Source organism: Streptomyces sp. NPDC050211 (genome assembly GCF_040656035.1).
In the GTDB taxonomy this organism is placed as follows: Bacteria; Actinomycetota; Actinomycetes; order Streptomycetales; family Streptomycetaceae; genus Streptomyces.
The window spans coordinates 1-56607 of the sequence record NZ_JBFALC010000022.1; the positions used below are offsets into that span (position 1 = coordinate 1).

At 70.8% G+C, this 56607-nt stretch carries 51 protein-coding genes (1 of these 51 only partly in view); 25 read left to right on the forward strand and 26 right to left on the reverse strand.

Translation table 11 applies throughout. The features are described from left to right. Positions 1-143 precede the first annotated feature (143 nt). From AB0I98_RS22210 to AB0I98_RS22220, 3 genes are all read right to left on the reverse strand, one after another. Positions 144-1127 carry a DUF2510 domain-containing protein gene (locus AB0I98_RS22210; RefSeq protein ID WP_362944292.1) on the reverse strand — a complete coding sequence of 328 codons (984 nt, stop codon included), beginning with the start codon at positions 1125-1127 and terminating at the stop codon, positions 144-146. A 69-nt stretch (positions 1128-1196) separates the two neighbouring features. Continuing rightward, the gene (locus AB0I98_RS22215) at positions 1197-2351 is read right to left on the reverse strand and encodes an anhydro-N-acetylmuramic acid kinase (protein ID WP_362944294.1); all 1155 of its coding nucleotides are present in this window, start codon (positions 2349-2351) and stop codon (positions 1197-1199) included. A gap of 4 nt (positions 2352-2355) precedes the next feature. Then, the gene (locus AB0I98_RS22220) at positions 2356-3627 is read right to left on the reverse strand and encodes an MFS transporter (RefSeq protein ID WP_362944296.1); all 1272 of its coding nucleotides are present in this window, start codon (positions 3625-3627) and stop codon (positions 2356-2358) included. Positions 3628-3808: 181 nt separating this feature from the next. Between AB0I98_RS22220 and AB0I98_RS22225 the strand changes: the two genes are divergently transcribed. After that, the gene (locus AB0I98_RS22225; protein ID WP_362944298.1) at positions 3809-6493 is read left to right on the forward strand and encodes an AAA family ATPase; all 2685 of its coding nucleotides are present in this window, start codon (positions 3809-3811) and stop codon (positions 6491-6493) included. Between the two features lie 75 nt (positions 6494-6568). Here the strand turns inward: AB0I98_RS22225 and AB0I98_RS22230 are convergent, their stop codons facing one another. The 8 genes from AB0I98_RS22230 to AB0I98_RS22265 form a co-directional block, all read right to left on the reverse strand. Beyond that, complete coding sequence (locus AB0I98_RS22230) at positions 6569-7360, reverse strand: SDR family NAD(P)-dependent oxidoreductase (protein WP_362944300.1); 792 nt, start codon at positions 7358-7360, stop codon at positions 6569-6571. 70 nt (positions 7361-7430) lie between these two features. Next, a complete protein-coding gene (gene pcaD, locus AB0I98_RS22235) occupies positions 7431-8549 on the reverse strand; it encodes a 3-oxoadipate enol-lactonase (protein WP_362944302.1) in 1119 nt (372 codons plus the stop codon). Next, positions 8546-9841, reverse strand: coding sequence for a 3-carboxy-cis,cis-muconate cycloisomerase (gene pcaB / locus AB0I98_RS22240; protein WP_362944304.1), 1296 nt, complete (start codon positions 9839-9841; stop codon positions 8546-8548). The genes pcaD and pcaB overlap by 4 nt, the downstream gene beginning before the upstream one ends. Further along, the gene (pcaG, locus tag AB0I98_RS22245; protein ID WP_362944306.1) at positions 9838-10443 is read right to left on the reverse strand and encodes a protocatechuate 3,4-dioxygenase subunit alpha; all 606 of its coding nucleotides are present in this window, start codon (positions 10441-10443) and stop codon (positions 9838-9840) included. The genes pcaB and pcaG overlap by 4 nt, the downstream gene beginning before the upstream one ends. A 6-nt stretch (positions 10444-10449) precedes the next feature. Then, positions 10450-11223, reverse strand: coding sequence for a protocatechuate 3,4-dioxygenase subunit beta (pcaH, locus tag AB0I98_RS22250; protein ID WP_362944308.1), 774 nt, complete (start codon positions 11221-11223; stop codon positions 10450-10452). A gap of 131 nt (positions 11224-11354) precedes the next feature. Next, entirely contained in the window at positions 11355-12557 is a 1203-nt protein-coding gene (locus tag AB0I98_RS22255) for a thiolase family protein (protein WP_362944501.1), read from the reverse strand. Between the two features lie 8 nt (positions 12558-12565). Next, entirely contained in the window at positions 12566-13210 is a 645-nt protein-coding gene (locus tag AB0I98_RS22260; protein ID WP_362944310.1) for a CoA transferase subunit B, read from the reverse strand. Next, positions 13210-13965 carry a CoA transferase subunit A gene (locus AB0I98_RS22265; RefSeq protein ID WP_362944312.1) on the reverse strand — a complete coding sequence of 252 codons (756 nt, stop codon included), beginning with the start codon at positions 13963-13965 and terminating at the stop codon, positions 13210-13212. Before AB0I98_RS22265 ends, AB0I98_RS22260 begins: the two co-directional genes overlap by 1 nt. A 158-nt stretch (positions 13966-14123) precedes the next feature. Here AB0I98_RS22265 and AB0I98_RS22270 point away from each other — a divergent pair, with 158 nt between their 5' ends. Continuing rightward, positions 14124-14594 carry a MarR family transcriptional regulator gene (locus AB0I98_RS22270; protein ID WP_328352014.1) on the forward strand — a complete coding sequence of 157 codons (471 nt, stop codon included), beginning with the start codon at positions 14124-14126 and terminating at the stop codon, positions 14592-14594. Between the two features lie 8 nt (positions 14595-14602). Here the strand turns inward: AB0I98_RS22270 and AB0I98_RS22275 are convergent, their stop codons facing one another. Together AB0I98_RS22275 and AB0I98_RS22280 are read right to left on the reverse strand one after the other, a co-directional pair. Continuing rightward, positions 14603-15574, reverse strand: a complete 972-nt coding sequence (locus AB0I98_RS22275; RefSeq protein ID WP_362944314.1) for a DUF3048 domain-containing protein — start codon at positions 15572-15574, stop codon at positions 14603-14605. An 86-nt stretch (positions 15575-15660) separates the two neighbouring features. Beyond that, positions 15661-16731, reverse strand: coding sequence for an ATP-dependent DNA ligase (locus AB0I98_RS22280; RefSeq protein ID WP_362944316.1), 1071 nt, complete (start codon positions 16729-16731; stop codon positions 15661-15663). 74 nt (positions 16732-16805) lie between these two features. On the opposite strand from AB0I98_RS22280, the gene ligD reads away from it, so the two are divergent. Continuing rightward, on the forward strand, positions 16806-17858 hold the full coding sequence (gene ligD, locus AB0I98_RS22285; RefSeq protein ID WP_362944318.1) for a non-homologous end-joining DNA ligase: 1053 nt from the start codon (positions 16806-16808) through the stop codon (positions 17856-17858). 3 nt (positions 17859-17861) lie between these two features. Here ligD and AB0I98_RS22290 read toward each other — a convergent pair whose 3' ends face one another. Both AB0I98_RS22290 and AB0I98_RS22295 read right to left on the reverse strand, forming a co-directional pair. Continuing rightward, the gene (locus tag AB0I98_RS22290) at positions 17862-20012 is read right to left on the reverse strand and encodes a family 16 glycoside hydrolase (RefSeq protein WP_362944503.1); all 2151 of its coding nucleotides are present in this window, start codon (positions 20010-20012) and stop codon (positions 17862-17864) included. Positions 20013-20056: 44 nt separating this feature from the next. Beyond that, on the reverse strand, positions 20057-22537 hold the full coding sequence (locus AB0I98_RS22295) for a ThuA domain-containing protein (protein ID WP_362944319.1): 2481 nt from the start codon (positions 22535-22537) through the stop codon (positions 20057-20059). A 189-nt stretch (positions 22538-22726) separates the two neighbouring features. Here AB0I98_RS22295 and AB0I98_RS22300 point away from each other — a divergent pair, with 189 nt between their 5' ends. The 4 genes from AB0I98_RS22300 to AB0I98_RS22315 all read left to right on the forward strand — a co-directional run bounded on the left by AB0I98_RS22300 (position 22727) and on the right by AB0I98_RS22315 (position 26115). Next, positions 22727-23722 (forward strand): multicopper oxidase domain-containing protein, encoded by a 996-nt coding sequence (locus tag AB0I98_RS22300; protein WP_362944321.1) that lies wholly within the window; start codon positions 22727-22729, stop codon positions 23720-23722. 77 nt (positions 23723-23799) lie between these two features. Next, positions 23800-24804 (forward strand): LacI family DNA-binding transcriptional regulator, encoded by a 1005-nt coding sequence (locus AB0I98_RS22305; protein ID WP_328351997.1) that lies wholly within the window; start codon positions 23800-23802, stop codon positions 24802-24804. Positions 24805-24940: 136 nt separating this feature from the next. Next, on the forward strand, positions 24941-25732 hold the full coding sequence (locus AB0I98_RS22310; RefSeq protein WP_362944323.1) for a VOC family protein: 792 nt from the start codon (positions 24941-24943) through the stop codon (positions 25730-25732). Between the two features lie 137 nt (positions 25733-25869). Next, the gene (locus AB0I98_RS22315) at positions 25870-26115 is read left to right on the forward strand and encodes a WhiB family transcriptional regulator (RefSeq protein ID WP_362944324.1); all 246 of its coding nucleotides are present in this window, start codon (positions 25870-25872) and stop codon (positions 26113-26115) included. Between the two features lie 19 nt (positions 26116-26134). Here the strand turns inward: AB0I98_RS22315 and AB0I98_RS22320 are convergent, their stop codons facing one another. From AB0I98_RS22320 to AB0I98_RS22330, 3 genes are all read right to left on the reverse strand, one after another. Then, complete coding sequence (locus AB0I98_RS22320; RefSeq protein ID WP_210575327.1) at positions 26135-27109, reverse strand: acyl-ACP desaturase; 975 nt, start codon at positions 27107-27109, stop codon at positions 26135-26137. A 198-nt stretch (positions 27110-27307) separates the two neighbouring features. Continuing rightward, the gene (gene ddaH / locus AB0I98_RS22325) at positions 27308-28084 is read right to left on the reverse strand and encodes a dimethylargininase (protein ID WP_362944326.1); all 777 of its coding nucleotides are present in this window, start codon (positions 28082-28084) and stop codon (positions 27308-27310) included. A 97-nt stretch (positions 28085-28181) separates the two neighbouring features. Beyond that, complete coding sequence (locus AB0I98_RS22330) at positions 28182-29810, reverse strand: ABC-F family ATP-binding cassette domain-containing protein (protein WP_362944328.1); 1629 nt, start codon at positions 29808-29810, stop codon at positions 28182-28184. 295 nt (positions 29811-30105) lie between these two features. Here AB0I98_RS22330 and AB0I98_RS22335 point away from each other — a divergent pair, with 295 nt between their 5' ends. Continuing rightward, positions 30106-30777, forward strand: a complete 672-nt coding sequence (locus AB0I98_RS22335; protein WP_362944330.1) for a GPP34 family phosphoprotein — start codon at positions 30106-30108, stop codon at positions 30775-30777. A gap of 87 nt (positions 30778-30864) precedes the next feature. Then, positions 30865-31701, forward strand: coding sequence for an isocitrate lyase/phosphoenolpyruvate mutase family protein (locus AB0I98_RS22340; RefSeq protein ID WP_362944332.1), 837 nt, complete (start codon positions 30865-30867; stop codon positions 31699-31701). A 76-nt stretch (positions 31702-31777) separates the two neighbouring features. Here the strand turns inward: AB0I98_RS22340 and AB0I98_RS22345 are convergent, their stop codons facing one another. Continuing rightward, positions 31778-32194, reverse strand: a complete 417-nt coding sequence (locus AB0I98_RS22345; protein ID WP_362944334.1) for an SsgA family sporulation/cell division regulator — start codon at positions 32192-32194, stop codon at positions 31778-31780. Between the two features lie 224 nt (positions 32195-32418). Between AB0I98_RS22345 and AB0I98_RS22350 the strand changes: the two genes are divergently transcribed. The 3 genes from AB0I98_RS22350 to AB0I98_RS22360 are packed head-to-tail and all read left to right on the forward strand — an operon-like array spanning position 32419 to position 34630. Next, positions 32419-33528: an oxidoreductase gene (locus AB0I98_RS22350; RefSeq protein WP_362944336.1), complete on the forward strand. Its 1110-nt coding sequence runs from the start codon at positions 32419-32421 to the stop codon at positions 33526-33528. A 48-nt stretch (positions 33529-33576) separates the two neighbouring features. Beyond that, entirely contained in the window at positions 33577-33903 is a 327-nt protein-coding gene (locus AB0I98_RS22355) for a plasmid stabilization protein (RefSeq protein ID WP_362944338.1), read from the forward strand. 37 nt (positions 33904-33940) lie between these two features. After that, complete coding sequence (locus tag AB0I98_RS22360) at positions 33941-34630, forward strand: endonuclease V (protein ID WP_362944340.1); 690 nt, start codon at positions 33941-33943, stop codon at positions 34628-34630. A 9-nt stretch (positions 34631-34639) separates the two neighbouring features. Here the strand turns inward: AB0I98_RS22360 and AB0I98_RS22365 are convergent, their stop codons facing one another. Then, entirely contained in the window at positions 34640-34834 is a 195-nt protein-coding gene (locus AB0I98_RS22365) for a hypothetical protein (RefSeq protein ID WP_362944342.1), read from the reverse strand. A 190-nt stretch (positions 34835-35024) separates the two neighbouring features. On the opposite strand from AB0I98_RS22365, the gene AB0I98_RS22370 reads away from it, so the two are divergent. Continuing rightward, positions 35025-35183 (forward strand): hypothetical protein, encoded by a 159-nt coding sequence (locus tag AB0I98_RS22370; protein WP_362944344.1) that lies wholly within the window; start codon positions 35025-35027, stop codon positions 35181-35183. 7 nt (positions 35184-35190) lie between these two features. Here AB0I98_RS22370 and AB0I98_RS22375 read toward each other — a convergent pair whose 3' ends face one another. Beyond that, on the reverse strand, positions 35191-36363 hold the full coding sequence (locus AB0I98_RS22375; protein ID WP_362944346.1) for a saccharopine dehydrogenase NADP-binding domain-containing protein: 1173 nt from the start codon (positions 36361-36363) through the stop codon (positions 35191-35193). Between the two features lie 93 nt (positions 36364-36456). Between AB0I98_RS22375 and AB0I98_RS22380 the strand changes: the two genes are divergently transcribed. From AB0I98_RS22380 to AB0I98_RS22400, 5 genes are all read left to right on the forward strand, one after another. After that, the gene (locus AB0I98_RS22380) at positions 36457-36837 is read left to right on the forward strand and encodes an MmcQ/YjbR family DNA-binding protein (RefSeq protein ID WP_362944348.1); all 381 of its coding nucleotides are present in this window, start codon (positions 36457-36459) and stop codon (positions 36835-36837) included. Between the two features lie 105 nt (positions 36838-36942). Further along, the gene (locus tag AB0I98_RS22385; protein ID WP_362944350.1) at positions 36943-38082 is read left to right on the forward strand and encodes a CaiB/BaiF CoA-transferase family protein; all 1140 of its coding nucleotides are present in this window, start codon (positions 36943-36945) and stop codon (positions 38080-38082) included. Then, positions 38079-39221, forward strand: coding sequence for an acyl-CoA dehydrogenase family protein (locus AB0I98_RS22390; protein ID WP_362944352.1), 1143 nt, complete (start codon positions 38079-38081; stop codon positions 39219-39221). The genes AB0I98_RS22385 and AB0I98_RS22390 overlap by 4 nt, the downstream gene beginning before the upstream one ends. Positions 39222-39242: 21 nt before the next feature. Beyond that, complete coding sequence (locus AB0I98_RS22395) at positions 39243-40457, forward strand: acetyl-CoA C-acetyltransferase (protein WP_362944353.1); 1215 nt, start codon at positions 39243-39245, stop codon at positions 40455-40457. Between the two features lie 56 nt (positions 40458-40513). Then, the gene (locus AB0I98_RS22400) at positions 40514-42688 is read left to right on the forward strand and encodes a 3-hydroxyacyl-CoA dehydrogenase NAD-binding domain-containing protein (protein WP_362944355.1); all 2175 of its coding nucleotides are present in this window, start codon (positions 40514-40516) and stop codon (positions 42686-42688) included. A 92-nt stretch (positions 42689-42780) separates the two neighbouring features. Here the strand turns inward: AB0I98_RS22400 and AB0I98_RS22405 are convergent, their stop codons facing one another. Continuing rightward, on the reverse strand, positions 42781-43506 hold the full coding sequence (locus tag AB0I98_RS22405) for a MerR family transcriptional regulator (protein ID WP_362944357.1): 726 nt from the start codon (positions 43504-43506) through the stop codon (positions 42781-42783). 222 nt (positions 43507-43728) lie between these two features. Here AB0I98_RS22405 and AB0I98_RS22410 point away from each other — a divergent pair, with 222 nt between their 5' ends. Together AB0I98_RS22410 and AB0I98_RS22415 are read left to right on the forward strand one after the other, a co-directional pair. Further along, entirely contained in the window at positions 43729-45156 is a 1428-nt protein-coding gene (locus tag AB0I98_RS22410) for an amino acid permease (protein WP_362944359.1), read from the forward strand. Between the two features lie 120 nt (positions 45157-45276). After that, positions 45277-45765 carry a hypothetical protein gene (locus AB0I98_RS22415; RefSeq protein ID WP_362944361.1) on the forward strand — a complete coding sequence of 163 codons (489 nt, stop codon included), beginning with the start codon at positions 45277-45279 and terminating at the stop codon, positions 45763-45765. Here the strand turns inward: AB0I98_RS22415 and AB0I98_RS22420 are convergent. Together AB0I98_RS22420 and AB0I98_RS22425 are read right to left on the reverse strand one after the other, a co-directional pair. After that, positions 45725-46609 carry an arginase family protein gene (locus AB0I98_RS22420; protein ID WP_362944363.1) on the reverse strand — a complete coding sequence of 295 codons (885 nt, stop codon included), beginning with the start codon at positions 46607-46609 and terminating at the stop codon, positions 45725-45727. The two genes, AB0I98_RS22415 and AB0I98_RS22420, sit on opposite strands and share 41 nt — an antisense overlap. Before the next feature lie 89 nt (positions 46610-46698). Further along, on the reverse strand, positions 46699-48228 hold the full coding sequence (locus AB0I98_RS22425; protein WP_362944365.1) for a M1 family metallopeptidase: 1530 nt from the start codon (positions 48226-48228) through the stop codon (positions 46699-46701). Between the two features lie 189 nt (positions 48229-48417). On the opposite strand from AB0I98_RS22425, the gene AB0I98_RS22430 reads away from it, so the two are divergent. The 3 genes from AB0I98_RS22430 (at position 48418) to AB0I98_RS22440 (ending at position 53452) form a co-directional block, all read left to right on the forward strand. Beyond that, positions 48418-50400, forward strand: coding sequence for a Xaa-Pro dipeptidyl-peptidase (locus tag AB0I98_RS22430; RefSeq protein WP_362944366.1), 1983 nt, complete (start codon positions 48418-48420; stop codon positions 50398-50400). Further along, positions 50397-51650, forward strand: coding sequence for a M14 family metallocarboxypeptidase (locus AB0I98_RS22435; protein ID WP_362944368.1), 1254 nt, complete (start codon positions 50397-50399; stop codon positions 51648-51650). Before AB0I98_RS22430 ends, AB0I98_RS22435 begins: the two co-directional genes overlap by 4 nt. A gap of 89 nt (positions 51651-51739) precedes the next feature. After that, on the forward strand, positions 51740-53452 hold the full coding sequence (locus AB0I98_RS22440; protein WP_362944370.1) for a BCCT family transporter: 1713 nt from the start codon (positions 51740-51742) through the stop codon (positions 53450-53452). Here the strand turns inward: AB0I98_RS22440 and AB0I98_RS22445 are convergent. Then, the gene (locus tag AB0I98_RS22445; RefSeq protein WP_362944372.1) at positions 53443-54021 is read right to left on the reverse strand and encodes a helix-turn-helix domain-containing protein; all 579 of its coding nucleotides are present in this window, start codon (positions 54019-54021) and stop codon (positions 53443-53445) included. The genes AB0I98_RS22440 and AB0I98_RS22445 overlap by 10 nt on opposite strands. A gap of 76 nt (positions 54022-54097) precedes the next feature. Between AB0I98_RS22445 and AB0I98_RS22450 the strand changes: the two genes are divergently transcribed. Further along, a complete protein-coding gene (locus AB0I98_RS22450; RefSeq protein ID WP_362944374.1) occupies positions 54098-54997 on the forward strand; it encodes a DMT family transporter in 900 nt (299 codons plus the stop codon). Here the strand turns inward: AB0I98_RS22450 and AB0I98_RS22455 are convergent. Continuing rightward, positions 54981-55931, reverse strand: coding sequence for an FAD-dependent oxidoreductase (locus AB0I98_RS22455; RefSeq protein ID WP_362944376.1), 951 nt, complete (start codon positions 55929-55931; stop codon positions 54981-54983). The genes AB0I98_RS22450 and AB0I98_RS22455 overlap by 17 nt on opposite strands. A gap of 66 nt (positions 55932-55997) precedes the next feature. On the opposite strand from AB0I98_RS22455, the gene AB0I98_RS22460 reads away from it, so the two are divergent. Further along, a protein-coding gene (locus AB0I98_RS22460) for an oxidoreductase (RefSeq protein ID WP_362944378.1) crosses the window boundary here: on the forward strand, positions 55998-56607 show its 5' portion. It continues 413 nt past the right edge of the window; only the first 610 of its 1023 coding nucleotides appear in the window; the start codon lies at positions 55998-56000; its stop codon lies beyond the right edge, outside the window.

Here is a 56607-nt window from a genome sequence, read left to right on the forward strand (position 1 = left end):
GTGCCTGGTGTTGCCTGCCGGGCTCCCGGGCCGCCCCCCCCGGGGGGGCGGGGGGGGGCGCCCCCCCCGCGGGGGGGGGGGCGCCCCTTTGCGGGGCGGCCCCCCCCCCCCCCCGACTCATGTCCGGGGCACGGAGAGGCGGTTCACACGTCCTGGCCGCTGCCGCCGCCGGACGCCGCCTTGATGCCCTTGGTGATCTCGTCGAGGACGGTCTGCTTCTCACTGACGTCCACGCCCAGCCGGACGACGACGATCTGCTGGGGGTTCGCGGGGGAGGGGAAGGCGAGCGACTCGACGTATCCGTCGGAGCCCTTGCTGGTGACCGCCTTCCAGCGGACCTGGTAGCCCTTCTGCCCGGCCACGGTGACGGCCTTGGAGGCCAGCACCGAGTGCGAGGTGATCTTGCCGTAGGACTTGCCGCCGTACGACTGCTCGGCGTTCTCCGCGATGTCCGCCTTGGCGACCTGCTCGGCCGTGCTGCCCTCGGTGCGGAGCACGAGGGCGGGCGCCGAGTACGCGCCGCCCTTGGTGCAGGACGCGGAGGTGTCGCCGGGGCACTTGTAGGAGGCGTCCGAGGTGACCGAGGCGCCGACCGACAGTTGCTGGCCGTACCAGCCGTCGGGAATGGGGATGCTGATCCCGCTGATCGGGTCGGTCACCGAACCGCTGTCGATCTTCGGCGCCTCGGACCCCTCGGGCGAGGGCGAGGGCGAGGCACCGCCGGAGCCACCCGACCCGCCGTCACCGAACGGACCGCCCTGGCCGCCGGGACCGCCCTGTCCGTCCGGCGCCTGCGGCGAGCCCGCCGCGCTGCCGCCCCCGCCGTCGTCCTCGGACAGCGCGTACACGCCCACGCCGATGCTCGCGAGGACCGCGGCCGCCACCGCGACGGCTATGCCGGTCCGCAGCCCGCGCCGCGCACCGGCGGGAGGCTGGACGGGATACATGGGGTAGGCCGGAAACGCGCCGCCGGGCTGTGGCTGCGGCGGGGGACCCCATCCGGCCCCCGACCCCGCCGGGCGGGTCTGGTCCGTCCATGCCTTGCCGTCCCACCAGCGCTCGGTGGGAGGACCGTCACTTGTCTGCCCGGGGTCGGGGTGCCAGCCGGGAGGAGTCTCCTGCGTCATGGCCCCACCGTATGAGGCGTCGGTGAAAGACGGATGAGAAGGCCGGGACCGGAATAGGTGCGAGCGTGCTCATTTCAGGACGAGTCGTATGGGGGACTCGGCTGCCGGCGCCGGAAGGCGCAGTCCGTCCCGGCCGGGCGTCACCGAACCGAGCACGCGCGCGTGCCGTGCGCCCGTGCTCGCCGGATCCGTGCCCGGCAGCCCGTGCACGGTGAGGAACCCGAGCACCGCGAACGCGTACGCCTCCTTCGCGTCCGACGGCAGCCCCAGCTCGTCGGAGGTGCCGAGGGCCACCCCCGGCAGCAGCTCGGCGAGCCTCCTCATCAGCACCGGATTGCGGGTCCCGCCGCCTGAGGCGATCACCTCCGTGGCACCCACCCCGCGCACCGCGTCGGCGACCGTCCGGGCCGTGAGCATGGTCAGCGTGGCGAGCACGTCCTCGGCGGGCAGCGTCCCGAGCCCGGCGAGCGCCTCGTGCAGATGGCGGAGATGGAACAGCTCCTTGCCGGTCGTCTTCGGCGCGGGCAGCGCGTAGTACGGCTCGGCCAGCAGCCGCTCCAGCAGCAGATGGTGCACCCGGCCCCGGGCCGCCAGCGCCCCGTCCTGGTCAAACTCCAGACGCCCGCCGCTGAACCCCCGCGCCGCCGCGTCGATCAGCGCGCACCCCGGACCCGTGTCGAAGGCGGTCCCGTCAGGGGCGGTCAGGTTGGCGATGCCCCCGATGTTCAGCGCGACCGGCGTCCCCGGCCGGCCGCGCAGCCACAGCCGGTCGACCAGTGCGACCAGCGGTGCGCCCTGGCCCCCGGCGGCGATGTCGCGCGGCCGGAAGTCGGCGACCACCGGCAGCCCGGTCGCCTCGGCGATCCAGGCGGGCTGCCCGAGCTGAAGCGTGCCGTGCACCCGCCCCTCCGCCACCCAGTGGTAGACGGTCTGCCCGTGCGAGGCGACCAACTCGGCCCGCCCCTCGCACAGTTCACGGTCGGCCCGCACGGCCGCCGCCGCGAACGCCTGCCCGATCCGCGTGTCCAGCCGGCACACCTCCGCCATCGTGACGGCACCCGGCGGCAGCGCCACCGCGAGCGCGTCCCGCAGCTCCGCGTCGTACGGCACGCTCACCATCCCGAGCCGCTTCAGCACCAGCGTGTCCCCGACGAGGTCCAGCTCGGCCGCCGCCGCGTCGATGGCGTCGTACGACGTGCCCGACATCAGGCCGATCACCCGCATCGTCTCAACTCGCCTTCCTCGCAGGCAGCGTGAGCAGGGCCAGGACACTCACCGCGCACGTCGCCGCCGCGTAGTACGCCGGGACGTCCACGTTCCCGGTCCGTTCGACGGTCTCGGTGATGATGAGCCCCGCACACCCCGAGAACACCGCATTCGACAGGGCGTAGGCGAGCCCCAGACCCGTGTAGCGCACGGTAGTGGGGAACATCTCCGCCAGCATCGCCGGACCCGGCCCCGCCATCAGCCCGACCACGGCACCGGCGCCGAGCACCGCGGCGCCCTTCGCCGCGTTCGAAGTCCCCGCGTCCTGCAGCAGGTTGAGCAGCGGCACCGCGAGGACCACCACCAGCACCGCTCCCGTCAGCATCACCGCCCGCCGCCCGATCCGGTCGCTGAGCAGTCCCGCCGGGACGATCGTGAGCGCGAAGCCCAGGTTGGCCAGCACGGTGGCGATCAGAGCCTGTTGGAAGGACGCGTCCAGCGTGCTCTGCAGATACGAGGGCAGCACGACCAGGAAGGTGTAACCGGCCGCCGCCCAGCCCATGATCCGCCCGGCACCCAGCGCGACCGCCCGCGCCACCTCGCGCGGAGGCGGACTCGTCCGCTCCACCGCCTCCCGGAACGCCGGCGTCTCGTCCAGCCGCAGCCTCAGCCACAGCGCCCCGAGACCCAGCGGCAGCGTCAGCAGGAACGGCAGCCGCCATCCCCAGTCGCCCAGCTGGTCCTCCGTCAGCACCGTCGCCAGCAGCGCCGCCGCGCCCGCTCCGCCCAGCAGCCCCAGCGCCACCGTGAACGACTGCCACGACCCGTACAGCCCGCGCCGGCCCGGCGGCGCGAACTCCGTCATCACCGACACCGCACCCCCGAACTCCCCGCCCGCCGACAGCCCCTGAAGCACCCTCAGGAAGGTGAGCAGCCACGGCGCCAGCGCCCCGACCGTGGCATACGTCGGCAGTACACCGATCAGCGTCGTCGCCCCCGTCATCAGGACGATCACCAGGATCAGCACCGGCCGCCGCCCGATCCGGTCACCGAGCCGGCCGAACAGAGCCGCGCCGACCGGCCGGAAGAAGAACGCCAGCGCGAAGGAGGCGTACGTCTTCACCAGCGCCTCGGCCTCGCTGCCGCCCTCCGGGGTGAAGAAGCGCGCCGCGATGATCGTCGCGAAGTAGCCGTAGACCCCGAACTCGTACCACTCGATGAAATTGCCGACCGAGCCCGCCACCAGGGCCCGTCGGGACCGGCCGGTGCCCCGCTCCTCGAAAGTCACCTTCATTCCCACGAGTATTGACGGTCCGTTACCTTCACAACAGCAGGTGGCACGCCGTTCGCGTCGCCCGCGGGCCCGCACTGTCACCCGTGACGGGAACAGCTCCCCGGACCCGCCCGCACCGCGCCGACCGGAGGGCTACGCTCGGGTTCGGTACGTCGTTCGGGCGACTTGGGGAGGTAGCGGGATGACGGAGGTACGGCCCACGGCGGCCGCCTCGGCTCCCCTGTGGGAGCGCGACCGGGAGGTCGCCGCGGTGGAGGAGGCGATCACCACCCTGCGCGCGGACCGCTCGTCCTCGGGCAGCCTCCTGGTGTTCCGGGGCGAGGCCGGACTCGGCAAGACCGCGCTGCTGGCCGAGACCCGCCGCATCGCCGAGGCACGCGGCTGCACGGTCTGGTCGGCCCGCGGCGGCGAGACCCTGAAGTCCGTCCCCTTCAATGTCGTACGACAACTGCTGCAGCCCGCGCTGGTGTCGCTGATGCCGGAGGAGGCGCGCGAATACCTCGGCGACTGGTACGACATCGCCGGCCCCGCCCTCGGCATCACGGACCCCGGCGACCGTCAGGCCGACCCGCAGGGCGTGTGCGACGGCCTGGTCGCCGCGGTACGCCGGCTGGCCCGGCGCGACTGGCCGCTCGTGCTGCTGATCGACGACGCCCACTGGGCCGACCAGGAGACCCTGCGCTGGCTCGCCGCCTTCGCCGAACGCCTCGACGACCTGTCCGTCCTGGTCGTGGTGGCCCGCCGCCCCGGCGAGGTCGCCGCCGACAGCGCCCGCTACCTCGACGCGGTCGCCGCGGCGGCGGGCGCACCGGTCACCAACCTGAGCGCCCTGACCCCGGACGCGACCGCGGGCCTCACCCGCGCCACCGTCGGCCCGCACGCCGACGCCCCGTTCTGCCGCGAGGTCTGGGCCGTCACCGGCGGCAACCCGTACGAGACCGTAGAACTCCTCGCCAAGGTCCAGGACAGCGAACTCGAACCCGTCGAGGCACAGGCCGCCGAACTGCGCGCCCTGAACCGCTCGGCCCGCGGTGGCGGCCTCGTCGCCCGCCTGGAGGGACTCGGCGTCGACGCCACCCGGTTCGCCTGGGCCGCCGCGATCCTCGGCGCGGACATCTCCGTGGACCTGGTCGCCCGGCTCGCCACCATGAGCCACGACCAAGCCGTGCGCTGCGCCGAGCTGTTGTGCAACGCCCGCATCCTCACCGCACCCGACCCGGCGACCTCCCGCGCCGGCGACAGCGGCCTGGAGTTCGTGCATCCGCTGATCGCGACCGCCGTCTACAACTCCATCCCGCCCGCCCTGTGCACCGCGATGCACGGCATCGCCGCCCAGGTCGTCACCGACTCCGGCCGGGGCGCCGCGGCGGCTTCCCGGCATCTTCTCCTGGTCCACCCGGACGACGACGAGGAAGTCGTCGAGCAGCTGCGCGAGGCGGCCCGCGAACACCTCGCCGTCGGCGCCCCCGACGCGGCCCGCCGCTGCCTGGATCGCGCCCTGGTGGAGCCGCCGCTGCCCGAGGTCCACGCGCGCGTGCTCTACGAACTGGGCTGTGCCACCCTGCTGACCGCGCCCGCCACCACCATCGACCACCTCCAGTCCGCGCTCGCCATGCCCGGCCTCGACGGCACCGAACGCGTGGACGCCGTCTTCCGGCTCTCCCAGGCACTCCTCCACAACGACCAGCTGGAGGAGGCCGTCCGCACGGTCGAGGCAGAGGCCGCCCGGCACGAGGACGGCCCGGCCAAGCTGCGCCTGCAAGCCGTGCAGTACATGTGGGAGGGCATCTACGCGGGCGAGACGACCACCCCTGGCCGCTCCGAGCGGCTCGCCGGACTCGCCGCGACCTGCACCGGCAAGGACAACTCCGAGCGTGCGCTGCTGATGCTGCGCGGCTTCGACGCCATGACCCACGGCGAGAACGCCGAGGAGGTCGTCGACCTGTGCGACCGCTCCCTCGTCAACGGCCGGCTCGCCCCCGGACTCGGCTGGACCGACACCGAGTGGGGCCTCGAACTGCTGCTGATGCTGGCCAACTCCTACGCATACACCGACCGCCTCGACCGCGCCGACGCCCTGTACACGGAGGCCCTGCGCGCTTACGAGTCCGCGGGCTGGAGCGGCGGCCACCTCGCCCTCGCGCACGCGTATGTCGGTCTCGGCCACCGCAGAAGGGGCCGGCTCAGGGAGGCGGAGACATCACTGCGCGAGGGGCTGCGGCTGGCCGAACGCGTGGGCCGCGGGCTGCCCCTGTACTGGACGGCGACCTGCAACCTCGTCGACACGCTGCTCGCCCGCGGACATGTCGACGAGGCCTGGTCGATCGCCGAGCAGCACGGCTTCGGGCCGCCCTACCCGTCCACCATCGTCATCCCCGATCCGCGCTCCGTACGCGGCCGTCTCCTGCTGGCGACCGGCCGCACGAAGGACGGCATCAACGAGCTGGAGGCCGCGGAGAAGGCAGCGACCGCGCGGGGCCACCACAACCCGGTGATGGTCCCCTGGGCGGTCGACCTGGCCCGGGCCCTCGCCACCGAGGACCCGGTCCGCGCCGCCCGGCTCGCCTCCGACGCCCGCCGCCAGGCCGAGCGGTTCGGCACGGACACGGCCATCGGCGAGGCCCTGCGCTGCGCCGCCGCCCTGGAGACCGGCCAGCGCGCGGTCCGGCTCGCGGCCCAGGCGGTCGCCTACCTGGAGGCTTCGCCGTGCCAGTACGAGCATGCCGCCGCCCGCGTCGAGTACGGCATCGCCGCGCGGTCCGTTGCCGAGCTCAATCGGGGCGTGGCGCTGGCGCGTTCCTGCGGTGCGGACGGGTTGGTGGCCCAGGCGCGGGAGGTTCTGGAGACGGGACGCGGGCTGCGGTGAGCGCTCCGCGGCCGTCGGTCGACTGCGGCGCCGTCGTGGCTGGTCGCGCAGTTCCCCGCGCCCCTTTGGGGCGCTTCAGGTGCGCAGGAGTTGGTCGGTGACCGCCGCCAAGCGCTTGCGTACATCGTCGTCGTACGTCGCCGCGTTCGCCCTTGCCGGACGCGTGCCGTCGAAGTAGCCGCCCGTGCCCAGGTCCTGCGTGGCGAGCGCCAGTACGCCGGGGGCTCCGTCGGCGATCGAGGTCATCGGGGCGATGCCGCCCTCGCGGACCATCGCCGTGTCCATGAAGGTCGCGGGGTGCAGGACGTTGACGGAGACGCCGGTGCCGTGGAGTTCCTCGGCGAGCGTGAACGTATGGGCGGCGAGTGCGAACTTGGCGCGGCAGTACGCGGCGAAACCGTCGTAGCCGCGGGTGAACTCGGGGTCGTCGAAGTCGAGCGGCTCCTGGCCGGCCGACCCGACGTTGACGATCCGGGCGGGCGGGTTCGCGCGCAGCACCGGCAGCAGGGCGCGGGTCAGTTCGACCGGTGCCAAGTAGTCGACCGCCAGGCGCAGTTCGTGGCCGTCGGCGCTCAGCTCCCGTCCGGAGCCGCGCGGACCCGAGCCCACACCGGCGTTGTTGATCAGCACGTCCAGCTCGGGGTGGGCGGCGGCGACCCGGGCGCCGAGGTCGCGCACCTGGGCCAGCGAGGCAAGATTGGCGACGAACCCCTCGGCGGCGCCCTCCGTGCGCAGCTCGGCGACCAGTCGCTCCGTACGGCCCGGATCGCGGCCGTGGGCGAGGACCAGGTGTCCGGAGCGGACCAGTTCGAAGGCGACGTACCGGCCGAGACCCGAGGTGGCGCCGGTGATCAGGATGGTGGACATGCCTCCACCGTAGGCACACGGGCCAGGCCCGTGCTTGATGCCGTTGAGGCTACGACCGGCAGGGTCACCCTCAGCCGGTCTGGTCCTCCTCCGCCAGCACGCGCTGGGCCGCCGCGAACGCCGAGTTCGCCGCCGGAACCCCGCAGTACACCGCGGTCTGCAGCAGCACCGCGCCGATCTCCTCCGGGGTCAGCCCGTTGCGCCGCGCCGCCCGCACATGCATGGCCAGCTCGTCGTAGTGCCCGTGGGCGACCAGCGCCGTCAGCGTGATCATGCTGCGCTCGCGGCGCGAGAGCGTCGGGTCGGTCCAGATCTCGCCCCAGGCGTAGCGCGAGATGAAGTCCTGGAAGCGGGCGGTGAAGGGGGTCTGGCGGTCCTGCGCCCGGTCGACGTGCGCGTCGCCGAGCACCTCGCGTCGTACCTCCATGCCACGCGGGGCGGAACCGTCGAAGTGCGCCCGCAGGGCGGTGAGCACGGCCTCGGGGCATTGGGCGGGCGCCAGATGCGAGGCGCCGGGGATCTCCACGAGCGCGGCACCCGGCACGGCGTCCGCGATCTCCCGCAGATGCGCGGGCGGCGTCGCCGTGTCCTCGCGCCCGGCGATCAGCAGGGTGGGCGCGGAGATCTCGGGCAGCCGGTCCCGGATGTCGAAGGCGGCGAGCGCGTCGCAGAGGGCGGCATACGCGCCCGGATCGCTCTCCCGCATGTCCTGGACCAGCCGGGGCACGGTGAACCCCGGCGTGAACCAGCGCTCGTTCGCGCTCTCCGCGAGCCCTGCCACTCCTTCGGCCCGCACCAGCGCGGCCCGTTCCTCCCACGGCTTGGAGCCGCCGTAGTGGGAGGACGAGCAGATCACCGCGAGGGACTCCACCCGCTCGGGGTGGTGCGCCGCGAGATGCAGCCCTACCGAACCGCCGATGGAGACGCCGGCGTAACGGAACCGCTCGATGCCGAGCGAGTCGGCGAGGGCCAGCACCAGGTCGGCGAGGTCACCTATGGTCGCCCCGGCCGCGATCAGATCGGCCGCCGAGCCGCCCTGCCCCGGCAGATCCCAGCGGATCACCCGATGCGTGACGGACAGCTCGGGCGCGACCTTGTCCCACAGGGCGTACGAGGTGCCGACCGAGGGTCCGAGGAGCAGCGGGGGTGCGGAAGCGGGGCCTTCGACAAGGTGGTTGAGGAGTTTCAACGTCGCTCCAAAGCGCGGTCGGTGAGGGCTCCGGCGGAGCCGGTGTAGTGGGTGGGGTCCAGGTCGACGTCCCGCAACTCCGGTGCCTCGGCGAGCGGGCGACCCTCGGACGCCAGCCGGGTGAGCAGTTCCTTCGCGCGGGCCCGGCCCAGCACCGGGGCCAGCTCGGCGGACAGCCGTTCCGAGACGATCAACCCATGGGTGAGATCAAGGTGTTCGCGCATGACATCGTGCCTGACCCGCAGCCCCTCGGCCAGCTCCACGGCATCCCGGGCGGCCCCGCCGGCCAGGCGCAGCAGCTCCCTGAGCGGCTCCCACTCGGTGTGCCAGGCCCCGGCCGGCCGCTCGTCCTCCGCCGCCAGCGACCCGTACAGCGTGGCGGCGAGCTGAGGTGCCCGGCGCGCGGCGGCGGCGATGAGGGTGGACCGTACCGGATTGGACTTGTGCGGCATGGCGGACGAGCCGCCGCCGCTGCCCTCCGCGACCTCGGCGATCTCGGTGCGGGAGAGGGTGAGGACATCGACGGCGACCTTGCCGAGCGCGCCCGCCGTGAAGGCGAGGCAGCCGGCGAGATCGGCGATGGGTGTCCGCAGGGTGTGCCAGGGCAACAGGGGTGCCCGCAGGCCGAGTTCGCGCGCGTAGGCCTCCGGGAGAGACAGGGCGTCCTCGGCTCCGTACGCCCCGAAGGCCGCCAACGTCCCGGCGGCGCCCCCGAGTTGTGCGGGCAGTCCGTCCCGTACGGCGGTCACCCGGTCCCGCGCGTCGAGCACCAGCGACCGCCACCCGGCCGCCTTCAGCCCGAACGTCGTCGGTACGGCGTGCTGCGTGAGCGTCCGTCCCGGCATCGCGGAGTCACGGTGCTCGACGGCCAGCCGTGCCAGCGCGCGCTCCGTGCGGCCGAGGTCGGTGAGGAGGAGGTCCAGGGTGCGGGCGGCGACCAGCATCGTCGCGGTGTCCATGATGTCCTGGCTGGTCGCACCCCGGTGGACATAGGGGCCGTACTCCTCGCCGACCGCCTTGGTCAGATCCGCGACCAGGGGGATGACCGGATTCCCGCCGCCCCGCGCGCGCTCGGCGATCGAGGCCACGTCGAAGTGCCGGGCATCCGCCGCCGCCGTCACCACGCTCGCGGCCTCGGCCGGGGCGAGCCCCAGCGCGGACTGGGCGCGCGTCAGCGCGGCTTCCGCGTCGAGTAGCGCCGTGAGATAGGCGCCGTCGCCGGTGGCCGCGGCGGCGGGGGAGCCTGTCCACCCGGGGGCGAGCAGGCCGGTGTCGGGTTCGGCAGCTGTCACTGGAACTCCAGGAAGACCGTTTCGCCTTCGCCTTGAAGGCGGATGTCGAAACGGTATGTGCCGTTGCCCCCGTCCGTGGCGATCAGCGTGTCGCGTCGGTCCTGGTCCAGCCGCGCCAGCAGCGGATCGGCGGCCAGCACGGCCTCGTCTCCCGGCAGATAGATCCGGGTGAACAGATGCACCAGCAGCCCGCGCGCGAAGACGCACACACTGATGTACGGCGCACTCTGCCCGCGTGCCCCGGGCCGCAGCGTCCGCGCGCTCCAGTGGCCGTTGGCATCCGTCTGGATCCGCCCCCAGCCGGTGAACTCCACGCCGTTACGGCCCAGGAAGCCACCGCTCGCCGGGTCGCGCCGCATCGAACCGTCGACCTGCGGCACATTGCCGTCCGGGTCGGCGCCCCACAGCTCCACGAACGCGTCCGGCAGCGGCTTGCCCTCCCCGTCCAGGACGTACCCCTGCAGCGCGATCGTGTCGGGGTGGCCGACCGGCGCGATGTCGCCGCCGCCGGGGAAGGGCAGGGCATGACCGTAGAAGGGGCCGACCGTGTGCGACGGGGTCGGGAGCACGGCCTCGGGATTGCTCGTGTCGATCTTCGTCATCGTGGGTCAGCGTCCCTCTTCGATCCAGGTGGCGTTCGGTCCGTCGAGCACGATGTCCCAGTGGTAGCCCATCGAGAACTCCGGCACCGACAGGCTGTGGTCGTACGTCGCCACCAGCCGCTGCCGGGCCGCGTCGTCCGTCACCGACTGGATGATCGGGTCGTACGGGAACAGCGGATCGCTCGGGAAGTACATCTGCGTCACCAGCCGCTGCGTGAACGCCGACCCGAAGATCGAGAAGTGGATGTGCGCCGGCCGCCAGGCGTTGAGGTGCTGACGCCACGGGTACGGCCCCGGCTGAATGGTGGTGAACGAGTAGAACCCTCTGTCGTCGGACAGTGTGCGTCCCACACCCGTGAAGTTCGGATCCAGCGGCGCGTCGTGCTGCTCACGCTGATGCGCGTACCGGCCCGCCGAGTTGGCCTGCCAGATCTCGATCAGCTGCCCCCGGATCGGACGCCCGTCCCGGTCCAGCAACCGCCCCGAAACGGTGATCCGCTCACCGATCGGCTCACCGTTGTGCTGCCGGGTCAGATCATTATCGATCTCGGTGATGTCCCGCTCCCCGAAGGCCGGCGAGGCCAGCTCCACCAGCTCCGGATCCTTGGCCACGTCAATGGCGACCGGCGGCTGCTTCGGATGCCGGAGAACCGAGGACCGGTACGGGGCATAGTCGCGACGCGGCTGATGCTCAACGGGGGCCCCATCGGCAACACGCTTCTCATAGGCGGCGTGCTCGGCGGCGATTTCTTGGTCGATGTCGTGCTGGGTGAGAGTCATGGGGGAGTTCCTGGAGCTTCCTGACGGTCTCGTGAAAGTAAGGGGGACGATCGCGCCCTATAGGGGCGCGGGGAACTGCGCGACCAGCCACAACCGGCCCGCAGCCCGCAAACGGCATGTACTGGCAGGACCTATCGCTCGAGAACGAGGGCGAGACCTTGACCAACGCCGATGCACAACGTGGCGACACCAACCCCACTCCCCGCGCGGCGAAGCTGATGCGCAACCGTCCCCGCAAGCCGCGCCCCCGACGCCCCCAGCGGATGCCCCAGCGCAATCGCCCCACCCTGCGGATTGAGGATCCCCGGATCGAACTCGGGCCACTCGGCAACACACCCCAACACCTGCGCGGCGAACGCTTCGTTCAACTCCAGCACCGACAGATCGCCAAACCCCTTGCCCGCCTTGGCGAGAGCCCGGTTGACGGCTTCAACGGGGGCGAGCCCGAAGTAGTGCGGGTCGACCGCGTTGACGCCGGTCGCGGAGACCCGGGCAAGCGGCTCACGACCCGTCGCCTTCAGGCCCTCCTCGTCCACGAGCAGCAGCGCCGCGGCACCGTCGTTGAGTGGGGACGCGTTGCCTGCGGTGACCGTGCCCTCGGAGGTGCGGAAGGACGGCTTCAGCTTCGCCATCGCGGCCAGGGAGGCGTCCGCGCGGACGCACTCGTCGGCGCCGAAGACGATCGGGTCGCCCTTGCGCTGCGGGACCGGCACCGGGGCCAGCTCGGCGTCGAACAGCCCCGCCTGCTGGGCGCGCGCGGCCTTCTGATGGGAGGCCAGCGCGAACTCGTCCTGCTGCTCACGGCTGATCTTGTGCTTCTCGGCGATCAGCTCCGCGCTCTCGCCCAGCGGAACCGTCCACTGCGGCTCCATCTTCGGGTTGACCATCCGCCAGCCGAGCGTGGTCGAGTACAGCTCGGCGTGCCCGGCCGGGAACGGCTTGTCGGACTTCGGCAGCACATATGGCGCCCGGGTCATCGACTCCACACCACCGGCCACGGCGATGGACGCGTCCCCGAGGGCGATCGCGCGGGCCGCCTGGATCACGGCTTCCAGACCCGACGCGCACAGCCGGTTCACGGTGACGCCCGGCACGGACGTCGGCAGTCCGGCCAGCAGCGCGGCCATGCGGCCGACGTTGCGGTTCTCCTCACCCGCGCCGTTGGCGTTGCCGAAGTAGACGTCCTCGATCAGGGAGGGGTCCAACCGCGGTGTGCGGGCGAGGAGTTCGCGGATGGCGTGGGCGCCCAGGTCGTCCGGGCGCACGCTCGCCAGACCGCCGTTGTAGCGGCCGATCGGCGTGCGCACCGCGTCGACGATGTAGACGTTCTTCACTGCGGACTTCACTTCAGGTCCTCCGCTACGGTCAGCTTGGCGTCGGTCTTGCCGGTGATCTCGTCGACGCTCACACCGGGCGCCGTCTCGACGAGCACCAGGCCGTCGTCGGTCACGTCCAGCACACCGAGGTCGGTGATGATCCGGTTCACACACGCCTTCCCGGTGAGCGGCAGCGCGCACTCCTCCAGGATCTTCGGGGAGCCGTCCTTGGCGGTGTGCGTCATCACCACGATCACCGTACGGGCGCCGTGCACGAGGTCCATCGCGCCGCCGATCCCGGTGATCATCTTGCCGGGGATGGCCCAGTTCGCGAGGTCCCCGCGCGCGGAGACCTGCATGGCGCCCAGCACGGCGACGTCGATGTGGCCGCCGCGGATCATCGAGAAGGACAGCGCCGAGTCGAAGTAGGACGCGCCGGGCAGGACCGTGACGGTCTCCTTGCCCGCGTTGATCAGGTCGGGGTCGACCTGGTCCTCGGTGGGGTAGGGGCCGGTGCCCAGGATGCCGTTCTCCGACTCCAGGGTCACCTCCACGCCCTCCGGGAGGTAGTTGGGGATCAGGGTCGGCAGTCCGATGCCGAGATTGACGTACTGACCATCCCGCAATTCGCGCGCGGCGCGGGCGGCCATCTGTTGCCGGGTCCAGGCCATCAGCTGCTCACCGTCCGCTGCTCGATCTTCTTGTCCGCCGCCTGCTGCGGGGTCAGGGCGAGGACACGCTGCACGAAGATGCCGGGCAGATGCACCGCGTCCGGGTCGATCTCGCCGGGCTCGACGAGTTCCTCGACCTCGGCGATCGTCACCCGGCCCGCCATCGCCGCGAGGGGGTTGAAGTTCCGCGAGGACTTGTTGAAGACCAGGTTCCCGTGCCGGTCGCCCTTCGCCGCCCGCACCAGCGCGAAGTCGGTGCGGATGCCGCGCTCCAGCACGTACTCCGTGCCGTCGAACTCCCGTACCTCCTTCGCCGGGGAGGCCAGAGCGACGCCGCCGGAGCCGTCGTAGCGCCAGGGCAGCCCGCCCTCGGCGACCTGGGTCCCGACACCGGCGGGGGTGTAGAAGGCGGGGATGCCGGCGCCGCCGGCCCGCAGCCGCTCGGCGAGGGTGCCCTGCGGGATCATCTCGACTTCCAGCTCACCGCCCAGGTACTGCCGCGCGAACTCCTTGTTCGCCCCGATGTAGGAGCCGGTCACCCGGGCGATCCGGCCCGCGGCGAGCAACACGGCGAGACCGGACTCCATCGCCCCGCAGTTGTTGGACACGACGCCCAGACCGCTCACGCCCCGCTCGTACAGCGCCTGGATCAGTACGTTCGGCACACCGCTCAGCCCGAATCCGCCGACCGCGAGGGTCGCGCCGTCCGGCACCTCGGCCACCGCCTCCAGGGCTGTGGCGACCACCTTGTCCATCCGCGCAGCCTTCCAGTTGCTCAGCGCACTGAGTATTTCAGCGAGCTTTCTCTCAAGCTGCCACTATGGGAGTCTGACGTCAATACTCACTGGTCTTCAGTGCACCAACCAATGCGCACCAACCAAAGCGCACCAACCAATACGACTCGGGAGCACACATGGCCGCGGTGGACCTCACCACCCACCCCGGGCACCTGGCCCGGCGCCTCCAGCAGGCTCACTACCTGCTGTGGAACACCATGGTCTCCGAGGAGATCACGTCACCGCAGTTCGCCGTCCTCAACGCGCTCGTCGCCGAGCCGGGCCTCGATCAGCGCACGGTGGGGGAGCGCGTGGGGCTCGACCGGTCCACCATCGCCGAGGTGATCAGCCGGCTCGGCCGCCGGGGTCTGCTCGACAAGGTGCGCGACCCGCAGGACGGCCGCCGCTTCCTGCTGCGGCTGACAGACGAGGGCACCCGGACCCACCGCAAGCTCACGGTCCGTACGGCCCGGATGAACCAGGTCTTCCTCGCCCCGCTCTCCGCCGAGGAGCAGACCGTCTTCTTCGACCTCATCCGCCGTGTCTCGGACGCGGCGGAGGGGCTCCGCAATCCGACGGAACCTCTTACGGCGTCGAAGGCGGGGTAGCGGCATCTCTATGAGGGTGCGAAGACCACCCACACCTGGCCCTCGGCAAAGGTGACCGGCTTGCCGTTCCCGGTGGTGAAGTCCGTGCCGTCGGTGGCGTTCGCGCGCTTCCAGTCGGCGTCGAAGGCCTTGCCGTCGCGCAGCACCTCCGCCTTCCCCTCGCCGACCGTCTCGGTGTACGGCGTGGCGTTGCCGAGGGAGTCGTGGAAATCGGACTCGCGCACGTTCACGTATTGGACCACGACCGTCGCCGGTGCCACCCGCGCGCCGTCGGTGGTCACTGTCGGCGAACCGTCCATCGACGCCAGCCAGCGGTCGCGGCTCTCGGACCAGGTGAAGGTGAACCGGGCGGCCGGGTAGCGCACGGTCCGGGTGGTCTCGGGGGTGCCGCCCGAGGGTGCGGTGCCGTAGCGGAACCCGGTCGTCAGTGCGTCCGCGCCGGGCGCGGAGGGCAACAGCCGGTCGGGCCGCAGATAGAGGTTGTGCGGGGCGGGCGTGGCCGTGCCCCGGTAGTAGGCGTCGGACGTTTTGCCGGGCGGCTGGGCGTTCACCGGCTCCTCGTCGATCAGGGGGAGCAGTCTGCGCTGGGCCCCCGAGAAGGCGAGCGTGGGCTGGTCGAACTGGCGCAGCAGCTCCAGATCGGACTCGCGGGCGCTGCGCACCGGGCCGATCACCGGCGGCAGCTTGGTCGCGTACACCGCCATCAGCCGGCTCAGGCCGCCCTCGACCGGCTCGACGTACACGATGTCCGCGGAGTCGAGCCCCGTGTGGGGGCGGGCCGAGCGGGCGTTGTCGATCTTCACGGCGAGCACCGAGCCCTCGGCCGCCCGGCTCTGCGACGGCCGCTCGCCCTGCTCCTGGCCCGGTCCGCGCCCGTCGTCGCCCGACGAGGTGCAGCCGGCCACCAGGGAGAGCGTCATCAGGGCGGCCAGGAGCGCCACCCCCGTCGTGGCGCGTCGCGTGCGCGCCCTGCGTCCCATGCCCACCGTTGCCACCTGTCTCGTGTCAACGATTGTGCATGTATGGGCCGATTATTTTCTATACCTGATCGATTCCGATCGGGATTTCAGTGCGCGGGGCCGAAGATCTCCGCCAGGTCATAGCTCACCGGCTCTTCCAGCTGCGCGTAGGTGCAGCTCTCCGGTTCCCGGTCCGGGCGCCAGCGGCGGAACCGGGCCGTGTGCCGGAAGCGGACCCCGTTCTCCATGTGGTCGTACGCCACCTCGACGACCCGCTCCGGCCGCAGCGGCACCCAGGACAGGTCCTTCTTGCCGGACCAGCGGCTGGGCGCTCCGGGCAGCCGCGCCGACTCGTGCGCCGCCTCCTCGGCCCAGGCCGCCCAGGGGTGCCCGGAGACCTCGTCCATCCGCAACGGCTCCAGTTCCTCGACGAGTTCGGCCCGGCGCTTCATCGAGAAGGCGGCGGAGACGCCCACGTGCTGGAGGGTGCCCTGATCGTCGTAGAGGCCGAGCAGCAGCGAGCCCACGACCGGGCCGCTCTTGTGGAGGCGGTAGCCCGCGACGACGACATCCGCCGTGCGCTCGTGCTTGATCTTGAACATGGCGCGCTCGTCCTGGAGGTAGTGCACCCCGAGCGGCTTGGCGATGACGCCGTCGAGGCCCGCCCCCTCGTACTGGTCGAACCACTGCCGCGCCACCTCGATGTCGGTCGTCGCCGGCGCCAGGTGCACGGGTGCCGTCACCCCGTCCAATGCCCTGGTCAGCAGGGCCCGGCGGTCGCTCAGCGGGACGTCAAGGAGCGACTCGTCGTCCAGGGCCAGCAGGTCGAAGGCGACGAAGGAGGCCGGCGTCTTCTCGGCGAGCATCCGCACCCGGGAGTCCGCCGGGTGGATGCGCTCGGTCAGCGCGTCGAAATCGAGCCGCCCCTCACGGGCGATCACGATCTCGCCGTCCACGACACAGCGCTTCGGCAACCTCTCCCGCAACGCCACCACCAGCTCCGGAAAGTACCTGGTCAGCGGCTTGCCGGTGCGGCTGCCCAGCTCCACGTCGGTCCCGTCGCGGAACGCGATCGCACGGAAGCCGTCCCACTTCGCCTCGTAGTGCATGTCCGGCGGGATCTTCGCGACCGACTTGGCGAGCATCGGCTTCACGGGTGGCATCACAGGGAGGTCCATGTTCTGATTCTGCGCGTGTGAAGCCGTGAACGCCCGGTGTGCGAGGGACGGGTGTTGGGCCTACCGTGGCTCGCATGGGTGAAGCGGTGCAACTGGAGGCGGGCGGCCGGACGGTACGGCTGTCCAGCCCGGGCAAGATCTTCTTTCCGGAGCGCGGTTTCACCAAGCTGGACCTCGCCCAGTACTACATCGCTGTCGGCCCCGGCATCCTGCGTGTCCTGCGCGACCGGCCCACCACCCTGGAGCGCTACCCGGACGGCGTGACCGGCGAGAACTTCTTCCAGAAGCGGGCCCCGAAGAACATGCCCGACTGGATCCCCACCGCCCACATCACCTTCCCCAGCGGCCGTAGCGCCGACGAGATGTGCCCCACGGAGGAGGCCGCCGTGTTGTGGGCCGCGCAGTACGGCACGCTCACCTTCCACCCGTGGCCGGTGCGCCGCGACGACGTCGACAGCCCCGACGAACTCCGTATCGACCTCGACCCGCAGCCCGGCACCGACTTCGACGACGCCGTTCGCGCCGCCCATGAACTGCGGGCGCTCCTGGACGAGTTCGGCGGCCTGCGCGGCTTCCCCAAGACCTCCGGCGGACGCGGCCTGCACGTCTTCGTGCCCATCGAACCCCGCTGGACCTTCACCCAGGTCCGCCGCGCCGCGATCGCTGTCGGCCGCGAGCTGGAACGCCGGATGCCGGACCACGTGACCATCAAGTGGTGGAAGGAGGAGCGGGGGCAGAAGATCTTCGTGGACTACAACCAGACCGCCCGGGACCGCACCATCGCCTCCGCCTATTCCGTACGACCCCGCCCGCACGCCCCCGTCTCGGCGCCCCTGCGCTGGGACGAGGTCGGCGTGGCGCACCCCCGGGACTTCGACCTGGCGACGATGCCGGTGCGCTTCGCCGAAGTGGGCGACGTACACGCGGACATGGACGACCACCGCTACTCCCTGGAGGCCCTGCTGGACCTGGCCGCCAAGGACGAGCACGACCACGGACTCGGCGATCTGCCCTACCCGCCCGAGTATCCGAAGATGCCGGGGGAGCCGACGCGGGTGCAGCCGAGCCGGGCCAAGAAGAAGGCGGCGCCCCCCGAGGGGGCGCCGCCGGAGCCTACAACTCCTTGATACCTACAGCTCCTTGATCCGGATGTCCCGGTACGAGACCACATCCGTCGTGCCGTGCACCTGGAGCCCGACGTAGCCGGAGGCGAACCGCCGTCCGTCCGTGCCCGGGTCGTCCGAGCGGGCCGGAACGAAGTCCTGGCCGCCGATGTTGTCGAACTCGTTGATCAGCACGCCGTTGCGGTAGACCGAGTAGTGCTGGTCGACCACGCGGATCTCGTAGTCGTTCCACGTGCCCTTCTGGGTGACGCCCGCACCGGCGAGCCCCACCCGGTCGAAGCCGTAGACCGACCCGGTCTTGTACATGTCCCCACTGGGACTGTCGAAGACCTGCACCTCGTGCCCGTACTTGATCGCGACCCACTCCGGCCGTGACTCCTCCGGATGGTCATGGACGTACGGGAACCGCACGAACACACCGGAGTTGGCGTTGCCCGTGCCGGGCGCGTCGTCCCGCCACTGGAGGCGGAGCGAGAAGTCGCCGTACTTGCGCTCCGGGAACCACAGCATGCCGAGGCCCGCCTTCGTGGTGCCGCTGGTCATCGATCCGTCGGGGTTGAGCCCGAACGAACCGCCGCCCACGTGTGCCCACTTGGCGAGGGAGCCTGCCGTGCCGTCGAAGATCGTGCGGTAGCCCTCGGTCTGGCCGGGCTTGCCGATCCCGGACTCACGGGCGGCCTTCAGGATCCTGTTGTGCTCCCGCTGATCGATGACGCCTTCGCCGAGGAGCTTGGTCAGGACCGTCCTTACGTGCTTCAGGAACAGCGCGTGGGACGTCCACTCCTTCTCGTCCTCGATCAACTCGTTGATGCGGCACCGGTTGTTGGTGACGCGGTTCGGCACACCCGAGTCGACCGTGCCGACGAGGACCGTCAACCGCTCGTCGTACTCAGGGCAGTTGGGCGTCGGCACTCCGCCTCCGGCCACCACCGTGAAGCTCACCGTCCGTGGCGCGGAGGTGTTGCCCGCCTTGTCGCTCGCCCGGTAGGCCACGGTGTGCGGACCCACGCGGTCGACGATCACGGGCGTGGTGTAGGCGAGGTACGGCCCGCCGTCGAGCGAGTACTCGATGCTCGCGACCTCGCCACCGTGGTCGGTCGCGCTGACGGTGACCTTGGCGTTGTTCACATACGCCCCGGCGGAGTTCCGCGTGCCGTCCACGCTCACGCCGGTGACGGGCGGGGTGGTGTCCTGCGGGGGCGCCGAGACGACCGTGAACTGCACGCTCTTCTCGTCGGCCGCATTGCCCGCCTTGTCGGTGGCGCGGTAGCGCACGGTGTGCGTGCCGACCGCGTGCACCATCACCGGGGCCGTGTACGGCTGCCAGGCGCCGTCGCCGACCGCGTACTCGATGGTGTTGACCCCGGTACCGGTGTCGGAGGCGGACACGGTGACGGTCGCCATGTCCACATAGGCCCCGTCCGCGTTCTGCTCGCCGGTCACCGTCGCCGAGGTCTCCGGCGGTGTCTTGTCGTCGGTCGGCGGTGTCACGACGGTGAACTGCACGCTCTTCTCGGCCGCCACGTTCCCCGCCTTGTCCAGGGCGCGATAGCGGACCTTGTGGCTGCCGACCTGGTCGACGACGACCGGGGTGGTGTACGGCTGCCAGGCGCCCGTGTCACCGATCGCGTACTCGATGCGGTCCACGCCGGAGCCGCCGTCCTCGTCGGTGGCGTTGACCGTCACGCTCGCCGAACCGACGTACTGGCCCTGCGAGTTCTGCGTGCCGGTCACCTGGGCCGAGGTCTGCGGCGGGGTGGTGTCCTCGCCGGTGCCCTCGGTCACCACGAGGATGCCCTGCATCTGGCCGTGTCCCGGGATCGTGCAGTAGTAGCGGTAGCGGCCGGGGGTGAGCGTGACCTCGGCGGTGTGCTTGCCGCCCTGGTCGTCGTTCGGGTTGGCGAGGATGTTCAGCGGGACGTCGTTGTTGTACTCCGGGTCGGAGACGTCGAACGTCAGGGTGTGCGGCATGCCCGTCGTGTTGCCGGTCGCCACGCTGTTCTCGAAGACGATCGTCGTCGTGCCCGCCTCGGCTGTCGCCGGCGCGGACGTGTACTTGTCGATGTCGTTGCCCGCGGTCCAGGTGAGGGTCTGGGCGGCGGCGGCCTGAGGCTCCGATTGCCCTGCGGCGGGCAGGCTCTGGAGCCCCAGGATCATCAGGAGCGCGGCCAACAAAGCCGTCAGGATTCTTCGTTGGTGTCTCACTGCGCTCCCCTCGCCAACTGGCCGGCGGCCGGTGTCGGCCCGCCGCCCGTGTACGTGACCCGCCACAGCGCCGACTTGGCGTCCGAGGTGAAGAAGCCGCGGCCGTAGTCGAGGACGTACATGGCTCCGTCCGGACCGAACTTCCAGTCCATGAGGTTCTTGATGCCGTCGTTGCCGATCGGCACGATCTTCTTCAGCGACTCCGAGTGGATCGGCAGACCGCCGTCACCGTGGGTCTTCGGGTCGGTGATGACGGCGTTGCGTGGCTGGTCGGCGTCGTAGAAGTCGCCGACGAACCACTTGCCGTCCCAGTAGGAGGGCCACTTCGTCGCGCTTGCGCTCTGCGCGTCGTACCGGTAGACCGGACCGTTCATCGCGGCCTGGCCGCCGCCCTTGAGCCACGGCAGCAGGTACTTGGCCTCCTCCTGCTTGTACGAGGGGATGCCGTTCGCGTCGCGCGGGTAGTCCGGGGCGCCGCCCTGGGGCGAGTACCAGATGTTGTTGCCGGTGACCGGCGGCAGGTTGACCAGGCCGTCGTTGTTCGGCGACTCGTTCTTCGGGTGGTCGCAGTCGTACCAGCCGAGCGGCTGCGACGGGTCGGGCAGATTGCGGTCGCGGTAGGGCTGTTTGTTGCCCATGCAGTACGGCCAGCCCCGGTTGCTTGCCTTGGTGATGACGGCGAAGGTGTCGTACTTCGCCGGGCCCCATGTCGTGGAGGGCGCCGACGCGTCCGGGCCGACCCAGCCGGCGTAGAGGATGTCGGTCTTCTGATCGACGAAGATGCGGGCCGGGTTCCGGACCCCCATCACATAGATCTCGCCGCGCGTCTTCCCGCCGCCCTCGTCGGTCTCCTTACCGGTGAACAGGTTGCCCTCGGGGAGTGTGTACGTCCCGTCGGGCTCCGGGTGGATGCGCAGGATCTTGCCGTTGAGGTTGTTGGTGTTGCCGGCGGTGCGGCGCGCGTCGGCGAAGGAGACGCCCTTGTAGTTGGGCTGCGGGTTGTTGCCCGAGTAACCGCCGCTGAAGCCGCTGGAGTTGTTGTCGCCCGTCGCGATGTACAGGTTGCCCTTGGAGTCCCAGGACATCCCGCCGCCCGAGTGGCAGCAACTGTGGATCTGCACCGGCCACTTGAGCAGCACCTTCTCACTGCTCAGGTCCAGCTTGTTGGTGGCGAGGTCGAGCGTGAAGCGGGAGACGCGGCGCTCGGCCATGCGCGTGTCGCGGTTGATCTGCGAGTGCGGCGTGTAGTGCAGATACACCCAGCCGTTCTGCTCGAAGCGCGGATCCAGCTCGATGCCGAGCAGCCCCTCCTCGACCTTGATCAGCTCGTCGCCGCCGCCCTTGTTGCCGAAGACGCTCAACGCACCCGCCAGGGTGACCTTCTTGGTCTTCGGGTCGTAGACGTGGATCTCGCCCTTGCCCTTGCCGATGTCCGGGTTGTTCCAGTCGGTGATCACCGGCTGGGAGGAGTCGGCGCCGCCCCGGCCGATGTACAGCACGCGTCCGTCGGGCGCGGTGACCAGGCCGTGCGGCTCGCCGATCTGGTCGTTCTGACCGGGCTGGTTGGGCTGGGTGAGGCGCTCCGCCTTGTAGTTGGCGTTGATCGTCGCCTTGCAATCGGCCTGCGCGAGGCGGGTGGTCCACAGCAGCGCGCCGCGCAGATGGGCGCGGAAGTCCGTCTCGTCGTACGACGACACCGTGCCGCCCATGCCGGTGTAGAAGGAGCGTCCGCCGTCGTAGTCACGGCACCAACTCACCGGGTGGTCCCACCCGTTGGCGGTGGTTCCCGGCTGGTACGTCGACTCGCGCACCCGCGCGACGGTGTGCACCTCGCCGGACGGGTTCTTCACCCAGTTGAACCACTGGTCCGGCCGCTTCCACTGGACCGGCAGATCCTTGGTGGCCGGATGCTGCCGGTCGCCGACCTCAACCGTCGCCCGCTGTACGGCCGTTGGGCTGGAGGCCGCCGGGCGGGCGCCCACCAGACCCGTGAACCAGTCCGAGTACGGCTCGGCACGTGCCGCGTCATGGACGCCGACGAAACCGCCGCCCGCCTCCATGTAGGCCTCCAGGCCCGCCTCCTGCTCCGGATCGAGGACGTCGCCGCCGCCGGTCAGGAACACGATCGCGTTGAAGCGGCCCAGCCGGGTCTCGTCGGTGAAGACCGAGGCGTCGTCCGAGGCCACCACCTTGAAGCGCTGGTTCTCCGGTCCGGACAGGCCGATCTTCTCGATGGCCTCGATCCCGGCGTTCACGACCGGCGACTCCTCCCCGGCCGCCGCGGAGCCGTAGAAGACCAGCACCCGTGCATTCGCGCCGCCCGGCGGCGACTTGATGGACATCGTTGTCAAGGGCGATCCCGGGTCGGGACGCGCGTTCGCGGCGGGACCCGACATGAGTCCGGCGGCGACGACGCCGGCGGTCACAGTGGCCGCCCAGACCCGTCTTCTTCTTGTGCTCAACCCTCGTAAGTGCATGGGCACCTCCTCGGTCACAGCGACAACGCCAAGGAAGCTAGACCTCTTTGCACGACCCGCCAATACCTATGACCGCAATGGAACGAACTTTGTCCAGGGTGTGGAGAAACGAGAGTGCGGCCGGTACCGTCTCACAAGTTCATCACAGGTGCGCCTCCGCAAGTTCCGTATCAGGGTGGGGAGTTCCGCATGGACCGACGCGGGTTCAACAGACGGCTGCTGCTGGGCGGCGCGGCCGTGGCGACATCGTTGTCCGTGGCCTCCGAGGCCGTCAGCGTCGACGCCGCGGCGAAGAGCGCCGCGGCGAGGACGGCTCCGGCCGGCGGCGCGGTCAGGCACATCAAGCTGTACGCCGAGAAGTTCGCCGACGGACAGCTGGGCTACGGCTTCGAGAAGGGGAAGGCGACGATCCCCGGGCCGCTGATCGAACTCAACGAGGGCGACACCCTGCACATCGAGTTCGAGAACACCACCGACGTACGGGCGAGCCTGCACGTCCACGGCCTGGACTACGAAATCTCCAGCGACGGCACCAAGTTGAACAAGAGCGACGTCGAACCGGGCGGCACCCGCACCTACACCTGGCGCACCCACAAGCCCGGCCGCCGCGCCGACGGCACGTGGCGGGCGGGCAGCGCGGGCTACTGGCACTACCACGACCACGTCGTCGGCACCGAGCACGGCACCGGCGGCATCCGCAAGGGTCTGTACGGTCCGGTGATCGTGCGCCGGCAGGGCGACGTCCTGCCCGACGCGACCCACACGGTCGTCTTCAACGACATGCTGATCAACAACAAGCCGGCGCACTCGGGGCCCAACTTCGAGGCCACGGTGGGCGATCGGGTCGAGTTCGTGGTGATCACGCACGGCGAGTACTACCACACCTTCCATATGCACGGTCACCGCTGGGCGGACAACCGCACCGGCATGCTCACCGGCCCCGAGGACCCGAGCCAGGTCATCGACAACAAGATCACTGGCCCGGCGGACTCCTTCGGCTTCCAGGTGATCGCGGGGGAGGGGGTCGGAGCGGGCGCGTGGATGTACCACTGCCATGTCCAGAGCCACTCCGACATGGGGATGGTGGGGCTGTTCCTGGTGAAGAAGACGGACGGGACGATTCCGGGGTACGAGCCGCACGAGCATGGTCATGAGTCGGCCGCGGGGTCCGCGCACGAGCACTGACGGGCGTGCGGAGAGCGCTCTCTCCTCGGCACGTGGCGCGGGCTATCCTGATCGGCACCCGCCGAGGAGGAGCCCACGTGACCGAAACCGCCCCTCGTCCCACCCTGGAGGCCGTGGCCGCCCGGGCCGGGGTGTCACGGGCCACCGTGTCCCGTGTGGTCAACGGCGGGGACGGAGTGCGGGAACCTCTGGTGGAGCGGGTGCGGCGGGCCGTGGAGGAACTGGGATACGTCCCCAATCAGGCCGCCCGCAGTCTGGTCACCCGGCGGCATGACGCCGTCGCCGTCGTCGTCGCCGAACCGGAGACACGGGTCTTCGCCGACCCCTTCTTCGCGCTGCAACTCCGGGGCATCAGCAAGGAGCTGACGGCGCACGACAACCAGCTCGTCCTGCTGCTGACCGAGGGCCGCGACGACCACGCGCGCGTGGGGCGCTATCTCGCCGGGGGCCATGTCGACGGCGCCCTCGTCTTCTCCCTGCACCTGGACGATCCCCTGCCCGAGCTGATCCAGCGCGCCGGAATCCCGACCGTGTTCGGCGGCCGGCCCGGCTGGAGCGACGGCACGAGCGGCGTGGTCTACGTCGACAGCGACAACCGCGGCGGCGCCCGCGAGGCCGTACGCCATCTCGTCGGCCTCGGCCGCACCCGCGTCGCGCACATCACCGGCGCCCTCGACCAGACCTCCGCGGTGGACCGGCTCGACGGCTTCCGGGACGTCATGGCCGACGTCGATCCGCGGCTCGTCGTGGAGGGCGACTTCACGCCGGCCGGCGGTGAGCGGGCGATGCGGGAACTCCTCGACCGGTGCCCCGACGTGGACGCCGTCTTCGCCGCGAACGACCTGACCGCCGCGGGCGCCCTGCGGGTGCTGCGCGAGCGCGGGCGGCGGGTGCCGGATGACGTCGCCGTGATCGGTTTCGACGACATGCTGCCGGTCGCCGAACAGACCGACCCGCCGCTGACGACGGTCCGTCAGGACATCGAGGAGATGGGGCGGTTGATGGCGCGGCTGCTGTTGAAGGGCCCGGCGCCGGGCGGTGTGGTGCTGCCCACGACGCTGGTGCGACGGGTCTCGGCGTAACGCCGGCACGCGCACGCGCCGCCGGGCGGAAGATCCGGACGGCCCGGGACGGACGCGCTCCGACGGCGATTGTCAGTGGGCGGTGCAAGACTCGGCAGAGCAGGTAACCGGACAACGGGACCCCTCGGAGGGCACCATGCTCAGCACCCGTTTTGTGAACGGCGCTCCCAACTGGGTCGATGTCGGTACGGCCGACATCGGGGGCGCCACCTCCTTCTACGGCGCCCTGTTCGGCTGGGAGTTCCAGTCGGCGGGGCCGGAGGCCGGTGGTTACGGCTTCTTCCAGCTCGGTGACAGGATCGCCGCGGGCGGCATGCAGAGCGCGCCGGAGCAGGGCCCGCCGGCCTGGACGGTGTACTTCCAGAGCCCGGACGCGGACGCCACGACCAAGGCGGTGGAGCAGGCCGGCGGCAGCGTGCCGGTGGCGCCGATGGACGTCATGGGGCAGGGCCGGAGCGCGATCCTCGCCGATGACACGGGCGTGCCCTTCGGGATCTGGCAGCCCGCCGCCCGGAAGGGTTTCGACGTGGTGAACGACCCCGGTTCGCTGTGCTGGGTCGAGCTCTACACGCCGGACATCGCCCGGGCCGCGGCCTTCTACGACGCCGTCTTCGGCTGGGAGACCTCGGCCGTGCCCTTCCCCGGTGGCACGTACACCTGCATCAACCCCGCGGGCACGGATGAGAACGCCATGTTCGGCGGCCTGGTCCCGCTGGCGGACGACCCGACCGAGGCGGAGTCGGGTCCGTACTGGCTGCCGTACTTCGAGGTCGAGGACACCGACGCCGTGGTCGCCAAGGCGCGGGAGCTGGGCGGCGGGGTGCGGATGCCCGCCACCGACGCGGAGGGCGTCGGCCGGATGGCCAAGCTCGTCGACCCCTACGGCGCGCGCTTCGCGGTGATCAAGAGCGTGCCGCAGGAGAACTGAAAACACGTCGGCCGTGCCGCGCGCCGCCGTGCGGCGGCCTGCCCGGCGAGGCCATCATCGAGGCGGCCCGAGGCTCCGCGCGCCGCGTTGATCCAGCGTTGATCGAACGTTTTTCGATGCCGGGCACGCTGCTGGCCATGCACACCGAAACCATCACCTCGCCCGACCTCGCCTGGCAGGAGGAAGCGTTGTGCGCCCAGACCGGGGCAGACTTCTTCTTCCCCGAGCCCGGCAGCTCCGTACGGGAGGCGAAGCGGATCTGCGGTCTGTGCCCGATCCGCTCCGCCTGCCTGGAGTACGCGCTGGACAACGACGAGCGCTTCGGCGTCTGGGGCGGCCTGTCGGAGAAGGAACGCCTGGAACTCAGGCGTACGTCCCACTGAACCGCCCCACCCGGACGTTTCAGCCCGCGGCCCGCGCCGCCATCCGCGCCTTGCGGGCCGCCAGCTTCTCGTCGAACTTCGACGCCTCCGCGTCCAGCCCGCCCATGTACAGGCCGAGCTCGTCCTGCGCCTTCTGCCCCTCCGGGCCGAGGCCGTCGATCTCCATGACCTTCAGGAAGCGCAGCACGGGCTGGAGCACGTCGTCGTGGTGGATGCGCATGTTGTAGATCTCGCCGATCGCCATCTGCGCGGCGGCCCGCTCGAAGCCGGGCATGCCGTGACCGGGCATGCGGAAGTTCACGATCACGTCGCGCACCGCCATCATCGTCAGGTCGGGCGCGAGCTCGAAGGCCGCCTTCAGCAGGTTGCGGTAGAAGACCATGTGCAGGTTCTCGTCGGTCGCGATGCGCGCCAGCATGCGGTCGCAGACCGGGTCGCCGGACTGGTGGCCGGTGTTGCGGTGCGAGACGCGGGTCGCGAGCTCCTGGAAGGAGACGTAGGCCACCGAGTGCAGCATCGAGTGGCGGTTGTCCGACTCGAAGCCCTCGCTCATGTGGGCCATCCGGAACTGCTCCAGCTTGTCCGGGTCCACCGCGCGCGAGGCGAGCAGGTAGTCACGCATCACGATGCCGTGGCGGCCCTCCTCGGCCGTCCAGCGGTGCACCCAGGTGCCCCAGGCGCCGTCGCGGCCGAAGAGCGAGGCGATCTCGTGGTGGTAGCTGGGGAGGTTGTCCTCGGTGAGCAGGTTGACGACGAGGGCGATCCGGCCGATCTCGGTGACCTTGGACTGCTCCTTGTCCCAGGCCTCGCCGTCCTCGAAGAAGCCGGGGAAGTTGCGGCCGTCGCTCCACGGCACGTACTCGTGGGGCATCCAGTCCTTGGTGACCTTCAGATGCCGGTTGAGTTCCTGCTCGACGACTTCCTCCAACGCGTACAGCAGCTTGGCGTCGGTCCAGACGGAAGGGCTGCCGAGGTGAGGGGAAGTAATCGTCACGGGTACTCCAGGGGACGTCGGGAGAAACCGGCGAGCGGTGCCGGGTAACTTACGGGATCGTAGGCTACGAAACCGTAGGTTACGAAGCCGTAGGTTAAGCGCGCTGTAAAGACTGCTGATCAGCCAACATTCCCAAGGCGTACAGATCCGCCCCGGGACTCGCAGGTCCCGGGGCTTTTGAGGCGATTCGGTACCCGGTCAGGCGTACAGCTCACGCAGCCTGACCGAGAGGCATGTCACACATCCCTCGAGCTTCTCGAACTCGCTGATGTCCACGACGACCGGCTCGTGGCCGAGATCGGCCAGCAGTTCCGCCGTCTTCGGCGCGCCGGCCGCCATGAGCAGCTTGCTGCCGCCGAGCAGGACCACATGGGCGCCGGCCTCCTCGGGCACCGACAGGAAACGCGGGAACAGCGACGGCCGGTCCACCTTGGGGATGTGCCCGATGACCGTCCCGTCGGGCAGGGCCGTCACCGCCGACTTCAGGTGCAGCACCCGGCTCACCGGTACGGCGACGACACGCGCCCCCAGCGGTTCGAAGGTGGCCCGCAGCTGCTGGACCCCGGCCGCGTTGGTACGGCCGCCCCGGCCGACGTAGATGGTGTCGCCGACCTTGAGGACATCGCCGCCGTCCAGCGTGCCGGGATCCCAGATCCAGTTCACCGAGCAGCCGAGCCGGGCCACGGCCTCCTCGACGCCGAGGGTCTCCTCACGCCGGGACTCGGCGCCGGACCGGGCGATCAGCGCGACGTTCTTGTACATGACGACCGTGTCCTCTACGAACACCGAGTCGGGGCAGTCGTCGGCCGGATCCACCTCGACCGTCTCCCAGCCGTGCTCCCGCAAGGCCTCCGCGTACGCCTCCCATTGCTCGAGCGCGAGATCGAAGTCGACCTTCTCCCGCTCGATGTGGGTCACCAGCCCTTCGGCGAGGCGCGGGCTGGGGCGGCGGATGAGGGCCTTCTTGCTGGGCACGTCCAGGACTCCGAATCGGGTGAGAGTGTCGGCGCCCGTGACGCAGCGCCGGTCCGCCATCATGCAGGGCCGGTCCGGGCGCACGAAACCCCCGTCGTCAGGCTGTGGCCTCCCCGAGATGATCGTCTCCCGTGATCTCGCGCAGCTCGCCGTCCAGGAGCAGCCACCGGGTGATGCCGATCGACTCCAGGAACGGCACGTCGTGGCTGGCTACGATCAGCGCCCCCTCGTACGACTCCAGCGCCGTGGTGAGCTGGCGCACGCTCGCCATGTCGAGGTTGTTCGTGGGCTCGTCCAGCATCAGCAACTGCGGTGCGGGTTCCGCCAGCATCAGCGCGGCCAGCGCCGCCCGGAAGCGCTCGCCGCCGGACAGCGTCGCCGCCTGCTGGTCGGCCCGGCCGCCCCGGAACAGGAAGCGGGCGAGCCGGGCCCGGATCCGGTTGTTGGTGGCGCTCGGCGCGAACCGGGCCACGTTCTCGACGACGGTGCGGCTGTCGTCGAGGACGTCGAGCCGCTGCGGCAGAAACCGCAGGGGCACATGCGCCGTCGCCTCGCCCGACACCGGCGCCAGCTCTCCGGTGATCGTCCGCAGCAGCGTCGTCTTGCCCGCGCCGTTGCGCCCGATCAGCGCGACCCGCTCGGGACCGCGCAGCTCGAAGCCGCCGGCCACCCGCGCGCCGTAGGCGAGCTCCAGGTCCTGGAGGGTGAGGACGGTACGGCCCGGCGGTACGGCCGTGTGCGGCAGGTCGACGCGGATCCGGTCGTCGTCCCTTACGGCCTCCACCGCCTCGTCGAGACGTTCCCTGGCCTCGGCGAGCTTCTCCTGGTGCATGATGCGGTGCTTGCCCGCGGACTCCTGCGCCGCGCGCTTGCGTGCCCCCATGATGATCTTCGGCTCGCGTTTCTGGTCCCACATCTTCTGGCCGTACCGCTTGCGGCGGGCCAGCTTGACCTGGGCGTCCACCAGCTCACGCTTCTGCTTCTTCAGGTCGGCCTCGGCGACCCGCACCATGCGTTCGGCCGCCTCCTGTTCGGTGGCGAGGATCTCCTCGTACGCCGAGAAGTTGCCGCCGTACCAGGTGATCTCCCCGGAGCGCAGATCGGCGATCTGGTCGACCAGTTCCAGCAGTTCACGGTCGTGGCTGACCACGACCATCACCCCGGGCCAGGCGGCGACGGCCGCGTACAGCCGCTTGCGGGCGTAGAGGTCGAGGTTGTTGGTCGGCTCGTCGAGCAGCAGCACGTCCGGCCGGCGCAGCAGCAGTGCGGCCAGCCGCAGGAGTACCGATTCGCCGCCCGAGACCTCGCCGATCCCGCGGTCCAACTCGATGTGTCCGAGCCCGAGTTCGCCGAGGGTGGCCAGCGCGCGCTCCTCCACGTCCCAGTCGTCGCCGACGGTCTCGAAGTGCTCCTCGGCCGCATCGCCCGCCTCGATGGCGTGCAGCGCGGCCCGCTGTGCGGCGATGCCGAGCGCCTCGTCGACCCGGAGCGCGGTGTCGAGCGTGACGTTCTGCGGCAGATAGCCGATCTCGCCGGCCACCCGGACGGTGCCGTCGGCGGGTGCGAGGTCACCGGCGATCAGCTTCAACAGGGTTGATTTTCCTGACCCGTTGACGCCGACGAGCCCGGTCCTGCCCGGGCCGAAAGCGGTGTCGAGGCCCTCGAAGACGGCGGTGCCGTCGGGCCAGGCGAAGGACAGGGACGAAACGGTGATGGACATGGACATGCGGGCCTCCGCGGTTGCTCGAAAGGATCAGGGGCAAACGCGTATCGAGACACCTGCGACCAACGGGGAAGACGTCCCGGGAGGCATGAGAAAAGCCCTGCCCGTCGAGGACGGCTCGAATGTCGAGGTCGCACGCAGCGCCCACACCTAAGCGTGTGACGCGGTGTCTCAGGACCTCAGACGAGCAACGTCCCTCTCCAATCGACGGCAACAGAACCGCTGTACAACGTACGAGGGGGCTCATCGGCTGTCAACGGATTAACGTGAGCCCCGACCGCACCGCGAAGGAGACCCCGTGCCCAACGGCTCGCTGTCGCTGCCGGCCCGGCTCTACCTGCTGGCCTGGGACACCACGACGAACGAGGTCACCGGCGCCGCCCACCTCCACCATGTCGTGCGGGCCGGCGCCCTCACCGAATTGGCCCAGCGCGGCCTCCTCATCGACGCCGATGCCATCGCGACCCCGGTCGACATGGACTCCCTCACCGGGGACGCCGTGCTCGACGGGCTGCTGGAACTCGTCCGCGAGTCACGACCGCACCGGTGGCGGACCTGGGTGACGCTGCACGCGCGCGTGACGCTCGACGCCGTCCAGGCGAAGCTCGCCGCCGACGGGTACCTGCGGGTGACGAAGAAGCGGATCCTCGGGGTGTTCCCGACCGTCGAGTACGGCGTGGACTGCACAGCCATCGTGGAGGCGCTGCGCGAGGAGGCACGGCAGATCCTCGAAGGGCCGCTGCCCGTCACGGAGATCGCGGACCGGGACGCCGCCGTCGTCACCCTCGCCGCCGCGGGCCGGATGCGCACGCTGGTGCCCCCGAAGGAGCTGGGCCGTCACGAGGAGCGGGTGGCGGCGCTGACGGAGCGCAGCGGGGCCGCGGCGCCGGGACTGCGGTCGGTGATCCGCGAGGTACGTGCCGGGGTGGTCGCGGCGGTGGCGGCGCCGTCATTGACGGCGGGCGGCTGAGGAGGCACACGAGTAGGGCGCAGTAGGGCGCCATCGTGTCGGATTCCTGCCAGCTTCCGCACGGCCAGGGCTGGTTGAGTGACCCGCATGACGAACCAGAACACTCTCCGCGACCAGGCGCAGGCCTTCCGAGCCCTGCACATCCCGGGCCGGCCGCTGGTCCTGCCGAACGCCTGGGACACCGCGAGCGCCTGTCTCGTCGAGGATGCCGGTGCCGCGGCGGTGGCGACCACGAGTGCCGGGCTGGCGTGGGAGCTGGGCGCCCCGGACGGCGACCGGCTGGAGCGCGACGCCGCGATCGAGGCCGTCGCGCGTATCGCCGCCGCGGTGGACGTACCGGTCAGCGCGGACATCGAGAGCGGCTACGCGCAGGATCCGGCGGGCGTCGCCGACACCGTCCGCGCGGTGCTCGCGGCGGGCGCGGTGGGCGTGAACATCGAGGACGCGCTGCACGGCGCCGGAGAAGGTCCGCTGCGGCCGGTCGCCGAGCAGGCGGAGCGCATCGCCGCCGCCCGGGAGGCCGCCGACACCGCAGGCGTGCCGCTGTACGTCAACGCCCGCATCGACACGTTCCTGCGCGGCGCCGGGGGAGTGGACCTCACCCTGGAACGGGCCGCCGCCTTCCTGGCCGCGGGCGCCGACGGAATCTTCGTCCCCGGCACCGTCGACCCGGGAACCCTGAAGCTGCTCGCCGACGGCATCGACGCACCACTGAACGTGATGGCCGGCCCCGGCGCACCGCCGGTCCCCGAACTGGCCGCACTCGGGGCCGCCCGCGTCAGCGTCGGCTCAAGCATCACCCAGGCCGCGCACGCCCTGACCCACCGCGCCACTCGTGAACTGCTGACGACGGGAACGTACGACTCACTGACGGACGGACTCGACTACGGCGAACTCAACGCGCTGCTGGGCAGGAAGCGCTAGTTTCAGCGCCCCGAAGGGGCGCGGGGAACTGCGCGACCAGCCACGACGAGCCCGCAGACGACCGACGGCCTGAGCGCTACGCCGCATCTCGCATCAGCTCCGCGAGATCATGGTCCAGATCGACCTGCAGAGCCTCCAGGCCAATGGGCACAAGCGCGCTCGTCGCCGCCAGGAAGGAACGCAGCTCCTCCGAACGGACATGCACGACGGCCGTGCCCTCAGGCGCGTGGAACTCCAGAACCGTGCGGTCGTATCCGTACGGCCGAATCCGTACGTCGCCATGACCCTCGGCGTCGTGCATACCGGCCGCGAGAAGCTCGCGGGAGAAGGTCCAGCAGACGTCGACGCCTTCCAGCGTCGCCGGAGCCGGGAAGGTCATGCGGATGGCGAACGGATCGCGTCGGTCGTACTGCAGGGTGGCGGGAATGCTCGGCATCCGCGGTGCTGCGGCGACGAGACGGGCCTCGACAGGCTGCTCGATTACGGTGGACAACGCCTTGCTCCCTTATGACGACGGGACGGATTTCCGGGGATGAGGCCGGGCACTGGGTGAGACGACGGAATCAGCCAATCCGTGCACATGAATGGCGAGTGACCTCGGTCACTGCCTTCATGCACGGGAGCGGCCCGGCGCACCTCATGTGCCCCTTGGGGAACATGAGGCGGCATACGACGCCATCTGGACGGCACCGGGGCGGTGGACTAGCTTCGCCCGCCATGAGGCGCTTGGGGATCACGCGACGGGCCGGGGCAAGGGGACGTACGAGACGAGCGGTGTCCGTGGGGGTGGTGTGCGGGGCGGCGCTGGCGGTGCTGACGTGCGCCGGGCCCACGCAGGCCGGCGAGGACCGGGTACCGCACTGGGGGCTGAAGGACAGCGGCACGACCGACGTGCGGTTCCGGGGCCTCGCGGCCGTCAGCCGGGACACCGCCTGGCTCGCCGGGTCCGCGGGCACCGTCCTGCGGACCACGGACGGCGGCACGAGCTGGCGGAACGTCTCGCCGGCGGCCGCCGCGGGGCTGGAGTTCCGGGACGTCGAGGCGTTCGACGCGCGCCGCGCGGTGGTGCTGGCCATCGGCGAGGGCGAGGCGTCCCGCGTCTACCGCACCGAGGACGGCGGCGCGACCTGGACCGAGTCCTTCCGCAACACCGACGCGCGGGCCTTCTACGACTGCATGACCTTCTTCGACCGCCGCCACGGCCTCGCCCTGAGCGACCCGGTGGACGGAAAGTTCCGCATCCTGTCGACGAGCGACGGCGGCCGCTCCTGGAAGGTGCTGCCCGACACCGGCATGCCCGCGGCGCTGGACGGCGAGTTCGGGTTCGCGGCCAGTGGCCAGTGTCTGGTCGCCGCCGGCTCGAAGGACGTCTGGCTGGCCACCGGCGGCGGTGCCCGCGCGCGCGTGCTGCACTCGGCCGACCGCGGACGGACCTGGACGGCCACCGACACCCCGATCCCGGCGGGCGACCCGGCCCGCGGCGTCTTCGCGCTCGCCTTCCGCGACCGCACCCACGGTCTCGCGGTCGGCGGCGACTACCGCCCCGACCAGGCCTCCCCGCAGGCCGCCGCACGCACCGCCGACGGCGGCCGCAGCTGGCAGCCCGCAGCGCAGCCACCGCCCGCCTACCGCTCCGGCGCCGCCTGGCTCCCGTACACCCGCACCGCCGCCCTCGCGGTCGGCCCCACCGGCACGGACCTCACGACGGACGCCGGCCGCACCTGGCGGACCGTCGACACCGGCTCGTACGACACCGTGGACTGCACCCCCGACCTGGGCTGCTGGGCCGCAGGGGAGAAGGGTCGGGTGGCCCGGCTGGAGGGCTGACGCCGAATTGTGGGTACCCGGTCGTCGACTGCGAAAGGAGCGAACTCCATGCCACGCGGTTCGAGCGACAAGCGGGAACGCCAGTACGAGCACATCAAGGACAGCGCCCGGGATCGCGGTGAGAGCCCGGAGCGCGCCAAGGAGATCGCCGCCCGGACGGTGAACAAGGAACGCGCCCGGTCCGGCGAGTCGAAGCAGGCCAGCCGTACCTCGACGCAGGACGTGTCGTCCGGCAAGCGCGGCGGCCAGCGGTCCGGCAAGGGCTCCCAGGGCCCCACCTACGACCAGCTCTACGAGGAGGCCAAGCGCCGCAACATCCACGGCCGTTCGGACATGAACAAGAGCGAGCTGAAGCAGGCACTGGGCGGCAAGTGAACCGGGGCCGGCGGGCGGCCGTACCCTCGTCCTCATCATGACGACCGTACGCATCCCCGCCGGCTGGCCCGTGACCGAGGAACAGGCCCGTGCCGTCCAGGACGAGTTGCGCGAGCGGGTGGTGCTCGACGAGCCCGGGCCGCCGCCGGGATCGGGGCAGGTGACCGGGGTCGACGTGGCCTACGACGACGAGCGGGACGTCGTCGCGGCGGCGGCCGTCGTCCTGGACGCGGCGCGGCTCGACGTCGTCGCCGAGGCCACGGCCGTCGGGCGGATCTCCTTCCCGTACGTGCCCGGCCTGCTCGCCTTCCGCGAGATCCCCACGGTCCTCGCCGCCCTCGACGCCCTGCCGTGCCCGCCGGGCCTGGTCGTCTGCGACGGCTACGGCCTCGCCCACCCCCGCCGCTTCGGCCTCGCCAGCCACCTCGGCGTCCTCACCGGCCTGCCGACGATCGGCGTCGCCAAGAACCCGTTCACCTTCGCGTACGACGATCCGGACGCCCCGCGCGGCAGCACGTCGCCGCTGCTCGCCGGCACCGAGGAGGTAGGCCGCGCCCTGCGCACCCGGCACGCCGTCAAGCCCGTCTTCGTCTCCGTCGGCCACCGGGTGAGCCTCGACAACGCCTGCGCACACACCCTCGCCCTGAGCCCCGCCTACCGACTCCCGGAGACGACCCGCAGGGCCGACGCACTGTGCCGGAGAGCGCTGCGGGAGGCGACGACCTGAAGGGGGCGGTTACTCGCCTGTTCCTTCGATACGCCAGCGGCCCACCTCCTGGTAGTCCGAGTCGTAGATGTCGGCACCGTCCCCGGGTTCGAGGGCGTAGTGGCGGACGTTCCCGGCCCAGTACCGCAGAATCCGGCCCAGTTCGCCTGCCGGGTCCTTCGCCAGTGCTTCGCCGTCAATGGTGACTTCAAGCAGGAACTTCATGCCCTCAATCGTGTCATTGAAGACGCGTGTGAAGGTTGGGCGCACAGAGCCACAGGTGGCCTGCCTTCAGCGAAGGGAAAGTCTCAAACCGGAGCGCAGGACAGGGCTACGGCACTCGTGCGATCTGAGTACCCGGACTGAGTACCCGTACGGATGTGGCCGCACCGTCCCGGTCGGCAGGGTGGGGCGCATGACGACACACCGTGCCGCCCACCGTGCCCCCAAGCCTCTCGCCGACCCGAACCGACCGGTCGAGCGTGCCGTGAACGCCGCGCTGGTCCTTGCTGTGCTGGCCGGGCTCGGCTGGATCGGCGGCATGATCTACACCCTGCTGGGATGGTCGCTCTAGGACCTGTTCAGCGGGTCGCGGCCACCCGGATGGTGATGCCCGCTCCGCGCAGCCGTTCGGTCAGGGCGTCGCCCATCGCCACCGCTGTCGTGACCTGGCCGGCCGTCGGCGGAAGTTCGTCGAACGCCAGGCACAGAGCCGACTCGGCGAACATCTTCGCCGTCTCGCCGTACCCGGGGTCGCCGCCCGCGACCTCGGTGAACACCCGCCGGCCGCCGCCCTCGCCGACGAAGCGCACGGAGAACCAGCTCTTGGCCCGCTTCTCGGGGCCGGGTCCGTCCCCGGGCTCCAGCCGGGAGGACAACCAGCGCCGTGCGGCAGGGAGTTGGGCAGCCGCCATCATCGCGCCCGCGAAGGCGACCCCGCCCAGCGCGACCGGCAGATGCCGGACGGCCGCGTACTCGCGGTAGCGGAAGTCGGGTCCGTACCGCTCCAGGGCGCGCGCGGACCGCCGTACGATCTGCGCGTCGATGGTGGGCAGCGGGACCGCCCAGGCGCCGACCTCCCCGGCGAACCGGGGCGCACCCGTCGGCGCGGTCGCGCGACGGCCCACCAGACGCGGCTCGTGCCGGCTCCGGTCGCGTGCGGCGGCCACCATCTGGCGCGCACGGGCGAACTGGTTGAGCGCCGAGGCGAAGGTGCCGCCGGAGAACATGGCGTCGGCGGTCACGAACGCGTCGACGGCCAGCGGCACTCCCTCCGGCAGCTGCAGGACCGTGAAGTACGCCCCGAGGTCGTACGGGATCGAGTCGAAACCGCAGGCGTGCACCAGTCGCGCGCCGGTCTCACGCGCGCGTGCGTCATGGCGGACGTACGTCAGGTCCACGAACTCCGGCTCACCGCTCAGGTCGATGTAGTCGGTGCCGGCGTCCGCGCAGGCGGCGACCAGTTCCTCGCCGTACGTCACATAGGGACCGACCGTCGTCGCCACCACGCGCGCGTGCCCGGCGAGTTCGCGCAGCGCCGCCGCGTCGGACACGTCCGCCTGGACCACACCGACCTCGCCGGTCAGCCGCTCCTTGAGCCGCTCCAGCTTCTCGCGGTTGCGCCCGGCGATCGCCCAGCGCAGACCCTCGGGTGCGTGCGCGTCGAGGTACTCGGCGGTGAGGACCCCCACAAAGCCCGTGGCGCCGTAGAGCACGATGTCGTACGGGCGGTCCGCCCCGTTCAGCCTGCTCATGACACCCCTCGGTCCCGCAGCTCGCGCCGTTGTCAGTGGCCGAGGCTAGCGTGAGGAGTGCGCAGCTCGATGACCAGCCCGGAGGTGTAGACGGTGGCCGTGCCCAAAAATGCCCTGAAGAAGTGGGAGAAGGTGCGTGAGTTCGCGCTCGGCCTGCCCGGCGCCGCCGAGGAGTTCCCCTGGGGCGAGACTGTCGCGAAGGTCAACAAGAAGGTCTTCGTCTTCATGGGCGTCGCCGACGGCAGCTATCCGATGGGCATCACGGTGAAGCTCAAGGACGACGAGGCCCACGCCCATGCCCTGACCTGCCCCGGCGCCGAGCCCGCCGGCTACGGCCTGGGCAAGGCGGGCTGGGTGAGCATCCCCCTGGAGCAGCAGGGCGCCCCGGCCGCGGAGCTGCTGTGCGACTGGGTGGAGGAGAGCTACCGGACGATCGCGCCCAAGAAGCTCATAGCGGAGCTGGACGCGCGCTGACCGACAGCTCGGCTAAGCGCTTGCTCGCCCAGGTCTTGTGTCCTCCGGCACGCATTCTTAGCATCACTGGTGTTACATCGGTTGTGTCATACCTCTGGGGGCTGGATGACGACGGCGTCACACACACCCGCAGCGGGCCCGCTCGGCGGCGTCCGCGTGGTCGAGCTGGCCGGGATCGGGCCGGGCCCCTTCGCCGCCATGCTCCTGGCCGACCTGGGCGCCGACGTGGTCCGCGTGGACCGGCCCGGCGGCTCGGGGCTCGCGATCGACCCGGCGTACGACATCACCAACCGCAACAAGCGCTCGGTGATCGTCGACCTGAAGTCCCCGGACGGCCCCGCCCGCGTCCTCGACCTCGCCGCGCGCGCCGACATCCTCATCGAGGGCTACCGCCCCGGGGTCGCCGAGCGCCTCGGCGTCGGCCCCGAGGCCTGCCGGGCCCGCAACCCGAAGCTCGTCTACGGCCGCATGACCGGCTGGGGCCAGGAGGGCCCCCTTGCCGACCGCGCCGGCCATGACATCGCGTACATCGCGCTCACCGGCACCCTCGGCATGATCGGCGACGCGGACCAGCCCCCGGCCGTCCCCGCCAACCTGATCGGCGACTACGCGGGCGGCTCGCTCTACCTCGTCGTCGGCGTCCTTGCGGCCCTGCACCACGCCCGAGTGACCGGCACCGGCCAGGTCGTGGACGCCGCGATCGTGGACGGCGCCGTCCATCTCGCCTCGATGATCCACGGCATGTTCGCCGCGGGAGGCTGGCAGGACCGGCGCGGGGCCAACCTGCTGGACGGCGGCTGCCCCTACTACGGGACGTACGAGACCGCCGACGGGAAGTCCATGGCCGTCGGCGCCCTGGAACCGCAGTTCTACGCCGAGTTCCTGGACCTGCTCGGCATCGAGGGGCATGCCGGCTCCCGCAAGGACATCGCGCGCTGGGGCGAGCTGCGCGAGGCGGTCGCCGCCCGCTTCAAGTCCCGTACCCGGGACGAGTGGACGGCCGTCTTCGACGGTACCGACGCGTGCGTGGCGCCGGTCCTGTCGCTGGGCGAGGCCCCGCACCACCCCCACCTCGCCGCCCGCGGCACCTTCACCGATCACGGCGGCATCACCCAGCCCGCCCCCGCGCCCCGCTTCTCGGCGACGCCGACCGGCGTCCGCACCGGCCCCGCCCGGCCGGGCGCCGACACGGCCGATGTGGCCCGCGACTGGGACGTACCCGACCTCATGAAGGGCCAGGAATGAAGCGGAAGATCTTCGCCCCGGAGCACGAGGAGTTCCGCGCGACCGTGCGCAGCTTCCTGGCCAAGGAGGTGCTGCCGTACTACGAGCAGTGGGAGAAGGACGGCATCGTCTCCCGCGACGCCTGGCGCGCGGCCGGAAAGCAGGGCCTCCTCGGCTTCGCCGTGCCGGAGGAGTACGGAGGCGGCGGCACCCCCGACTTCCGCTACAACGCCGTCCTGGCCGAGGAGTTCACGCGCGCGGGCGCACCCGGGCTCGCGCTCGGGCTGCACAACGACATCATCGGCCCGTATCTGACCGGCCTGGCCACCGAGGAGCAGAAGCGGCGCTGGCTGCCCGGCTTCTGCGACGGCACGCTGATCACCGCCATAGCCATGACCGAGCCCGGCGCCGGATCCGACCTCCAGGGCATCCGGACCCATGCCGAGGACCGCGGCGACCACTGGCTGCTCAACGGCTCCAAGACGTTCATCTCCAGCGGCATCCTCGCCGACCTGGTGATCGTCGTGGCGAAGACGACACCGGAGGGCGGTGCGCACGGACTGTCGCTGCTCGTCGTCGAGCGCGGCATGGACGGCTTCGAACGCGGCCGCAACCTCGACAAGATCGGCCAGAAGGCCCAGGACACGGCCGAGCTGTTCTTCCACGACGTCCGCGTGGCCAAGGAGAACCTGCTCGGCGACCTCAACGGCGCCTTCGTGCACCTGATGACGAACCTCGCGCAGGAGCGCCTGAGCATCGCCGTCTCCGGGATCGCCGCCGCCGAGCACGTACTGGAGCTCACCACCGAGTACGTCAAGGAGCGCGAGGCGTTCGGACGGCCGCTCGCCGGGCTCCAGCACATCCGCTTCGAGATCGCGGAGATGGCCACCGAGTGCGCCGTCACCCGCACCTTCCTCGACCGCTGCATAGAGGACCACGCGCGCGGTGAGCTCGACGCCGTGCACGCCTCCATGGCCAAGTGGTGGGCGACCGAGCTGCAGAAGCGCGTCGCCGACCGCTGCCTCCAACTGCACGGCGGATACGGCTACATGGCCGAATATCCCGTCGCCCGGGCCTTCACCGACGGCCGTATCCAGACGATCTACGGCGGAACCACCGAGATCATGAAAGAGATCATCGGTCGTGCCGTCCTCGGCTGACCCTCACCGAAAGGCTTACCAGTGAGCACCGAAGCGTACGTGTACGACGCGATCCGCACCCCGCGCGGCCGCGGCAAGGCGAACGGCGCCCTGCACGGCACCAAGCCCATCGACCTCGTCATCGGACTCATCCACGAGATCCAGGGCCGCTTCCCGGGCCTGGACCCGGCGGCCATCGACGACATCGTGCTCGGCGTCGTGGGCCCCGTCGGCGACCAGGGCTCCGACATCGCCCGGATCGCCGCGGTCGCCGCAGGGCTGCCGGACACGGTCGCGGGCGTACAGGAGAACCGCTTCTGTGCGTCGGGACTGGAGGCCGTCAACATGGCCGCCATGAAGGTGCGTTCCGGCTGGGAGGACCTCGTCCTCGCCGGCGGCGTCGAGTCGATGTCCCGGGTGCCGATGGCCTCGGACGGCGGCGCCTGGTTCAACGATCCGATGACGAACCTGGCCGTGAACTTCGTCCCACAGGGCATCGGCGCCGACCTGATCGCCACCATCGAGGGCTTCTCGCGGCGGGACGTCGACGAGTACGCCGCCCTCTCGCAGGAGCGGGCGGCCACGGCCTGGAAGGAGGGCCGCTTCGCGCGGTCCGTCGTCCCGGTGAAGGACCGCAGCGGCCTCGTCGTCCTCGACCACGACGAGCACCTGCGCCCCGGTACCACCGCCGACTCCCTCGCCAAGCTGAAGCCGTCCTTCGCGGACATCGGCGACCTGGGCGGCTTCGGCGCCGTGGCGCTGCAGAAGTACCACTGGGTCGAGAAGATCGAGCACGTCCACCACGCGGGCAACTCCTCCGGCATCGTCGACGGCGCCTCCCTGGTCGCGATCGGCTCCAAGGAGGTCGGCGAGCGCCACGGGCTCACCCCGCGCGCCCGCATCGTCTCCGCCGCCGTCTCGGGCTCGGAGCCCACCATCATGCTCACCGGTCCCGCACCGGCCACCCGCAAGGCCCTGGCGAAGGCAGGCCTGACGATCGACGACATCGACCTGGTCGAGATCAACGAAGCCTTCGCGGCGGTCGTCCTGCGCTTCGTGCGGGACATGGGGCTGTCCCTCGACAAGGTCAACGTCAACGGCGGCGCGATCGCCCTCGGCCACCCGCTCGGCGCGACCGGCGCGATGATCCTCGGCACGCTCGTCGACGAACTGGAGCGCCAGGACAAGCGGTACGGCCTCGCCACGCTGTGCGTGGGCGGCGGCATGGGCATCGCGACCATCGTCGAGCGCGTCTGATTCCCGGCGGAATCGACGGAATCAACAGACCTCAACGGCTGCTACGGAGACCTGCCATGACACAGAGCACCACCATCCGCTGGGAACAGGACCGCACCGGCGTCGTCACCCTCGTCCTCGACGACCCCGACCAGTCCGCGAACACCATGAACCAGGCGTTCCGCGACTCCCTCGCCCTCATCACCGACCGTCTGGAGGCCGAGAAGGACTCCATCCGCGGGATCATCTTCACCTCCGCCAAGAAGACCTTCTTCGCGGGCGGCGACCTGCGCGACCTGATCCGCGTCACCCCCGAGACGGCACAGGAGCTGTTCGACGGCGGCATGGCGATCAAGCGTCAGCTGCGCCGCATCGAGACCCTCGGCAAGCCGGTCGTCGCGGCGATGAACGGCGCGGCCCTCGGCGGCGGTTACGAGATCGCGCTCGCCTGCCACCACCGCATCGCCCTCGACGCCCCCGGCTCCAAGATCGGCTGCCCCGAGGTCACCCTCGGCCTGCTCCCCGGGGGCGGCGGCGTCGTCCGCACCGTACGCCTGCTGGGCATCGCCGACGCGCTGCTGAAGGTGCTGCTCCAGGGCACCCAGTACAGCCCGCAGCGCGCCCTGGAGAACGGCCTGATCCACGAAGTGGCCGCCACCCAGGACGAGTTGATGGCCAAGGCCCGTGCCTTCATCGAGGCCAACCCCGAGTCGCAGCAGCCCTGGGACAAGCCCGGCTACCGCATCCCGGGCGGCACCCCGGCGAACCCCAAGTTCGCGGCCAACCTGCCCGCCTTCCCGGCCACCCTGCGCAAGCAGACGAACGGCGCCCCCTACCCTGCGCCGCGCAACATCCTCGCCGCCGCCGTCGAGGGCTCCCAGGTCGACTTCGAGAACGCGCAGGTCATCGAGGCCCGCTACTTCGTGGAGCTGGCCGCGGGACAGACGTCGAAGAACATGATCCAGGCGTTCTTCTTCGACCTCCAGGCCGTCAACTCCGGTGCCAACCGCCCCAAGGGCATCGAGCCGCGCAAGGTGAGCAAGGTCGCCGTCCTCGGCGCCGGGATGATGGGCGCGGGCATCGCGTACTCGTGCGCCCGCGCGGGCATCGACGTGGTCCTGAAGGACGTATCGGCCGAAGCCGCCGCCAAGGGCAAGGGCTACTCCGAGAAGCTGTGCGCGAAGGCCGTCACCCGGGGCCGTACGACCCAGGAGAAGGCGGACGCGCTGCTGGCCCGCATCACGCCGACCGCGGACCCCCAGGACCTGGCCGGCTGCGACGCGGTCATCGAGGCCGTCTTCGAGGACCCGGCCCTCAAGCACAAGGTGTTCCAGGAGATCCAGCACATCGTCGCGCCCGACGCGCTGCTGTGCTCCAACACCTCCACGCTCCCGATCACCGCCCTCGCCGAAGGCGTGGAGCGCCAGGGCGACTTCATCGGGCTGCACTTCTTCTCGCCCGTCGACAAGATGCCCCTCGTCGAGATCATCAAGGGCGAGCGGACGGGGGAGGAGGCCCTCGCCCGCGCCTTCGACCTGGTCCGGCAGATCAAGAAGACCCCGATCGTCGTCAACGACTCGCGCGGCTTCTTCACCTCCCGGGTCATCGGCCACTTCATCAACGAGGGCGTGGCCATGGTCGGCGAGGGCATCGAGCCCGCGTCGGTCGAGCAGGCCGCTGCCCAGGCGGGCTACCCGGCCAAGGTGCTGTCCCTCATGGACGAGCTGACGCTTACGCTCCCGCGCAAGATCCGCAGCGAGTCCAAGCGGGCGGTGGAGGAGTCCGGCGGCACCTGGCAGACCCACCCCGCCGAGGCCGTCATCGACCGCATGATCGACGAGTTCGAGCGCACGGGCCGCAGCGGCGGCGCGGGCTTCTACGACTACGTGGACGGCAAGCGCGCGGGCCTGTGGCCCGGCCTGCGGGAGCACTTCACCCGAGAGGGCGCGGAGATCCCCTTCCGGGACATGCAGGAACGCATGCTGTTCTCCGAAGCACTCGACACGGTGAAGCTCCTGGAGGAGGGCGTGCTGACCTCCGTCGCCGACGCCAACATCGGCTCCATCTTCGGCATCGGCTTCCCCGGCTGGACGGGTGGCGTCCTGCAGTACATCAACGGCTACGAGGGCGGCCTGCCCGGCTTCGTGGCACGCGCGCGTGAACTCGCCGAGCGGTACGGGGAGCGGTTCATGCCGCCCGCGCTGCTGGTGGAGAAGGCGGAGAAGGGCGAGAAGTTCACCGACGCGATGTGACATGTCAGATGTGACATATCACTGAGCGACACGCTCACCTTGCGAGGGCATGGACGGGCAGCGGCTTCCTCACCGGGCAGACGCTGAACGTGTCAGGCGGATCCGCCTGCCTCTGACATCCCGTCCAGCCACTCCCGCAGCTCCTCCCTGAGCGAGCGCTGAAACGTCGTCAGCAGGGCCTGCACCACCAGCGGATGCATGTGCGCGGACAGCGACTTCACGTCCTCGGCGGCGCGCTCGGCCACGGCTTCGCGCAGCAGCCGCGACAACTCGTGCGCCGCCGCGCGCGAGTGCTCGATCAACGCCGTGCGGGCCGCCATGATCGTCTCCTGGGACAGCGGTACGTCGAGCAGCTCGACGCCGAGCCGCAGCAGACCGGAGTCGACGCGGAACGCGCCGTCCTCGTGCGCGACCACGTTCATCGCCACCAGCCGCTCCACGTCCTGATCGCTCAGCGTCCGCCCGGCCCGCCGCTGCAGCTCCTCGCGCGTCGCCGTCTCCACCGAATCCGGGGCCCAACTCGCCACCACGGCACGGTGGATGGCGAGGTCGTGCGCGCTCAGGTCCGGCGGCAGCTGGCGCAGATAGCGTTCGATCGCGGCGAGGGTCATGCCCTGGGTCTGGAGTTCCTCGATCAGCGCGAGGCGCGCGAGATGTTCCTGGCCGTAGTGACCGACCCGGCGTGGACCGATCACCGGTGGCGGCAGCAGGCCCTTGGTGCCGTAGAAGCGGACCGTGCGGACCGTGACGCCCGCCCGTGCGGCCAGCTCGTCGATCGTGAGGGTCGGCTCCGCGACGTCGGTGGGTTCGGTCGTCATGTGCAGCAGTATCGCTGTCTCACCAACACTGTGAAACCTCGGGACGTCCACCGATGACCTTGTGAGAAGCAGCGCCCTGTGACATGAGCCACCGCATACGGGGCGATCTCCGTGGGAAGGCGCTGCCTTGGTCTGTACCGCGTCGAGGTGCGGTGCGGGCCATCCCTATGCACGGAACCCGGGCCCACCCCTGCCCGGGCGCACCAGAGAGTGGTACCACCTGTGAGCAAGGACGCCGTGGACACGGCACAGGTCGCCGACCGTCCCGAGGTGACCGGGACGACCCCCGCGGACGCGGGCGACGCCGGCTACAGCAAGGATCTCAAGGCCCGCCACGTCAACATGATCGCCATCGGCGGCGCGATCGGCACCGGCCTCTTCCTGGGCGCCGGCGGCCGCCTGCACAACGCGGGCCCCGCCCTCGCACTGGCCTACCTGGTCTGCGGCGTCTTCGCCTTCTTCGTCGTCCGCGCCCTCGGCGAGCTGGTCCTCTACCGCCCGTCCTCCGGGTCCTTCGTGTCGTACGCGCGCGAGTTCCTCGGCGAGAAGGGCGCGTATGTCGCCGGGTGGATGTACTTCCTGAACTGGTCGACGACCGGTATCGCCGACATCACCGCGATCGCGCTCTACACGCACTACTGGAGCATGTTCACCGACATCCCTCAGTGGGTGCTGGCACTGATCGCCCTGGCCGTCGTCCTGGCGGTGAACCTGATCTCGGTGAAGATCTTCGGCGAGATGGAGTTCTGGTTCGCGATCATCAAGGTCGCCACGCTGGTGGGCTTCATGCTGATCGGCGTCTTCCTGCTGGCCACCCGGCACGAGGTGGGCGGCACGACACCCGGCCTGTCCGTGATCACCGGCAACGGCGGTGTCTTCCCGCACGGCCTGATGCCGGTCGTCCTCGTCATGCAGGGCGTGATCTTCGCGTACGCCGCCCTGGAGCTGGTCGGCGTCGCCGCGGGCGAGACCGCCGAGCCGGAGAGGATCGTCCCCCGCGCGGTGAACTCGATCATGTGGCGGGTGGGCCTGTTCTACGTCGGCTCGGTCGTCCTCCTCGCCCTCCTCCTCCCCGGCTCGGTGTACTCGGCCGAGCAGAGCCCCTTCGTCACGGTCCTGTCGAAGATCGGCGTCCCGGCGGCGGGCGACGTGATGAACCTGGTGGTGCTGACGGCGGCGATGTCGTCGCTGAACTCCGGCCTGTACTCGACGGGCCGCATCCTGCGCTCCATGGCGATGGCGGGCTCGGCTCCCAGGTTCACCGCCCGCATGAACCGCAGCCAGGTCCCCTACGGCGGCATCCTGCTCACCTGCGCGGTGTGCGTGCTCGGCGTCGGCCTGAACTTCCTCGTGCCGAGCCAGGCCTTCGAGATCGTGCTGAACGTCGCCTCCCTCGGCATCATCAGCACCTGGGTGATCATCATGATCTGCCACCTGGTCTTCGTCCGCCGCGCCAAGGCGGGCCTGCTCACCCGACCGCACTTCCGGCTCCCCGGCAGCCCCGTCACCGAGCTCACCACGATCACCTTCCTGCTGGCCTGCCTCGCCATGATGTGGAACGACCCCGAGGTCGGCCGCAAGACGCTCCTCCTCATCCCGCTGATCGCCGCAATGCTGACCGCAGGCTGGCACGCCCTCCGCCGCCGATAACACACGGTCACGGAAGCGCCCCAAAGGGGCGCGGGGAACTGCGCGACCAGCCACACCCAACCCGCAGATACCCACCGCCGGAGGGCCTACGGCGACCCACTCAGTGGGTAAAGGAGCGGCATGGACCTCATTCCGGTGGAGATCGGCCCGCTGAACCCCCAAGTGCTGGACCTGGCCGTCGGCCTCGTCCTGTTCGCCGTCTGCTACCTCAGCATGGTCCCGCTCCTCCGCCGCGCCCGCCGCATCCTGGACGCGCGTGAACAGGCGACGGACGGCGTCGCCCAGCACGCCGAGCAGGTCCGCGCCCTCGCCGAGGAGAAGCGCGACGAGGCGCAGACCCTGCTCGCCGAGGCCCGGCACGACGCAGCCCGTACGCGCCAGCAGGCGGAGGCGGAAGGCGCTTCACTCATCGCCGAGGCCCGCGCCGACGGCATACGCGAGCGCGACGCGCTCCTCGCCCGTGCCGCCACCCGCATCGAGGCCGACCGTGCCGCCGCGGAAGCCGAACTCCACACGCACATCCCGGAGTTGGCGGCAGAGCTGGCGAGCCGCGTGCTGGGCGAGCCGGTCAGCCCCGGGACGCGAACGCCCGCAGCAGACACTCGGTGAGCCGTGCCGCGATGGTCCCGTCGGGATCGAGGCGTGGGTTGAAGATCGCGACGTCTAGGCCCATCGCGCCCGGCCCGGAGAGGGCGATGCCGAGCACCGCCTCCAACTCCTCCCAGGACAGCCCGCCCGACAGCCGGTAGTCCACCGCGGGCATGACCGCGTCGTCCAGTACATCGACGTCGAGGTGCACCCAGTACCCGGCGGACCCACCGCCCGCGAGGAGATCCACCGCACGCCGTGCCGCCTCGGCCGCGCCCAGCTCCCGTACCGCGTCGAGGTCCATCGCGTGCAGCGCGTCCGGCAGCGGCTGCATCCCGAACACGGAGGCCTCCGCCTGGTCCCGGAAGCCGAGGGCGACCGCGTCGGCGTCCTGCACCAGCGGTCCCCGCCCCTCCAGATCGGCCAGGACGGCGGGCCCGCGTCCGGTGGCCAGGGCCAGCTCCATGGAGGCCACCTCGCCGGCCGGTTCCGCCGCCGGCTGATAGAAGTCGGTGTGCCCGTCGAGGAACAGCAGCCCGTGCCGCCCCCGCCGCCGCAGCGCCAGCAGAGTGCCGAGCAGCACGCTGCAGTCGCCGCCCAGCACCACCGGGAACCGGCCCTCGTCCAGCACTCCGCCGACCGCGTCGGCCAGCCGTACCGAGTAGTCGGCGATCCCCGCCGGATTGAGGACCTCGGTCTCCGGGTCCCGCTCAGGGTCGTACGGCCCCGGTTCGACCCTGCCCGCCCGCACCGCGCCGAGGCCGTCGGCCAGACCCGTGTCGAGCAGTGCCCCGGGCAGCTCCTCGACGCCGGTCGGCCGCAGCCCCAGCACGGACGGTGCCTCGATGATCGCGACGTCCCGCACTGGAAGACTCCCTCGTCAGGCGGCGCCGGCCGGCCCACGCGTGTCCGGCGCGTGGGCCCACCGTAAACCGCGGGAGGGCGCGGAGCGCGTCAGTGCTGGTGTCGCGGGGCGTCCCGCTCCGCGTCTTCGTGGTCGTGCACCCCGTTCGTCGCGGCGATCTTCTTCCATGACTTCGGCGGCGCGTCAGGTGCCGCCTGACGGGTGATGGACGCGGACCGTGCCGCGGGCGCGCTCGGCTTGGACGGCTGGTACAGCCAGGTGTCGAAGAGCGCGGCCAGCGGCCGGCCCGACACCTGTTCGGCGTACACCCGGAAGTCGGCGACCGACGCGTTGCCGTGCGCGTACTTCTTCGGCCAGCCCTTGAGGACGGCGAAGAACGCCTCGTCCCCGATCTTGTTCCGCAGCGCCTGCAGGGCCAGTGCGCCCCGGTCGTAGACCGCGAGGTGGAACTGGTTCTCCGGTCCCGGGTCGCCCGGCTTCACCGTCCAGAACGCATCGTCCGCCGGATGCGACGCGTACACATAGTCCGCGATCTCCTGCGCGGTGCCCTCGCCCTCGTGCTCGGACCACAGCCACTGCGCGTACCGGGCGAACCCCTCGTTGATCCAGATGTCCTTCCAGCCGGCCACGGACACCAGGTCGCCGTACCACTGGTGGGCCAGCTCATGGACGACGACGGAGGTGTTGGAGCCGCTCGCGAACTGCCGCGGGCTGTAGAAGGGCCGGGTCTGGGTCTCCAGCGCGTACCCGGTGTCGGTGTTCGGCACGTATCCGCCGAGCGCGTTGTACGGGTACGGCCCGAAGTACCCGGTCAGCCAGTCGGCGATCTCCCCGGTCCGCTCCACGCTCGCGCGCGCCGCGCCGGCGCCCGCGCCCAGATCCTTGCTGTAGGCGTTGATGACCGGAATGCCGCTCTCGGTCGTGCCCGTCGTGACGTCGAACTTCCCGGCCGCGAGCGTGGCGAGGTAGGTCGCCTGCGGTTTGTCGGAGCGCCAGTTGTAGCGGGTCCAGCCGGCGCGTGAACTCGACGACTGGAGCGTGCCGTTGGAGATGGCCTGCGTTCCGTCGGGCACGGCGACCGACACGTCGTAGGTGGCCTTGTCGAGCGGGTGGTCGTTGCTCGGGAACCACCACCAGGCCGCCTCGGGCTCGTTCGCGGCGACTCCGCCGTCCGGGGTGCGGTGCCAGCTGGTGAAGCCGTACGCCTGCTTCGACGACGGCACTCCGCTGTACCGCACGACGACGGTGACCGGCGTGCCCTTGGGCAGGGGCTTGCTCGGCGTGATCTCCAGCTCGTGCTCGCCGGACGTCGTGAAGGACGCCTTGGCTCCGTTGACCCGCACCTCGCTCACGTCCAGCAGGAAGTCCAGGTTGAACCGGGACAGGTCCTGGGTGGTGCGGGCCAGCAGGGTCGCGGTGCCTGACAGTTCGTCGGTGGCCGGCTGGTACTTGAGCCGCAGGTCGTAGTGGGAGACGTCGTATCCGCCGTTGCCGTAGGCCGGGTAATAGGGGTCGCCGATACCCGGGGCGCCCGGGGAGACGCTCGCGGCCGATGCCGGGATCACCAGCAGCAAGGAGGCCGCGGCGAGCGAGCCCGGCGCGATGAATCTGCGGTGCACGAAAGCTCCAAGTCGTAGGGGACCGAAGTCTGTTCGGAGCCTATTCATTCGCTGTGTGCCCTGGCGTGTCCATGGTGCCCCCTGTCACACGATCGCCATTCGGCCTTCATGAGCCGAATGGCGCAACCGTCTCGTCCGCACCGGATGGCCCTCTTCTGCACGGGAGTTGACCGATGTACCGTCCGGCGCATGCCGATACGCATGCGCTTGACGACCTGGAGACCGCTCGTGCGCTTCACGACCTGGAGATCGCTCGCCGCCGTCGCCGTAGCCGCCCTGATGGCCGCGCTCCTCACCCCGGCCGCGGCCCACGGCGCCCCGCGAGAGAGCAAGCCGGTGTACTCGTACGAGAAAGCCGTCCGCGAGGCCGTCTGGGTGGACACCGGACTCGACGGCGACAGCGACGGCAGGACGGACCGCGTCGCCGTCGACATCGTCCGCCCGCACGAACCCGCCCAGCAGGGCCGGAAGATCCCGGTCATCATGGACGCCAGCCCTTACTACTCCTGCTGCGGACGCGGCAACGAGAGCCAGCTGAAGACGTACGACGCGGACGGCGACGTCGTCCAGATGCCGCTCTTCTACGACAACTACTTCGTGCCGCGCGGCTACGCCTTCGTCGGCGTCGACCTCACCGGCACCAACCGTTCCGACGGCTGCGTGGACATCGGCGGCCGCTCCGACATCCAGTCCGCCAAAGCGGTCGTCGACTGGCTGAACGGCCGTGCCAAGGCCTACACCACCCGCACCGGCACGACCCGCGCCAAGGCCAGCTGGACCAACGGCAGGACGGGGATGGTCGGCAAGAGCTGGGACGGCACGATCGCCAACGGCGTCGCCGCGACCGGCGTGGAGGGCCTGGAGACGATCGTCCCGATCAGCGCCATCTCCACTTGGTACGACTACTACTTCGCCAAGGGCGCCCCGCTCTACGACTCCGGCCCCGACGCGCTGTCCAACGCCGTCGAGAGCGCCGACGCCCGCGCCAAGTGCGGCGCCGTCCAGCAGAAGCTCGTCGACGGCGCCCCGCGCACCGGCGACCGGACACCGCTGTGGACCGAGCGCGACTACATCAAGGACGCCGCGAACGTGAAGGCGAGCGTCTTCCTCATCCACGGCATGCAGGACCTCAACGTCCGTATGCAGCACGTCGGTCCGTGGTGGGACGCCCTCGCGAAGAACGGCGTCGAGCGCAAGATCTGGCTCTCCCAGACCGGCCATGTCGACCCCTTCGACTTCCGCCGCGCCGACTGGGTCGAGACCCTGCACCGCTGGTTCGACCACGAACTCCTCGGCTACGACAACGGCATCGACGACGAGCCCATGGCCGACATCGAACGCCACCCCGACCAGTGGGTCACCTCGGAGACCTGGCCGCCGAGTGGCACCCGGACCACCACCCTGCGCCCCGGCTCGGGCGCCCAGCCCGGCGTCGGCACCCTGGGCCTGAGCAAGGGCCGCGGCACCGAGACCTTCACCGACGACCCCCAGCTCAGCGAGACCGACTGGGCCGCGCAGATCGGCACCTCGACCCCCGGCAAGGCGGGCTTCGTGACTCGGCCGCTCACCCGGGACCTGCGCCTGTCCGGCTCCTCCGAGGTGACCGTCACCGCGACCCCGACCACCTCGACGGCCCACCTCTCCGCCGTCCTCGTGGACCTCGGCCCCGACACCATCCGCGACTACGCGGCGCGCGGCGAGGGCATCAGCACCCTCACCGACCGCACCTGCTGGGGCGCGAGCACCAGCGGTGACAGCGCCTGCTTCAAGGAGACGGCGGCGAAGACGGCGGACGTCGACTACACGATCGTCAGCCGCGGCTGGGCCGACCTCGGCAACCACGCCTCCGACGAGACGGGCGACCCGCTCACCCCGGGCAAGGCGTATCGCATCACCCTCGACCTGGGCGCGACCGACCAGGTGATCCCGGCCGGGCACCGGCTGGCGCTGATCGTCGCGGGCACCGACAACAACCTCATCGAGCCGCCGTCGACCAGGCCGACGCTGACCCTCGACCTGTCCCGCACCTCGGCCCACGTCCCGCTGGTCGGCGGCGCCAAGGCCTTCGCCCGCGCCACCGCCGGCTTCGGGCCGCTCGCCCCCGAGGCCACCACCCTCGACGGCGTCCAGGCACCGCGCACTGTCCACCGCATCCCGGGAGGCAGCCGGTGATCCGCGCGCTGACCGTCATCACGGCGGCCCTCGCCGCATCCCTGGTCGCCGTCCCGGCGCAGGCGGCGGACTCCCCGCCGCGCACCGGATTCGAGCAGTCGAACGGCGCCCGCTGGACCAGCCAGCCGGAGGAACAGGATTTCCTGGCCGCCGTCGACAAGGCGAGCGACCGTGTCTCGATCGCCCGCATCGGTACGACGAAGCAGGGCCGCCCCCTCCAACTCGCCCGCCTCGGCGCATCCCACGCGCCCACCAAGGTTCTGCTCGTCTGCACCCAGCACGGCGACGAACCGTCCGGCCGCGAGGCCTGTCTGACCACCATCCGCGATCTCACCTACGCGACCGACCACCAAACCCGCCGCTTCCTGGACCGCACCAGCCTGCTGGTCGTGCCCACCGCCAACCCCGACGGCCGGGCCGCCGACACCCGCGGCAACAGCGACGGCGTGGACATCAACCGCGACCACCTCGCCCTGCAGACGGCCGAGGCACGCACCCTGGCCGCGGTCATCCGCGACCAACGCCCCGACCTTGTCTACGACTTGCACGAGTACGGCGCCACACCGCCGTACTACGACAAGGAGCTCTTCGACCTCTGGCCCCGCAACCTCAACACCGCCACCGCCGTCCACGACGAGGGCGAGACGCTTTCCCAGGCGTACGTCCGCCCTGCCGCACAGAGCGCCGGGTACACGACGGGCACCTACGGCATCTGGACCGACCCCGTCACCGGTGACCCGATCAAGCAGGTCGCCGGCGACGGTCAGGAACGCATCCTGCGGAACATGTCCGGCGTCAAGCACTCGATCGGCCTGCTCATCGAGAGCCGCGTCGATCCCCTCACCGACGCCGAGAAGGCGGACGAGTCGCTGAACAACCGGCGGCGGGTCGACTCCCAACTCGCGGCGCTGGAGGGCTTGTTCGGGTACACCGACGAGCGGCGCCGGCAGGTCGAGGTCGCGACGGGCTTCGCGCGCCTCGCGGGATACGCCGACACAGGCCCCGTCTACGTCGGCGGCGCCGACAACGACCCGCCCGAACCGGCGGAGGTGATCCAGGACCCGCCCTGCGGCTACCGGCTCACCCGGGACCAGTACACGCAGTTCAAGGACGAACTCGCCCTGCACGGAGTGAAGACGCGCGGCACCTACGTCCCGCTCCGCCAGTCCCTGCGCGCCCTCGTACCGCTGCTGCTCGACGAGCGCGCGCCGTACCACCTCACGGCCGGTGAGCCCGACACCGACTGCTGAGGCGGTCGAGATCGGCGGCACCTGTGGTAGGCCGTGAGGCACAGCGCAGAACATGCGTACCTCACGGTTTCTCAGGGAAGGTGCCGCAGATGACAGAAGATCTGAAGAAGAGGGGCGGCGGCCGGGAAGGTCCTTCGGACGTTCCCGGCGGCCGGGACCACCAGACGGACCGAGTGGTGTTCGGCGTCACCGCCGTCATCACGGTGGCCTTCGTGATCTGGGGCGCGGTGGGGACGGACTCACTGGAGAGCGCCTCCACGAAGATGCTCAACGGCCTGATCCACAACGGCGGCTGGGCCTTCATACTGGCCGCTTCGGCCTTCGTCGTCTTCGCGTTGTGGCTCGCGATGAGCCGCTACGGCCGGATCCACCTCGGCGCCGAGGGCGAGGAGCCCGAGTTCCGCACCGTGTCCTGGGTCGCGATGATGTTCAGCGCCGGCATGGGCATCGGCCTGATGTTCTACGGCGTGAGCGAGCCGCTCTCGCACTACACGACACCGCCTCCGGGCACCGACCCCGCCGACTCCGCGGAACGCATGGAGACGGCGATGGCCACCACCCTCTTCCACTGGACCCTGCACCCCTGGGCGATCTACGCGGTGGTCGGCCTCGCCATCGCCTACAGCACCTTCCGTAAACGCAGGCGCCAGACCATCAGCGCGGTCTTCACCCCGCTCATCGGGGAGAAGCACGCGAACGGTGCCGGCGGCCGGGTGATCGACATCCTCGCGATCATCGCGACCGTCTTCGGCTCCGCCGCCTCGCTGGGCCTGGGCGCGCTCCAGATCGGCTCCGGTTTCCAGGAGCTGGACTGGATGGACGACGTGAGCACTGGACTGCTCGTCGCGATCATCGCCGTACTGACCCTGGCCTTCGTCGCCTCGGCGGTCTCCGGCATCGAGCGGGGCATCCAGTGGCTGTCCAACACCAACATGGTGCTCGCCCTGATTCTCGCCCTGTTCGTGTTCGTCGCGGGCCCCACCATCATCGTGCTCGACCTGCTGCCCACCTCCGTCTTCTCCTACCTCGGTGATCTGCCGCAGCTCGCGGGCCGTACCGAGGCCAGCACCGGTGAGGGCGTCGCGGACTGGCTCGGCAGCTGGACCGTCTTCTACTGGGCGTGGTGGATCTCCTGGACGCCGTTCGTCGGCATGTTCATCGCGCGCATCAGCCGGGGCCGCACCATCCGGCAGTTCGTCGGCGGCGTGATCCTCGTGCCCAGCACCGTCAGCCTCGTCTGGTTCGCGGTCTTCGGCGGTTCGGCGATGCGGCTGAAGGAGGGCGGCGCGCTCGGTGAGGAGTCCACCCCCGAGGGACAGCTCTTCGGCCTCCTCCAGGAGTTCCCCATCGCCACCGTCACCAGCCTGCTGGTGATGATCCTGGTCGGCATCTTCTTCGTCTCGGGTGCCGACGCCGCGTCCATCGTGATGGGCACGCTCTCCCAGAAGGGCGCCCTCGAACCCGGCCGCTTCGTCGTCGTGTTCTGGGGTGTGGTGACCGGAGCCGTCGCCGCCATCATGCTGCTCGTCGGCAGCGGCCAGGGCGATGCGCTCACCGGCCTGCAGAACCTCACCATCCTGGCCGCCGCGCCGTTCGTCCTGGTGATGATCGGGATGTGCGTCGCCCTCATGCGCGACCTGCGCCACGACCCCGTGATCGTGCGCAACGCGATGGGCTCCGAGGCCGTCGAACTCGCCGTGATCGAGGGCCACCAGAAGTACGACGGCGATTTCGGGATCAGGGTCGGACCGGGCCCCGGCACGGAGACGGAGGGCGACCCGCTGGGGCACGACTACCGCTGAGCGCCGAGGAGTTCGCCCGCCTCGTCGCGGGCACGGCCGATCGGGTCGGGGAAGATGCGCAGGCCGTGGGCGACCAGCGCGCCCTCGTGGAGCAGCATCAGGGCGGGGGCCAGCTGGTCGGCCCGGCCGGGCGCGACCTCCCGGACCAGATCGGTGAACAGCTCCAGCATCCATTGCTTCTGCCCGGTGATGATCGCGTAGGCCGGGTGGGCGGGATCGCTGATCTCGGCGTGGGCGTTGACCATGCTGCACCCCTTCGGGCTGCTCTCGGTCATCCAGGACCGGGATGCGTCGAACACCGCGAGCACGCGGTCGACGGATCCCGGCTCCACGCGATCCAGCCGTTCCGCGACGAAGCGCCGCCAGCGCTCGTCGCGGTCGGCTAGGTACTCGACGACGATCTGGTCCTTGGACCCGAACCGGTCGTAGAGCGTCTTCTTCGTCACCCCGGCCTCGGCGGCGATCAGGTCCACCCCGACCGCGTGGATGCCGCGCTCGTAGAACAGCCGGGACGCCGCCGCGAGAACGCGGTGCGCGCCGGGGGTCATCGTGATCCGCCTGGTACTCATGGCACCCGACTATACCGATCTGTATAGTGGTCCGAGTAGGTAGACCGATCTGTATAGTCGCGGTGAGTGGTGGACCATGAACATCTTGCTGTCGGTCGCCTTCGTGCTCTGCTGGAGCTCGGGGTTCGTCGGCGCCAAGCTGGGCACGGAGCACGCGGGCGCGGTGACGCTGCTGATGTGGCGGTTTCTGCCGCTGGCCGTCATCCTCATCGCCGTCGCCGTCGGCAGGGGGCGGGCGTCATGGCAGGGGCTGACCGCCCGTGACCTCGCACGGCAGATCGCGATCGGACTGCTCTCCCAGAGCGGCTATCTGCTCACCGTCTACTACGCCATCCAGCTCGGAGTCTCCAGCGGCACGACCGCCCTGATCGACGGCACCCAGCCCCTCGTCGCGGGCGCACTCGCCGGGCCGCTGCTGCGTCAGTGCGTGTCGGCGCGGCAGTGGCTCGGCCTGTGCCTGGGCCTCGCCGGTGTCGCCGTCGTCACCACGGCCGACGCCTCGGCGGCCACCGCCGTCGACTGGTGGGTCTATCTCGTCCCGTTCGCCGGGATGCTCTCGCTGGTGGCGGCCACCTTCCTCGAAGAGCGTTCCCGGACACAGGTGACGCCCCTGGTGTCGATGACCGTCCACTGCACCACCAGCGCACTCGTCTTCACGGTCGCCGCCTTCACGGCCGGGGCCGCCGCCCCCTCCTCCGCACCGTCGTTCTGGCTGGCCACCGTGTGGCTCGTGACGCTGTCGACGTTCGGCGGCTACGGGCTGTACTGGCTGGTGCTGCAGCGCTCGGGGGTGACCCAGGTCAACACGCTGATGTTCCTGATGGCGCCCGTCACGGCCGTCTGGGGTGCCGCCATGTTCGGTGAGCCGTTCACCGTGCAGACCGCCGTCGGCCTGGCGGTCGCCCTCTTGGCGGTCGCCGTCGTGCACGGCGCGAGCCCACGGGCGGAGCAGGAGCGGGTCACAGCCGCTCGCTGACGGCCCCGGCCGCCTCCTCCGCGCAGCCCCACGCAACAGTGATACCCGCGCCGCCATGGCCGTAGTTGTGCACCAACAGCCGCCCGTCCGGCAGCAGTTCGCGCTCCAGCCGGACCGTGTCCCGCGCGGGCCGCAGCCCGACCCGATGGTCCAGCACCCGCGCCCCGGCGATCTCCGGCCGCAGCGCCGCACACCGCCGTACGATCGCCCCCGCCACCGCCGGATCCGGCTCGGTCGAGAAGTCGTCCTCGTCCGCCGTGCCGCCCAGCAGCAACCGGCCGGGCTGCGGAAAGAAGTACGCCATCGCCCCGGCGGCGTCGGTGGAGACGAGCCAGGTCCGGATGCCGGGGTTCTCCACGACTACCAACTGCCCGCGCACAGGCCGTACCGAGGCGTCCGGCACCAGCTCCCGCGCCCCCAGCCCGGTGCAGTTGACCACGACGGGCGCGTCGGCCTCCGCGAAGGCGGACACCGTACGCACCTCGATCGCACCGCCCGCCCCGAGGAACCGCTCGCGCAGCCACGGCAGATGGACCGCCATGTCGATCAGCGGCAACCGCGCCCACAACCCCGTGCCCGCGTACTCCTCGGCGGTCGCCGGACGCAGCCCCGGCAGTCGGTCTGCGGCCCAGGCATCGTCCGGACCGGCCTCGCCCAGTACCCCTTCGACCATGCGTACGCCGGTCACCTCGGGCCGTCCCGCCAACTCCTCGTACACATCGAGCGACCGCAGCGCCCACTTGCGTGCCCGCGCGACCGGCTCGATCCGGTACGGCCACCACAGCGCGCCCGCGACCGACGAGGTGGTCCGCTCCACGGGATCCCGCGTCCACACCCGCACCCGGCGGCCACGCTCGGCGAGGACGACGGCCGTGGTCAGCCCGATGACCCCGCCGCCGACCACGATGATCTCGTCGTTCGGTTCGCTGCTCATCCGGGGACGGTAGCGGAATGTGTCATGCCGTGCTCAGAGAGCGTTCTCTCTGGGGATACTCACAGCATGTCTGCCGAGTACGCGACCTTCGGCCTGGCACCGGCGATGCGTGCCGGTGGAGTCCTCGCCAACGGTGACTACCAAGTACACCGGGATTTCGTGGACTTCATCGTGAACGACCGTCCGCTGCTCTTCCAGCTCTCCGACCTCGACGCCGTCTCCCCCCTCGCCTCGGACGTCCCACCCGCGATCTTCACCGCCCAGGTCCGCAGCCTGATGCTGGAGACCGACGCACCCCTGCCCGGCGGCCGGTACGTCATCTACGGCTGCCCCGAATGCGAGGACCTGGGGTGCGGGGCGGTCACCGCGGTCATCGAGCAGGAAGGCGACGACTACATCTGGCGCGACTTCGCCTGGCAGACCGAGGAGTACGCCGACCTGGACCTCAACGGCTACCACGGCATAGGGCCGTTCCGCTTCCGCGGTGCCGAGTACCGGACGGCTCTCAACTCACTGCTGGACGGCTCCGGCAGCGCCCGCCGCCGCGTCCTGCTCATCGGCGCCCGCGTCGCCCTGCTGGCCAAGCTCGCCGCCGCACTGCGCACCATCGGCATCGGCGCCGACATCACCCGCGACGCGGCCCACGTCCCCGCCGACGAACTGCGCGGCTACGGCG

Bases quoted from the DNA above. Each gene is read 5' to 3' on its own strand.
- AB0I98_RS22390 (WP_362944352.1), top strand. From the start codon at position 38,079: ATGAAGCGGAAGATCTTCGCCCCGGAGCACGAGGAGTTCCGCGCGACC.
- AB0I98_RS22415 (WP_362944361.1), top strand. From the start codon at position 45,277: ATGGACCTCATTCCGGTGGAGATCGGCCCGCTGAACCCCCAAGTGCTG.
- AB0I98_RS22290 (WP_362944503.1), bottom strand. From the start codon at position 20,012: ATGATCCTGGGGCTCCAGAGCCTGCCCGCCGCAGGGCAATCGGAGCCT.
- AB0I98_RS22260 (WP_362944310.1), bottom strand. From the start codon at position 13,210: ATGGCCTGGACCCGGCAACAGATGGCCGCCCGCGCCGCGCGCGAATTG.
- pcaG (WP_362944306.1), bottom strand. From the start codon at position 10,443: ATGACGAAGATCGACACGAGCAATCCCGAGGCCGTGCTCCCGACCCCG.
- AB0I98_RS22385 (WP_362944350.1), top strand. From the start codon at position 36,943: ATGACGACGGCGTCACACACACCCGCAGCGGGCCCGCTCGGCGGCGTC.
- AB0I98_RS22430 (WP_362944366.1), top strand. From the start codon at position 48,418: ATGCCGATACGCATGCGCTTGACGACCTGGAGACCGCTCGTGCGCTTC.
- ligD (WP_362944318.1), top strand. From the start codon at position 16,806: ATGGGTGAAGCGGTGCAACTGGAGGCGGGCGGCCGGACGGTACGGCTG.
- AB0I98_RS22365 (WP_362944342.1), bottom strand. From the start codon at position 34,834: ATGAAGTTCCTGCTTGAAGTCACCATTGACGGCGAAGCACTGGCGAAG.
- AB0I98_RS22270 (WP_328352014.1), top strand. From the start codon at position 14,124: ATGGCCGCGGTGGACCTCACCACCCACCCCGGGCACCTGGCCCGGCGC.
- AB0I98_RS22370 (WP_362944344.1), top strand. From the start codon at position 35,025: ATGACGACACACCGTGCCGCCCACCGTGCCCCCAAGCCTCTCGCCGAC.
- AB0I98_RS22220 (WP_362944296.1), bottom strand. From the start codon at position 3,627: ATGAAGGTGACTTTCGAGGAGCGGGGCACCGGCCGGTCCCGACGGGCC.
- AB0I98_RS22330 (WP_362944328.1), bottom strand. From the start codon at position 29,810: ATGTCCATGTCCATCACCGTTTCGTCCCTGTCCTTCGCCTGGCCCGAC.
- AB0I98_RS22210 (WP_362944292.1), bottom strand. From the start codon at position 1,127: ATGACGCAGGAGACTCCTCCCGGCTGGCACCCCGACCCCGGGCAGACA.
- AB0I98_RS22375 (WP_362944346.1), bottom strand. From the start codon at position 36,363: ATGAGCAGGCTGAACGGGGCGGACCGCCCGTACGACATCGTGCTCTAC.
- AB0I98_RS22310 (WP_362944323.1), top strand. From the start codon at position 24,941: ATGCTCAGCACCCGTTTTGTGAACGGCGCTCCCAACTGGGTCGATGTC.
- AB0I98_RS22340 (WP_362944332.1), top strand. From the start codon at position 30,865: ATGACGAACCAGAACACTCTCCGCGACCAGGCGCAGGCCTTCCGAGCC.
- AB0I98_RS22350 (WP_362944336.1), top strand. From the start codon at position 32,419: ATGAGGCGCTTGGGGATCACGCGACGGGCCGGGGCAAGGGGACGTACG.
- AB0I98_RS22455 (WP_362944376.1), bottom strand. From the start codon at position 55,931: ATGAGCAGCGAACCGAACGACGAGATCATCGTGGTCGGCGGCGGGGTC.
- AB0I98_RS22315 (WP_362944324.1), top strand. From the start codon at position 25,870: ATGCACACCGAAACCATCACCTCGCCCGACCTCGCCTGGCAGGAGGAA.
- AB0I98_RS22400 (WP_362944355.1), top strand. From the start codon at position 40,514: ATGACACAGAGCACCACCATCCGCTGGGAACAGGACCGCACCGGCGTC.
- AB0I98_RS22450 (WP_362944374.1), top strand. From the start codon at position 54,098: ATGAACATCTTGCTGTCGGTCGCCTTCGTGCTCTGCTGGAGCTCGGGG.
- AB0I98_RS22215 (WP_362944294.1), bottom strand. From the start codon at position 2,351: ATGCGGGTGATCGGCCTGATGTCGGGCACGTCGTACGACGCCATCGAC.
- AB0I98_RS22295 (WP_362944319.1), bottom strand. From the start codon at position 22,537: ATGCACTTACGAGGGTTGAGCACAAGAAGAAGACGGGTCTGGGCGGCC.
- AB0I98_RS22440 (WP_362944370.1), top strand. From the start codon at position 51,740: ATGACAGAAGATCTGAAGAAGAGGGGCGGCGGCCGGGAAGGTCCTTCG.
- AB0I98_RS22360 (WP_362944340.1), top strand. From the start codon at position 33,941: ATGACGACCGTACGCATCCCCGCCGGCTGGCCCGTGACCGAGGAACAG.
- AB0I98_RS22405 (WP_362944357.1), bottom strand. From the start codon at position 43,506: ATGACGACCGAACCCACCGACGTCGCGGAGCCGACCCTCACGATCGAC.
- AB0I98_RS22265 (WP_362944312.1), bottom strand. From the start codon at position 13,965: ATGGACAAGGTGGTCGCCACAGCCCTGGAGGCGGTGGCCGAGGTGCCG.
- AB0I98_RS22230 (WP_362944300.1), bottom strand. From the start codon at position 7,360: ATGTCCACCATCCTGATCACCGGCGCCACCTCGGGTCTCGGCCGGTAC.
- pcaH (WP_362944308.1), bottom strand. From the start codon at position 11,223: ATGACTCTCACCCAGCACGACATCGACCAAGAAATCGCCGCCGAGCAC.
- AB0I98_RS22445 (WP_362944372.1), bottom strand. From the start codon at position 54,021: ATGAGTACCAGGCGGATCACGATGACCCCCGGCGCGCACCGCGTTCTC.
- AB0I98_RS22280 (WP_362944316.1), bottom strand. From the start codon at position 16,731: ATGGACCTCCCTGTGATGCCACCCGTGAAGCCGATGCTCGCCAAGTCG.
- AB0I98_RS22300 (WP_362944321.1), top strand. From the start codon at position 22,727: ATGGACCGACGCGGGTTCAACAGACGGCTGCTGCTGGGCGGCGCGGCC.
- AB0I98_RS22355 (WP_362944338.1), top strand. From the start codon at position 33,577: ATGCCACGCGGTTCGAGCGACAAGCGGGAACGCCAGTACGAGCACATC.
- AB0I98_RS22275 (WP_362944314.1), bottom strand. From the start codon at position 15,574: ATGGGACGCAGGGCGCGCACGCGACGCGCCACGACGGGGGTGGCGCTC.
- AB0I98_RS22225 (WP_362944298.1), top strand. From the start codon at position 3,809: ATGACGGAGGTACGGCCCACGGCGGCCGCCTCGGCTCCCCTGTGGGAG.